The organism is Streptomyces sp. NRRL S-118 (assembly GCF_000716335.1).
Classification (GTDB): Bacteria; Actinomycetota; Actinomycetes; order Streptomycetales; family Streptomycetaceae; genus Streptomyces.
Genome location: NZ_KL591013.1, coordinates 229,190 through 286,860, shown reverse-complemented (window position 1 = coordinate 286,860; position 57,671 = coordinate 229,190). Strand labels below are relative to the sequence as shown.

The 57,671-nt window shown below is 73.1% G+C and carries 48 protein-coding genes, 1 other RNA gene and 2 pseudogenes (2 of these 51 running past the window's edge); 41 read left to right on the top strand and 10 right to left on the bottom strand.

The window, feature by feature from the left end; all coding sequences use genetic code 11:
- A protein-coding gene (locus IH00_RS0122645; RefSeq protein ID WP_031076431.1) for an FHA domain-containing protein crosses the window boundary here: on the bottom strand, positions 1-784 show its start. 2,444 nt of this gene lie to the left of the window's left edge; only the first 784 of its 3,228 coding nucleotides appear in the window; it begins with the start codon at positions 782-784; its stop codon lies off the left edge, out of view.
- A 375-nt stretch (positions 785-1,159) separates the two neighbouring features.
- Between IH00_RS0122645 and IH00_RS0122640 the strand changes: the two genes are divergently transcribed.
- The 4 genes from IH00_RS0122640 to IH00_RS0122625 all read left to right on the top strand — a co-directional run bounded on the left by IH00_RS0122640 (position 1,160) and on the right by IH00_RS0122625 (position 6,283).
- Entirely contained in the window at positions 1,160-2,830 is a 1,671-nt protein-coding gene (locus IH00_RS0122640; RefSeq protein WP_031076429.1) for a serine/threonine-protein kinase, read from the top strand.
- A 107-nt stretch (positions 2,831-2,937) separates the two neighbouring features.
- On the top strand, positions 2,938-4,173 hold the full coding sequence (locus IH00_RS0122635) for a serine/threonine-protein kinase (RefSeq protein ID WP_031076428.1): 1,236 nt from the start codon (positions 2,938-2,940) through the stop codon (positions 4,171-4,173).
- Between the two features lie 49 nt (positions 4,174-4,222).
- A complete protein-coding gene (prfB, locus tag IH00_RS0122630; RefSeq protein WP_031076427.1) occupies positions 4,223-5,335 on the top strand; it encodes a peptide chain release factor 2 in 1,113 nt (370 codons plus the stop codon).
- A gap of 378 nt (positions 5,336-5,713) precedes the next feature.
- Positions 5,714-6,283: a hypothetical protein gene (locus IH00_RS0122625; protein ID WP_031076426.1), complete on the top strand. Its 570-nt coding sequence runs from the start codon at positions 5,714-5,716 to the stop codon at positions 6,281-6,283.
- Between the two features lie 164 nt (positions 6,284-6,447).
- Here IH00_RS0122625 and IH00_RS0122620 read toward each other — a convergent pair whose 3' ends face one another.
- Entirely contained in the window at positions 6,448-6,648 is a 201-nt protein-coding gene (locus tag IH00_RS0122620) for a hypothetical protein (protein WP_031076420.1), read from the bottom strand.
- Between the two features lie 273 nt (positions 6,649-6,921).
- On the opposite strand from IH00_RS0122620, the gene ftsE reads away from it, so the two are divergent.
- The 5 genes from ftsE (at position 6,922) to ssrA (ending at position 10,950) form a co-directional block, all read left to right on the top strand.
- Positions 6,922-7,611, top strand: a complete 690-nt coding sequence (ftsE, locus tag IH00_RS0122615; protein WP_031076418.1) for a cell division ATP-binding protein FtsE — start codon at positions 6,922-6,924, stop codon at positions 7,609-7,611.
- A 71-nt stretch (positions 7,612-7,682) separates the two neighbouring features.
- Complete coding sequence (gene ftsX, locus IH00_RS0122610; protein ID WP_031076416.1) at positions 7,683-8,600, top strand: permease-like cell division protein FtsX; 918 nt, start codon at positions 7,683-7,685, stop codon at positions 8,598-8,600.
- A gap of 67 nt (positions 8,601-8,667) precedes the next feature.
- Positions 8,668-9,870 carry a S41 family peptidase gene (locus tag IH00_RS0122605; RefSeq protein ID WP_031076414.1) on the top strand — a complete coding sequence of 401 codons (1,203 nt, stop codon included), beginning with the start codon at positions 8,668-8,670 and terminating at the stop codon, positions 9,868-9,870.
- An 18-nt stretch (positions 9,871-9,888) separates the two neighbouring features.
- The gene (smpB, locus tag IH00_RS0122600; protein ID WP_031076413.1) at positions 9,889-10,368 is read left to right on the top strand and encodes an SsrA-binding protein SmpB; all 480 of its coding nucleotides are present in this window, start codon (positions 9,889-9,891) and stop codon (positions 10,366-10,368) included.
- A 212-nt stretch (positions 10,369-10,580) separates the two neighbouring features.
- Positions 10,581-10,950, top strand: a transfer-messenger RNA (tmRNA) gene (gene ssrA, locus IH00_RS39565).
- A 63-nt stretch (positions 10,951-11,013) separates the two neighbouring features.
- On the opposite strand, the gene IH00_RS0122595 is transcribed toward ssrA, so the two are convergent.
- On the bottom strand, positions 11,014-12,354 hold the full coding sequence (locus IH00_RS0122595) for an MFS transporter (RefSeq protein ID WP_107064503.1): 1,341 nt from the start codon (positions 12,352-12,354) through the stop codon (positions 11,014-11,016).
- Between the two features lie 83 nt (positions 12,355-12,437).
- Between IH00_RS0122595 and IH00_RS0122590 the strand changes: the two genes are divergently transcribed.
- From IH00_RS0122590 to IH00_RS0122525, 14 genes and pseudogenes are all read left to right on the top strand, one after another.
- Positions 12,438-13,403: a LysR family transcriptional regulator gene (locus IH00_RS0122590; RefSeq protein WP_031076410.1), complete on the top strand. Its 966-nt coding sequence runs from the start codon at positions 12,438-12,440 to the stop codon at positions 13,401-13,403.
- A 192-nt stretch (positions 13,404-13,595) separates the two neighbouring features.
- Entirely contained in the window at positions 13,596-14,624 is a 1,029-nt protein-coding gene (locus tag IH00_RS39010; protein ID WP_052411562.1) for a hypothetical protein, read from the top strand.
- Between the two features lie 60 nt (positions 14,625-14,684).
- Complete coding sequence (locus IH00_RS0122580; RefSeq protein ID WP_039947328.1) at positions 14,685-16,811, top strand: bifunctional polysaccharide deacetylase/glycosyltransferase family 2 protein; 2,127 nt, start codon at positions 14,685-14,687, stop codon at positions 16,809-16,811.
- A 461-nt stretch (positions 16,812-17,272) separates the two neighbouring features.
- Positions 17,273-18,463: pseudogene (locus IH00_RS0122575) on the top strand (acyltransferase family protein); the annotation flags it as partial.
- Positions 18,460-19,353 carry a chitosanase gene (locus IH00_RS0122570; protein ID WP_420710905.1) on the top strand — a complete coding sequence of 298 codons (894 nt, stop codon included), beginning with the start codon at positions 18,460-18,462 and terminating at the stop codon, positions 19,351-19,353. The pseudogene IH00_RS0122575 and the gene IH00_RS0122570, both read left to right, overlap by 4 nt.
- A 174-nt stretch (positions 19,354-19,527) precedes the next feature.
- Positions 19,528-20,859: a nitrate/nitrite transporter gene (locus IH00_RS0122565; protein ID WP_031076399.1), complete on the top strand. Its 1,332-nt coding sequence runs from the start codon at positions 19,528-19,530 to the stop codon at positions 20,857-20,859.
- 75 nt (positions 20,860-20,934) lie between these two features.
- Positions 20,935-22,074, top strand: coding sequence for a uroporphyrinogen-III synthase (locus tag IH00_RS0122560; protein ID WP_031076397.1), 1,140 nt, complete (start codon positions 20,935-20,937; stop codon positions 22,072-22,074).
- 19 nt (positions 22,075-22,093) lie between these two features.
- Complete coding sequence (locus IH00_RS0122555) at positions 22,094-22,615, top strand: GNAT family N-acetyltransferase (protein ID WP_031076395.1); 522 nt, start codon at positions 22,094-22,096, stop codon at positions 22,613-22,615.
- Between the two features lie 146 nt (positions 22,616-22,761).
- Positions 22,762-23,340 carry a CGNR zinc finger domain-containing protein gene (locus IH00_RS0122550; protein ID WP_420710904.1) on the top strand — a complete coding sequence of 193 codons (579 nt, stop codon included), beginning with the start codon at positions 22,762-22,764 and terminating at the stop codon, positions 23,338-23,340.
- A 72-nt stretch (positions 23,341-23,412) separates the two neighbouring features.
- A complete protein-coding gene (locus tag IH00_RS0122545; RefSeq protein WP_031076392.1) occupies positions 23,413-24,006 on the top strand; it encodes a sigma-70 family RNA polymerase sigma factor in 594 nt (197 codons plus the stop codon).
- Entirely contained in the window at positions 24,003-24,788 is a 786-nt protein-coding gene (locus tag IH00_RS0122540; protein ID WP_031076390.1) for an anti-sigma factor family protein, read from the top strand. Before IH00_RS0122545 ends, IH00_RS0122540 begins: the two co-directional genes overlap by 4 nt.
- A gap of 86 nt (positions 24,789-24,874) precedes the next feature.
- The gene (locus tag IH00_RS0122535; RefSeq protein ID WP_031076388.1) at positions 24,875-27,211 is read left to right on the top strand and encodes a HelD family protein; all 2,337 of its coding nucleotides are present in this window, start codon (positions 24,875-24,877) and stop codon (positions 27,209-27,211) included.
- Positions 27,212-27,659: 448 nt separating this feature from the next.
- Entirely contained in the window at positions 27,660-29,093 is a 1,434-nt protein-coding gene (locus IH00_RS0122530) for an NAD-dependent malic enzyme (protein ID WP_031076386.1), read from the top strand.
- A gap of 313 nt (positions 29,094-29,406) precedes the next feature.
- Complete coding sequence (locus IH00_RS0122525; RefSeq protein ID WP_023588435.1) at positions 29,407-29,688, top strand: HU family DNA-binding protein; 282 nt, start codon at positions 29,407-29,409, stop codon at positions 29,686-29,688.
- 180 nt (positions 29,689-29,868) lie between these two features.
- Here the strand turns inward: IH00_RS0122525 and murA are convergent, their stop codons facing one another.
- Positions 29,869-31,209 (bottom strand): UDP-N-acetylglucosamine 1-carboxyvinyltransferase, encoded by a 1,341-nt coding sequence (gene murA, locus IH00_RS0122520; protein ID WP_031076384.1) that lies wholly within the window; start codon positions 31,207-31,209, stop codon positions 29,869-29,871.
- Positions 31,210-31,498: 289 nt separating this feature from the next.
- On the opposite strand from murA, the gene IH00_RS0122515 reads away from it, so the two are divergent.
- The 14 genes and pseudogenes from IH00_RS0122515 (at position 31,499) to IH00_RS0122450 (ending at position 48,088) form a co-directional block, all read left to right on the top strand.
- Positions 31,499-32,059 (top strand): YqgE/AlgH family protein, encoded by a 561-nt coding sequence (locus tag IH00_RS0122515; protein ID WP_031076382.1) that lies wholly within the window; start codon positions 31,499-31,501, stop codon positions 32,057-32,059.
- Between the two features lie 40 nt (positions 32,060-32,099).
- The gene (locus IH00_RS0122510; protein ID WP_063835429.1) at positions 32,100-32,387 is read left to right on the top strand and encodes a DUF3039 domain-containing protein; all 288 of its coding nucleotides are present in this window, start codon (positions 32,100-32,102) and stop codon (positions 32,385-32,387) included.
- Positions 32,388-32,659: 272 nt separating this feature from the next.
- Positions 32,660-33,961, top strand: coding sequence for an extracellular solute-binding protein (locus tag IH00_RS0122505; RefSeq protein WP_031076378.1), 1,302 nt, complete (start codon positions 32,660-32,662; stop codon positions 33,959-33,961).
- Positions 33,962-34,002: 41 nt separating this feature from the next.
- Complete coding sequence (locus IH00_RS0122500) at positions 34,003-34,989, top strand: carbohydrate ABC transporter permease (RefSeq protein ID WP_031076376.1); 987 nt, start codon at positions 34,003-34,005, stop codon at positions 34,987-34,989.
- Entirely contained in the window at positions 34,986-35,825 is an 840-nt protein-coding gene (locus IH00_RS0122495; protein WP_031076374.1) for a carbohydrate ABC transporter permease, read from the top strand. The genes IH00_RS0122500 and IH00_RS0122495 overlap by 4 nt, the downstream gene beginning before the upstream one ends.
- 4 nt (positions 35,826-35,829) lie before the next feature.
- Positions 35,830-37,485, top strand: coding sequence for a beta-N-acetylhexosaminidase (locus IH00_RS0122490; RefSeq protein WP_031076372.1), 1,656 nt, complete (start codon positions 35,830-35,832; stop codon positions 37,483-37,485).
- Positions 37,486-37,792: 307 nt separating this feature from the next.
- On the top strand, positions 37,793-38,668 hold the full coding sequence (locus IH00_RS0122485) for an FAD binding domain-containing protein (protein ID WP_031076371.1): 876 nt from the start codon (positions 37,793-37,795) through the stop codon (positions 38,666-38,668).
- On the top strand, positions 38,665-39,951 hold the full coding sequence (locus IH00_RS0122480) for a (2Fe-2S)-binding protein (protein WP_031076369.1): 1,287 nt from the start codon (positions 38,665-38,667) through the stop codon (positions 39,949-39,951). The genes IH00_RS0122485 and IH00_RS0122480 overlap by 4 nt, the downstream gene beginning before the upstream one ends.
- The gene (locus IH00_RS0122475; protein WP_031076366.1) at positions 39,948-42,257 is read left to right on the top strand and encodes a xanthine dehydrogenase family protein molybdopterin-binding subunit; all 2,310 of its coding nucleotides are present in this window, start codon (positions 39,948-39,950) and stop codon (positions 42,255-42,257) included. Before IH00_RS0122480 ends, IH00_RS0122475 begins: the two co-directional genes overlap by 4 nt.
- Positions 42,254-42,508, top strand: a pseudogene (locus IH00_RS0122470) (phosphotransferase); the annotation flags it as partial. The gene IH00_RS0122475 and the pseudogene IH00_RS0122470, both read left to right, overlap by 4 nt.
- Before the next feature lie 327 nt (positions 42,509-42,835).
- Positions 42,836-44,296: an MFS transporter gene (locus IH00_RS0122465; RefSeq protein ID WP_031076363.1), complete on the top strand. Its 1,461-nt coding sequence runs from the start codon at positions 42,836-42,838 to the stop codon at positions 44,294-44,296.
- 142 nt (positions 44,297-44,438) lie between these two features.
- Complete coding sequence (locus tag IH00_RS0122460) at positions 44,439-46,226, top strand: DEAD/DEAH box helicase (RefSeq protein WP_031076361.1); 1,788 nt, start codon at positions 44,439-44,441, stop codon at positions 46,224-46,226.
- A 329-nt stretch (positions 46,227-46,555) separates the two neighbouring features.
- On the top strand, positions 46,556-47,197 hold the full coding sequence (locus tag IH00_RS0122455) for an IclR family transcriptional regulator (RefSeq protein WP_031076359.1): 642 nt from the start codon (positions 46,556-46,558) through the stop codon (positions 47,195-47,197).
- Between the two features lie 96 nt (positions 47,198-47,293).
- Positions 47,294-48,088 (top strand): S16 family serine protease, encoded by a 795-nt coding sequence (locus tag IH00_RS0122450; RefSeq protein ID WP_031076356.1) that lies wholly within the window; start codon positions 47,294-47,296, stop codon positions 48,086-48,088.
- Here IH00_RS0122450 and IH00_RS0122445 read toward each other — a convergent pair.
- The 4 genes from IH00_RS0122445 to IH00_RS0122430 form a co-directional block, all read right to left on the bottom strand.
- The gene (locus IH00_RS0122445) at positions 48,027-49,328 is read right to left on the bottom strand and encodes an MFS transporter (protein WP_031076354.1); all 1,302 of its coding nucleotides are present in this window, start codon (positions 49,326-49,328) and stop codon (positions 48,027-48,029) included. The genes IH00_RS0122450 and IH00_RS0122445 overlap by 62 nt on opposite strands.
- The gene (locus IH00_RS0122440) at positions 49,325-49,516 is read right to left on the bottom strand and encodes a hypothetical protein (RefSeq protein WP_031076351.1); all 192 of its coding nucleotides are present in this window, start codon (positions 49,514-49,516) and stop codon (positions 49,325-49,327) included. Before IH00_RS0122440 ends, IH00_RS0122445 begins: the two co-directional genes overlap by 4 nt.
- Positions 49,517-49,653: 137 nt before the next feature.
- Positions 49,654-50,250: an ArsR/SmtB family transcription factor gene (locus IH00_RS0122435; RefSeq protein ID WP_031076349.1), complete on the bottom strand. Its 597-nt coding sequence runs from the start codon at positions 50,248-50,250 to the stop codon at positions 49,654-49,656.
- A 96-nt stretch (positions 50,251-50,346) separates the two neighbouring features.
- Positions 50,347-50,814: an Lrp/AsnC family transcriptional regulator gene (locus IH00_RS0122430; RefSeq protein ID WP_031076348.1), complete on the bottom strand. Its 468-nt coding sequence runs from the start codon at positions 50,812-50,814 to the stop codon at positions 50,347-50,349.
- A 122-nt stretch (positions 50,815-50,936) separates the two neighbouring features.
- Here IH00_RS0122430 and hppD point away from each other — a divergent pair, with 122 nt between their 5' ends.
- Positions 50,937-52,082, top strand: coding sequence for a 4-hydroxyphenylpyruvate dioxygenase (hppD, locus tag IH00_RS0122425; RefSeq protein ID WP_031076346.1), 1,146 nt, complete (start codon positions 50,937-50,939; stop codon positions 52,080-52,082).
- Between the two features lie 240 nt (positions 52,083-52,322).
- On the opposite strand, the gene IH00_RS0122420 is transcribed toward hppD, so the two are convergent.
- On the bottom strand, positions 52,323-53,933 hold the full coding sequence (locus IH00_RS0122420; protein WP_078887899.1) for a tetratricopeptide repeat protein: 1,611 nt from the start codon (positions 53,931-53,933) through the stop codon (positions 52,323-52,325).
- 97 nt (positions 53,934-54,030) lie between these two features.
- On the opposite strand from IH00_RS0122420, the gene IH00_RS0122415 reads away from it, so the two are divergent.
- Both IH00_RS0122415 and IH00_RS0122410 read left to right on the top strand, forming a co-directional pair.
- The gene (locus tag IH00_RS0122415; RefSeq protein WP_031076342.1) at positions 54,031-55,398 is read left to right on the top strand and encodes an FAD-binding oxidoreductase; all 1,368 of its coding nucleotides are present in this window, start codon (positions 54,031-54,033) and stop codon (positions 55,396-55,398) included.
- A gap of 116 nt (positions 55,399-55,514) precedes the next feature.
- Positions 55,515-55,898: a VOC family protein gene (locus tag IH00_RS0122410; protein ID WP_031076340.1), complete on the top strand. Its 384-nt coding sequence runs from the start codon at positions 55,515-55,517 to the stop codon at positions 55,896-55,898.
- Between the two features lie 10 nt (positions 55,899-55,908).
- On the opposite strand, the gene IH00_RS0122405 is transcribed toward IH00_RS0122410, so the two are convergent.
- Entirely contained in the window at positions 55,909-56,340 is a 432-nt protein-coding gene (locus tag IH00_RS0122405) for an SsgA family sporulation/cell division regulator (protein ID WP_031076339.1), read from the bottom strand.
- 232 nt (positions 56,341-56,572) lie between these two features.
- Here IH00_RS0122405 and IH00_RS0122400 point away from each other — a divergent pair, with 232 nt between their 5' ends.
- On the top strand, positions 56,573-57,671 hold the 5' portion of the coding sequence (locus tag IH00_RS0122400; RefSeq protein ID WP_031076336.1) for an RDD family protein. It continues 272 nt past the right edge of the window; only the first 1,099 of its 1,371 coding nucleotides appear in the window; its start codon is at positions 56,573-56,575; the stop codon falls past the right edge of the window.

The window sequence follows — 57,671 nt, the reverse complement described above, 5'->3', positions numbered from 1 at the left end:
CCCGGTGGGCGTCGGCGCTGCGGGTGGGGCCGGCGATCGCGGCGGGAGGACCGCTCGGCGCGGGTGCGGCGGGTGCGGCGTACGGAAGGCCGTCCGGCGTGGCGGCGGGACCGGGGGAGGCGCCGGCGGCCGGGGCGGTGCGCGAGGGGACGCGGAGGTGCCCCTCGCCGTCGGGCGCGGCCGGCAGGGGCGTGGTGTCCGGGGCGCCCTGGCTCAGCCGCAGGGTGGACTCGCCGAGCCGCAGCAGCGCGCCGGGCCGCAGCGGGACCGGACGGGAGCCGACGGCCGTGCCGTCGAGGGAGGTGCCGTTCGTGGAGCCGAGGTCCGCGACCGTGACACGGCCGTCCTCGGCGACCGTCACCGCGCAGTGGAGGCGCGAGACGTCCGGGTCGTCCAGCGGGACGTCCGCGTCGGCGGAGCGGCCGATGCGGATCTGGCCGCCGTGCAGCAGGTGGACGCCGCCCGCGTCCGGTCCGGCGACCACGTGGAGCCGCACCGCGGCGCCGTCCGCGGGGGCGTGGTCCTCGGCGGGGGCCTGGAGCGAGAGCACCGCGCCGTCCACCAGGGGCGGCTCGCCCAGCACCCGGCGCTGCGCGTCCAGCCGCTCCCCGCCCGCGTACAGCACGACCGATCCGGAGACGTCGGGGCCGGCGACCGCGGCGGCCAGCCCGGAGGCCACGGCGGCCAGTGCGGTCCCCGCCGGGGCGGTGACCAGCACGTCGCAGGCGCGTCCCGCGGTCTGGCCGCCGAGCGGCGCCGCGAGGACGGTCAGCCGGATCTGCATCGCCGTCAGCGGTCCCTTCTGCGCGGCGCGCCCGGCAAGGAATGGGGAACGGCCCGGCGATCCCCCTCCACTGCGGACGCGTCGTCCGGTTCAGTGCTGGGTGCATCCTCGCACCTGCGACGGACAACACGCCCGGGAACCGGCATCAAATGATCTTGAATGCTCACCGTCGATCGGGAAAATGCCAGCTTGCGCCCACCTTGGGATCATGTATGGCAACCATGGACGCGAAGTGTGCGTCTTCGGCACCGTACGAGACCGGAAGATGACCGACCGGTGTGCCGCCCCGCGGCACTACAGTGGGTCGGACACCCGGGCGGGCCCGAGAGGGAGGCACGGGCCAGGCAAGGACCACGATCGCAGGGAGCGCATGACGTGCGGCCGGTAGGCAGCAAGTACCTGCTCGAGGAGCCGCTCGGGCGCGGCGCCACGGGCACCGTCTGGCGAGCCCGCCAGCGGGAGACGGCGGGCGCCGAGGCCGCCGTGCCGGGCCAGCCCGGCGAGACCGTCGCGATCAAGGTCCTCAAGGAGGAGCTCGCGAACGACGCGGACGTGGTGATGCGCTTCCTGCGGGAGCGCTCCGTCCTCCTCCGCCTCACCCACCCCAACATCGTCCGCACCCGCGACCTCGTCGTCGAGGGCGATCTGCTCGCCCTCGTGATGGACCTGGTCGAGGGCCCGGACCTGCACCGCTACATCCGCGAGAACGGCCCGCTCACCCCGGTCGCCGCGGCGCTGCTCACGGCGCAGATCGCCGACGCGCTCGCCGCCAGCCATGCCGACGGCATCGTGCACCGCGACCTCAAGCCGGCCAACGTGCTGGTCGCCGAGCAGGACGGCCGGATGCACCCGATGCTCACGGACTTCGGCATCGCGCGCCTCGCCGACAGCCCTGGCCTGACCCGTACGCACGAATTCGTCGGCACGCCCGCGTACGTCGCGCCCGAGTCCGCCGAGGGCCGCCCGCAGACCTCCGCCGTGGACATCTACGGCGCCGGCATCCTGCTGTACGAGCTCGTCACCGGCCGCCCGCCGTTCGCCGGCGGCACCGCCCTGGAGGTCCTGCACCGCCACCTCAGCGAGGAGCCGCGCCGGCCCTCCACGGTCCCCGGACCGCTGTGGACGGTCATAGAGCGCTGCCTGAGCAAGGACCCGGACCGGCGCCCGAGCGCCGAGAACCTCGCCCGCGGTCTGCGCGTCGTCGCCGCCGGTATCGGCGTGCACGCCACGCCCGCGCAGATCGAGGCCGCGGAGGGCGTCGGCGCGCTGCTCGCGCCCGACCCGGCGCCGGCCCCCGTCCCGGAGACCCCGGGCGCCGCCGACCCCACCCAGGTGCTGCCGAGCAACGCCGGCCAGTACGACCCCAACGCCGCCACCAGCGTGATGCCCACCAGCGGCGCGGGCGGCGCCGACCCCACCACCGTCATGCCGCCGGTCCCGCCGGGCCCCGACGGCCCGCCGCGGCCGGAGGAGCCGCACCCCTGGCAGACCCAGCTGCGCGCGGCCCGGGACCGCAACGAGCAGACGCAGGTCCAGTACCTCGACCCGAGCCAGGACCCGCTGCGCCGCCGCCCCCAGCGACGCCCGCAGCCTCCGCAGCCCCCGCAGCAGCAGTACGCGCCTCAGCCGCAGCACCAGCCCCAGCAGCGGCCGCCGCAGCGCCCTGCGCAGTACGCGCCGCCGCCCCCGCCGCAGCAGTACGCACCCCAGCCCCCGCAGCACCACCAGCCGCGTCACCCGCAGCCCCAGCAGCCCCCGCAGCAGGCCCCGCGCCCGCCGCGGGAGCCGCGCCAGCCCCGCCAGCGCAGCGCCAACCCGATGCGCATCCCCGGTCTGGGCTGCCTCAAGGGGTGCCTGTTCACGCTCGTGCTGCTCTTCGTGGCGGGCTGGCTGATCTGGGAGCTGACCCCGCTGCAGGACTGGATCGCCCAGGGCAAGAGCTACTGGCAGGCCATCGGGGACGCCGTGTCCACGGTCACCGACTGGATCTCCCAGCTCGGCGGAGACAGCGGCACGCCCACGCCGCCTTCCGGCACCGGGCAGTAACTCTGCCGATTTGTCGACTTCCGAGGGGTGATTTCCCCTCGGAAGTGAGTACCGGCGCCCGCGTCCGCGTAACTTGGTCGGGAACGCCAGCCGCTGAGGGAGCAGTCTTGGCACGGAAAATCGGCAGCCGGTACACGGCCCACCAGATCCTGGGGCGGGGCAGCGCCGGCACGGTGTGGCTCGGTGAGGGCCCGGAGGGCCCCGTAGCGATCAAGCTGCTGCGCGAGGACCTGGCCTCCGACCAGGAACTCGTCGGCCGCTTCGTCCAGGAGCGCACCGCCCTGCTCGGGCTGGACCACGCGCGCGTGGTCGGCGTCCACGACCTGGTCGTCGACGGCAACGACCTCGCGCTCGTCATGGACCTGGTGCGCGGCACCGACCTGCGCACCCGTCTGGACCGCGAGCGCCGCCTCGCCCCGGAGGCGGCCGTCTCGATCGCCGCCGATGTCGCCGAGGGCCTGGCCGCCGCGCACGCCGCCGGGATCGTGCACCGCGACGTCAAGCCCGAGAACATCCTGCTCGACATGGAGGGCCCGCTGGGCCCCGGCGGCGCCCACCCCGCCCTGCTGACCGACTTCGGCGTCGCCAAGCTGATCGACACCCCCAAACGCACCAGGACGACGCGCGTCATCGGCACGCCGGACTACGTGGCCCCCGAGATCGTCGAGGGACTGCCGCCCCGCGCGGCCGTCGACATCTACGCCCTCGCGACCGTCCTCTACGAGCTGCTCGCCGGGTTCACGCCGTTCGGCGGCGGCCACCCCGGGGCCGTCCTGCGCCGCCACGTCACCGAGACGGTGGTCCCGCTCCCCGGCATCCCGGACGAGCTGTGGCAGCTGATCGTCCAGTGCCTGGCCAAGGCCCCCGCCTCCCGCCTGCGCGCCTCCGAGCTCGCCGCCCGCCTGCACGACCTGCTGCCGCTCGTCGCCGGCATGCCCCCGCTGGACGTCGACGAGCCGGATGCCGAGCCCTCCGCGGAGCCGTACGAGGACGACCCCTACCCGACCCTCACCGATGCGCCGCGCCGGGCCGCCGTGCCCCTGGTGCCGGGCTCGTCCCCCGACTCCAACCGCGACACCCACACCTCGATGCGGGTCCCGGCACCGGACGAGCTCTCGGGAGGCCCCCTGGGCACCGCCCGCGCCCCCCGCCCGGCCGGCGGCCGGCGCCCGGGCTCCGCGCGCCACCGCTCCGAGGCCGTGCGCAAGCGCCGCATCACGCTCGGTATCGCCGCCGCCGCGCTGGTGGCCGCCGCCGGGGTGGGCGGGTACGTGATGACCAGCGGCGACGACGAAACGGCGCCTCCCCGCGACTCCCGCCAGTCGGCCCCTTCCCGGCCTTAGCGGCCGCCGGGAGGGCCGGGCTGTCGCACGCAGCCGTTACGCTGGTGTCGTGGCAGTCGTCGATGTATCCGAAGAGCTGAAGTCCCTCTCCTCGACCATGGGGTCGATCGAGGCCGTCCTGGACCTCGACAGGATGAGGGCAGACATCGCCGTGCTCGAGGAGCAGGCCGCGGCCCCGTCCCTGTGGGACGACCCGGAGGCGGCGCAGAAGATCACGAGCAAGCTTTCGCACCTCCAGGCCGAGGTGCGCAAGGCCGAGGCACTGCGTGGTCGCATCGACGACCTCGAGGTCCTCTTCGAGCTCGCGGAGGCCGAGGGCGACGCCGACGCGCGCGCCGAGGCCGAGACGGAGCTGGAGTCCGTCCGCAAGGCGCTGGACGAGATGGAGGTGCGCACCCTCCTGTCCGGCGAGTACGACGAGCGCGAGGCGCTGGTCAACATCCGCGCCGAGGCGGGGGGCGTCGACGCCGCCGACTTCGCCGAGCAGCTGCAGCGCATGTACCTGCGCTGGGCCGAGCGCCACGGGTACGGCACGGAGGTCTACGAGACGTCGTACGCGGAGGAGGCCGGCATCAAGTCGACCACCTTCGTCGTCAAGGCGCCGTACGCCTACGGCACGCTCTCCGTGGAGCAGGGCACGCACCGCCTGGTCCGCATTTCCCCGTTCGACAACCAGGGCCGGCGTCAGACGTCCTTCGCGGGTGTCGAGGTGCTCCCGGTCGTCGAGCAGTCCGACCACGTCGACATCGACGAGTCCGAGCTCCGCGTGGATGTCTACCGCGCCTCCGGCCCCGGCGGCCAGGGCGTCAACACCACCGACTCGGCCGTGCGCATCACGCACATCCCGACCGGCATCGTGGTCTCCTGCCAGAACGAGCGCTCGCAGATCCAGAACAAGGCCAGCGCCATGAACGTCCTCCAGGCGAAGCTGCTGGAGCGCCGCCGCCAGGAGGAGCAGGCCAGGATGGACGCCCTCAAGGGCGACGGCGGCAACTCGTGGGGCAACCAGATGCGGTCCTACGTGCTGCACCCGTACCAGATGGTCAAGGACCTGCGCACGGAGTTCGAGGTCGGCAACCCGCAGGCCGTGCTGGACGGCGAGATCGACGGCTTCCTGGAGGCCGGTATCCGCTGGCGCAAGCAGCAGGAGCAGACGAAGTAACGTCCCGCAGTACGACGGGCCGTTCGGCGCCGGAATCCCGCAGGGGTTCCGGCGCCGCTTGCATAGGGTCCGTCAATTCGCGGCCGCAAGCGGCGAGTAGGCCGCTTCAGCGCTTTGTCGACAAGTGAACGGCCTGTTGGCGCGCGGTTGTTCGGGGTCTACGTCACAGTTGCATCGTTGCACGCGCGGCAACTGTGATCATTTCGGGCATAGCACGCGCAACGACCTTGACGCTTGTCCGAAAACTGGGAAAGCTGACGCGCGGCATGCGCATGACTGGGGCGCGTGCGATCGGGGGCAACCAGAAGCGCGACCCCCAGTGTCCGTTGCCCCGAGCGCTGCTCCACTGACGAATCAGCTACTGGGGGTAGCAGGCAGATGACCAAGAAGACGCGGGTCCGCGTGGCGCGGATCGCAGCCGGTGCGGTGATCGCAGCCGGTGCGTCCCTGACCGCCGCGGGCGCCGCTTCCGCCGTGGGCGTGGACGTGAACGTGGCGGGCCTCGGCGTGAGCGCCGACGTCAACGACGCCGGTGTCGAGGTGAACGCGGTCGAGGGCGCCACCGAGGGCAACACGGTCGTCGGCACCACCGAGGGCACGGGCGACCAGGGCGGTACCGGTGACCAGGGCGGTACGGGCGACCAGGGCGGTTCCGGCGACAACGGTGGCTCCGGCGACCAGGGCGGCGCGGCCGCGACCGGTGGCTCCACCACCGGTGACGCCGGCGCCTGCACCGTCGACCTCGACGGCGCCGACTGCGTCGACAACACCGACACCGACTCCGCCGGCTCCAAGCCGGTCGAGCAGGGCCAGGCCAAGGAGGAGCTGGCCGCGACCGGCGCCGCCGAGACCACGTTCCTGCTGGTCGGCGCCGCGACGATGATCGCCGGCGGTATCGGCTTCCGTATGCTGCCGCGCCTCGTCGCCGGTGGCCGTACGGCCGCCTGACCCGTACCACCGGGTACCTTCACGCATCACCTCTGCGGGCCCCGCGCCGATGGCGCGGGGCCCGCAGTCGTCACGGCGCACGCGGAAGGGCTCCGGAGGCCGCTCAGCGGCCTCCGGAGCCCTTACCGGAGTGGGCTAAAGGTGGTGAGGCGTACGGCGCAGCCTCATACGGTCTGCTGGGCCGTGGCGGCCAGCAGCGCCACCATCGCCACCAGGACGACCAGCAGCATCAGCAGGGCCGCCGGGCTCAGCCCGCCGAACGGCCCCTCCTGCTGCATCCGCTCCCGGCTGGCCCGGCAGACGGGGCACCGGCCCTCGCTGACGGGCGCCGCGCAGTTGGCGCACACCAATCGGTCATAGGTCATGCGCTCTCCTCCTCCCGCGCGGCGGAGCCGCAAGCGCGGACTGTGCACAAGTTCTCTCCGCACAACGCTCAGGGAAACGCATCCGTTCCCCCTACCACTCTGCCAGGTCCGGCGCATTTAGGCGCGCCCCACCGGATGGACGCCCGGCCGGTTCCGCGGCCGATCGCCGGGCGGCGCCGGGACAAAAGGTGCAAGGGCGTACGGTGACTGCACGGGGCATCCCCAGTCGCGTATGGTCACGCACACCTACTCCCGGCCGACCGTGGTGCACCCGTGATCCGATTCGACAACGTCTCCAAGTCCTATCCGAAGCAGAACCGCCCCGCGCTGAGGGATGTCTCCCTCGAGATCGAGAAGGGCGAGTTCGTCTTCCTGGTGGGGTCCTCCGGCTCCGGAAAGTCCACCTTCCTGCGGCTGCTGCTGCGCGAGGAGCGCGCCAGCCACGGCACGGTGCACGTCCTCGGCAAGGACCTCGCCCGGCTGTCCAACTGGAAGGTGCCGCACATGCGCCGCCAGCTCGGCACCGTCTTCCAGGACTTCCGCCTCCTGCCCAACAAGACCGTCGCGCAGAACGTGGCGTTCGCCCAGGAGGTCATCGGCAAGCCGCGCGGGGAGATCCGCAAGGCCGTGCCCCAGGTCCTCGACCTCGTCGGCCTGGGCGGCAAGGAGGACCGGATGCCCGGCGAGCTGTCGGGTGGTGAGCAGCAGCGCGTGGCCATCGCCCGTGCGTTCGTCAACCGCCCGATGCTGCTGATCGCCGACGAGCCGACCGGCAACCTGGACCCGCAGACCTCCGTCGGCATCATGAAGCTGCTGGACCGGATCAACCGCACCGGTACGACGGTGGTCATGGCGACGCACGACCAGAACATCGTCGACCAGATGCGCAAGCGCGTCATCGAGCTCGAACAGGGCCGTCTCGTACGCGACCAGGCGCGCGGCGTCTACGGCTACCAGCACTGAGCGGGACCCCGGGCGTCCCCGGCTCCCGCTCCAGCAGCACCAGCATCAGCAAGAAAGGCTGAACGCACGCGATGCGCGCCCAGTTCGTACTCTCGGAGATCGGTGTCGGCCTCCGTCGCAATCTCACGATGACGTTCGCCGTCATCGTCTCCGTGGCCCTGTCGCTCGCGCTCTTCGGCGGTGCGCTGCTCATGCGCGAGCAGGTCAGCGTGATGAAGGACTTCTGGTACGACAAGGCCAACGTCTCCATCTTCCTCTGCAACAAGAACGACGCGGAGAACGGGGAGACCTGCGCCAAGGGCGCGGTCACCGCCCAGCAGAAGCAGGAGATCAAGACCGACCTCGAGAAGATGGACATCGTCGACAAGGTCCATCACGAGACGGCCGACCAGGCGTACAAGCACTACAAGGACCAGTACGGCGACACCGCGATCGCCAGCATCATCACGCCGGACCAGATGCAGGAGTCGTACCGGGTCAAGCTCAAGGACCCGGAGAAGTACCAGGTCATCGCCACCGCCTTCGCGGGGCGGGCGGGTGTGTACTCCGTCGAGGACCAGCGCGACACGCTGGAGAGCCTCTTCCAGATGATGCGCGGCATGAACGTCGCCGCTCTCTGCGTCATGGGTCTGATGCTCGTCATCGCGCTGATGCTGATCGTCAACACCGTGCGGGTGTCGGCGTTCAGCCGGCGCCGCGAGACCGGCATCATGCGGCTCGTCGGCGCGTCCAGCTTCTACATCCAGATGCCGTTCATCATGGAGGCCGCCGTCGCCGGCCTTCTGGGCGGCCTGGTCGCCTGCGTACTGCTCGTGATCGGGCGGTACTTCATGATCGACGCCGGCCTGAACCTCGCCCAGTCCATGCCCCTGGTCAACTTCATCGGCTGGGACGCGGTGATCGAGGTCCTGCCGTTCGTCGTGGTCATCGGTCTGCTGATGCCTTCGCTGGCCGCCGCCGTGGCGCTGCGCAAGTACCTGAAGGTGTGACGATTGCCCCTGGCGCCGTGCGGTCAACGACCGTACGGCGCCATTCGCTTGTCCTAGAGTGGGCGCCATGCTGGGCCCCGATTTCTGTACCCGGCCCCGCGGCGCACGCAGCCGCGGGGCGGCCCTGACATTCGTCTTCGCCACCGTCCTCGTCACGGCAGCGGCCACCAACTGCCTTCCCTGGGACGAGGAGCGGACGCGCGAGCCGCGCCCCGTGACCCGCACCGCGGCGTCGTCCTCCACCGTCGACCGGGAGGAGCTCGCCCGCGCGGCCACCGAGGCCATGGCGGACGGGAAGTCCGCCGCCAAGGCGGCCCAGGAGGTCGTCAGCCGCAGCGGCGACCGATGGGGCGCGGTCTACGACCGGCGCGCGTACGAGGAGTTCGCGCAGGCACTGGACGGCGCGTACACCGGCGTCGGGCTGTCCGCCCGGCGCGACGAGGCGGGCGGCGTCGAGGTGGCCCGCGTCCAGCGGGGCGGCCCGGCCGGCGCGGCGGGGCTGAGGCCCGGCGACCGGATCCGCACGATCGACGGCCGCGCGGTGCGGGGCCTTTCCGTCTCCGAGGTCGTCGCCCTGCTGCGCGGCGACGCGGGGACGGGCCGGCCGGCCCGGGCCGGCTCGCCCGTCGTCCTCGGGCTGGAGCGCGGCTCGCGCGCGTGGACCCGGACGCTGCACCGGGCGCGGCTGGCCACCGAGGACGTCACCGTCCACCGGCTCGACGACGGGCCCGTGCGCCTCGTGCGGATCGAGGTGTCCGCGTTCACCAAGGGCACCGGGGCGCGGGTGCGCCAGGCGGTGCACGACGCACCCGAGGGGGCGGGCCTCCTGCTGGACCTGCGCGGCAACAGCGGCGGCCTCGTCTCCGAGGCGGTGGCCGCGGCCTCCGCGTTCCTGGACGGCGGGCTGGTCGCCACCTACGACGTCCACGGCGAGGAGCGGGCGCTGTACGCCGAGCCGGGCGGGGCCACCGACCGGCCCCTGGTGGCGCTGGTGGACGGCGGCACGATGAGCGCGGCCGAGCTCCTCGCGGGCGCCCTGCAGGACCGCGGCCGGGCGGTCACGGTCGGTACCCGCACCTTCGGCAAGGGCTCCGTCCAGATGCCCAGCCGGCTCCCGGACGGCTCGGTCGCCGAGCTGACCGTCGGCCACTACCGCACCCCCGCCGGGCGCGGCGTCGACGGCCGGGGCATCACGCCCGACGTGACGGCGCGCGACCGCGCCGAGGAGCGGGCGCGCACGGTATTGAGTGGCCTCGGCCCCGCCTCGTAGTGCGAAAATGGCGGCACTATGGCAAAGGAAAAAGGGCGCAAGCTGATCGCGCAGAACAAGAAGGCGCGGCACGACTACCACATTCTGGACACCTACGAGTGCGGTCTCGTGCTGACCGGTACCGAGGTGAAGTCGCTGCGTCAGGGGCGGGCCTCGCTGGTGGACGGCTTCGTGCAGATCGACGGGCACGAGGCGTGGCTGCACAACGTGCACGTACCGGAGTACAGCCAGGGCACCTGGACGAACCACAGCGCACGGCGCAAGCGGAAGCTGCTGCTGCACCGGGCCGAGATCGACAAGCTGGAGTCCAAGTCCCAGGAGACGGGCCACACGATGGTCCCGCTGGCGCTGTACTTCAAGGACGGCCGGGCGAAGGTCGAGATCGCGCTGGCGAGGGGCAAGAAGGAGTACGACAAGCGCCAGACGCTCCGCGAGAAGCAGGACCGGCGCGAGGCCGAGCGGGCGATGTCCGCGGTGCGCCGCCGCCAGCGGGCGTGAGCGGGGGCCGGCCGCCCGGCCCGCGGCGGCCGCGGGAACAACCCGCCGCGCCGGTGCGTTGAGGGTTCCGTACGCCGTCGCCGGCGGTGGACCGGGCCGGTTCTCCGGAGGACACCATCACGGGCGCGGTAATGCGCTGGCACCGGCGCGCGTCGGTCACGTACGATGGCGCATGTCCCTCACGGCAGGGACGCCGATTGATAAATCAACATGGGGATGATCGGTTTCGACAGCGGATGTCGAAGCAGGGGAAGCGTGTCGAGGAAGCGGCAATGATCTCGTAAACCATATGTCGCAACCAATAATCGCCAACACCAAGCGCGATTCCTTCGCCCTCGCTGCCTAAGTAGCGACTCGCGAAGTGTCAGCCCGGGGCTGTTCCCGACCCGGATCCTGGCATCAGCTAGGGAACTAAACCTCTGAGCCCGGTCACGGGGCACAGAGGGAAATCGAACAGTGACTGAGCCCGTCGGAGACTTGTCCGCGTGATCTCCGGGGCCGAGAAAAGCGCAGCGGACTGCACACGGAGAAGCCCTGGTTCTGCACCGTTGGACGCGGGTTCGATTCCCGCCATCTCCACGAGCGGTACCTCCGGGGGCGTGCCCCCGGATCCCGTCATCCCATGTGGGCGAAGGCCCGGCCGTCTCAGGACGGCCGGGCCTTCGTCGTACCCGCCGCCAGGACCAGCGCCAGCGCCGCCGCGGCCACCGGTACCGCGTACGCGGTCGTGGCGCCCGCGTGCTCGACCGTCCAGCCGCCGGCCGCCGAGCCCGCCGCGATGCCGCCCAGCAGGGCGGTGACCGCGAGGGTCATGCCCTCGTTCAGCCGGTCCGCGGGCGTCAGGTGCTGCACCAGGCCCATGCCCGTCACCATGGTCGGCGCGGTCGCCATGCCGGCCAGCAGCAGGGCGCCCGCGAGCACGAGCACCGAGCCCGTGCCGGCCGCCGCCAGCAGCGGCAGCGACATCAGCGCGGTCATCCCGGCGAGGCAGCCGGGCAGGCGGCGGCCCGGGCCCCCGGCGGGTGCGGGGAGCGCCCCGTACAGCAGTCCCGCCGCGCACGACCCGGCCGCCTGGAGCGCCAGCACCGCACCGGCCGCGGGGCCGTCCACGAACGCGAGCGTGACGACCTCCATCGATCCGAAGACCGCCCCGGTCGCCAGGAACACCGCCATGAGAGCGGGTATGCCGGCCGTACGGAGGGGGCTGGGCACCCGGACCGCGGTGCGCGGCGCGACGGGCGGCTCGGTGGCGCGCTGCGCCGCGAAGAGCAGCGTGCCCGTCAGCAGCAGGACCGCGCCGGTCAGGGTCCCCGCCTCCGGGAACAGCGCGGCGCACAGGAACGCCGCGAGGACCGGGCCCAGCATGAAGCAGAGCTCGTCCACGGCCTGCTCGAAGGCGTTGGCGGTGTGCACGCGGGCCGGGTCGCCGCGGTACAGGTGGGCCCAGCGCGCGCGGGACATGCCGCCGGTGTTGGGGGTCGTCGCGGTCGCGGCGTACGCGGCGAACAGCGTCCAGGCGGGTGCGTGGAGGCGCACGCACAGCAGCAGCGCGAGCGAGCCGCACACGGCGATCGCGGTGGCGGGCACGGCGACCCGCGCCTGCCCGTACCGGTCGACCAGCCGCGCCGTGAACGGTGCGACCACCGCCGTGGCGGCCAGCCCGGTGGCGGTGACGGCGCCGGCGAGGGCGTACGAGCCGTAGGCGCCGGCGATCATGATGACGGCGCTCACGCTGAACATCCCCATGGGCAGCCGCGCGACGAGGTTGCCGAGGGTGAACGCCCGGGTGCCGGGCAGCGTGAAGAGCCGTGCGTAGCGGCCGAAGGGCCGCGCCCGCGGCCGGGGGCGTGGTGGGGCGCCGGACCGGGAGCGTGCTCCGGCTCCGGGCGGGGCGTCCGGTGTCCGGGGCAGGCCGTCGTAGCGGGGGACCGGCACGAGGGACTCGGAGGTGAGGGCGAACTGCGGGGTGCGCGTCGTTTTCGGCATGCTCCGAGCCTCGCCGCGGGGGCCCGCGGCGGTCCAACACCTGAGCGCAGCCCATTGACGCAGATGTGTTGTAAGTTCGCGGCGTGAATCACCACGTCGACCCCCGGCTCCTGCGCGCCTTCGTGGCCGTCGCCGAGGAGCTGCACTTCACGCGTGCCGCCGCGCGGCTGTACGTCGCGCAGCAGGCGCTCAGCCGGGACATCCGGCGCCTGGAGCGGGAGTTGGGGGCCGAGCTGTTCGTACGGACCACACGGCAGGTGGCGCTCACCGGTGACGGCGAGCGGCTGTTGCCCCACGCGCACGCCGTGCTCGCGGCCCACGACGAACTGGCCGCCGCGTTCACCGGCGAGACGCGGCCGCTGCTGGTCGACCTCAACACCGACGGCATGATCACCCGGCGGGTGCTCGCGCGGGCCCGGGAACGGGCACCCGAGTGCGAGCTGATGGCCCGCTACGAGAGCGGGTTGACCGGCGCGGCCGCCGAGATCCTCGCCGGGCGGCTCGACGTGTCCTTCGGGCGGTTCGCCGGCCTGGCCCCGTCCGTACGGGCCCGGCTGGAGGCCCAGCCCGTGCGGTACGAGCCGATGGCCGTGCTGCTGCCGGAGGAGCACCCGCTCGCTGATTGCCCCGAGGTGCCGCTGGACGCGCTCGCCGGGGAGTCCCTGTACGCCGGGGCCGGCAACCCGCGCACGCGCGAGTGGACCGACCTCGCAGAGCGGCTGTTCGACGGGCGCGGGATAAAGATCGCGCCACCCGCTCCGGTGGCGATCGGGCACGAGGAATTTCGCAGGGTCATGACGAAAACCCGCACGCCGGTGCTGGTCGGCGTCGACTTCCCGGTGATGCCCGGCTGCGTGCTGCGCCCCCTCGTCCGGCCCGTCCCGCTGTCGCCGGTCTCCCTGGTGTGGCGCAGGGGGCTGAAGCACCCGGGCGTCGACGCGCTGCGTGCCGCGGCCGCACAACTCGCCGACCAGGAAGGATGGCTGAGGGTGCCGCCCGGCTCCTGGCTGCCCGACGCTGATTTGTTGCAGATGTGCACCAAGAAATGAACCGTGAGCCCGGCTGTCAGCCGCGTGCGCTACATTCATGACCCGGGTGCGACGAGGGCGGGGGCGCCCGGACAGGGTGGGGGCCCGGTCCGGGAGTGACACCGGACAGCTGCGGACGCACCTTGATCAGGCTCCGTGGGGGATGTGCGTACTGCAGTGGAAAAGTGGCGAGAAAATGCCTATGGCGGGCAGATGAACGACGCGTACGACGACGCCGTCGCCCGTCCCGGTGACGCCGCGTACCGGGACCCGTTCGACGAGCCGTTCGATCAGCCCTACATATCCCCGTACAGCGAGACGTACCCGGAGACCCACGGCGAGCCCCGCGAGGACGCGTCGGGCGGCCCGGACGCCGGCTCGCCCGCCGTTCCCTCCGCCGTTTCGTCCGCCGAGGCGTACACCCAGCCGCTCCAGGCGCTCGACCTGACCGTCCAGCTCGACCGGCCGGTCCCGGCCGGCGCCGCGGCGGTCGCGGGCACCCAGGCGCTCGACCTGACCGTCCAGCTCGACCGCCCCCTCCGGCCCGGCGCCGCGCCGGGCCCCGACGCCGACGCCACGGCCCTCATACCGGCGTCCGTGCCGGGCCCCGCCGCGCACACCGCCCCCGGGCCCGCCGGCCCCGCCCCGCAGGAGCCCTCCGACGGCCCCGTCTTCGTCGACGAGAGCGGCCGCCGGAGCAAGAAGCTCCGCAGGCTCGGCTGGGTGCTGGCCGCCGCCTGCGCCGTGTACGCCGTGACGCTCGTCGTCGCCGTCATCGGTGGCAACTCCAGCGCACCCTGGCTCCTGATACCCGGCCCGGCCGGCGAGGAGAAGGCCGACACCACGCAGGTCGTCCCCGCCACCTCCGCCAGCCCCGGCGCCGACGACACCACCGGCGACACCCCCGGCGCCCCGGCGCCCACCGACTCCACGGGCGCGGTCATCCCGCGGCCCTCCGGCCCCGCCTCCTCGGACGGCATCCCGGCCGGCCCGGCGGACCCCCGCAGCTCCGCCTCGCCCGCCACCGGGCCCAGCGCGGACACCGGCCGTCCGGCCGAACCCGGCACGGGCGAGCAGCCGACGCCGGTCAGGCCGACCAGTGGCGGCCCCTCCCAGCCGCCGGTCCCGACGCCGGAACCGGGCGATCCCACGGACCCCCCGACGACCCCGACGGACGAACCGACCGAGCCGCCGGTCGGAGAGAGCGACGGCCAGCAGATGGCCGCGGAAGGCGCACAGTAAATGACGACCTCAGGCAGACGGCGCGCGACGAAGGTGCGCGCCGTCCGGCGCAGGCTGCCCATGCGCTATCTGCTGCCCTCCCTCTTCCTGGTCGCTCTCTTCGCGATGCTCATGCTGCGCGGCTACGTGCACAACGAGATCCGGCCCGACCACCGGATCCGGCTCCTGGAGGAGCGGGACCAGGTGCCTTCGGCCGTGCACAAGGGCGGCCCGGTCATCGACGCGCGGGACCCCGAGAAGCCCGCCAGCCTCAACGTCCCCGATGACAAGATCGTCCTGACCTTCGACGACGGCCCCGACCCGGTCTGGACCCCCAAGGTCCTCGACGAGCTGAAGAAGCACGACGCCCGTGCGGTCTTCTTCGTCACCGGCGCCATGACCGCCCGCCACCCCGACCTCGTCGAGCGGATGGTCAAGGAGGGCCACGAGGTCGGCCTGCACACCTTCAACCACCCGGATCTCTCGCTCCAGTCCGAGGAGCGCATCGACTGGGAGCTGTCCCAGAACCAGATGGCGCTCGCCGGGGCGACCGGTGTGCGCTCCTCCCTCTTCCGCGCCCCGTACTCCAACTTCGTCTGGCACCTGGACAACAAGAACTGGGGCCTGATCAAGTACGTCGGCAGCCGCGGCTACATCTCCGCCTTCAACGACACCGACAGCCACGACTGGCGGCGCCAGGGCGTCGACACGATCATCAAGAACGCCACGCCGAAGTCCGGCAAGGGCGCGATCGTGCTGATGCACGACTCCGGCGGCAACCGCGAGCAGACCGTCGCCGCGCTCGCCCGCTTCCTGCCGCAGCAGAAGGCCAAGGGCTACGAGTTCACCACGCTCACCCAGGCCCTCGGGGCGCCCAGCGCCCACACCGAGGTGAGCGGCGCGGAGCTGTGGAAGGGCAAGGCGTTCGTCTACGCCGTCGGCATCTCCGAGAACATCACCGGCGTGCTGGTGGGCGGCCTCGCCATCGTCGGCGTCCTCGTCATCGGGCGCTTCGGGCTGATGCTCGTCCTGGCGTTCGCGCACGCCCGCAAGGTGCGCCGGCGCGGCTTCCGCTGGGGCGACCCCGTCACGGAACCGGTCACGGTGCTGGTCCCGGCGTACAACGAGAAGGAGTGCATCGAGAACACGGTCCGCTCCCTCATGGCGAGCGACCACCCGGTCGAGGTCATCGTCATCGACGACGGCTCCTCGGACGGCACCGCGGACATCGTCGAGCGGATGTGGCTGCCGAACGTCCGGGTCGTCCGCCAGGAGAACTCCGGCAAGCCCGCCGCCCTCAACAACGGCATCGCGCACGCCAGCCACGACATCATCGTGATGATGGACGGCGACACGGTCTTCGAGCCGTCCACCGTCCGCGAGCTGGTGCAGCCGTTCGGCGACCCGCGCGTCGGCGCGGTCGCGGGCAACGCCAAGGTCGGCAACCGCGACACCCTGATCGGCGCCTGGCAGCACATCGAGTACGTGATGGGCTTCAACCTCGACCGGCGCATGTACGACGTGCTGCGCTGCATGCCCACCATCCCCGGTGCGGTCGGCGCCTTCCGCCGCACCGCGCTGGAGCGGGTCGGCGGCATGAGCGAGGACACCCTCGCCGAGGACACCGACATCACCATGGCGATCCACCGCGACGGCTGGCACGTCGTGTACGCGGAGAACGCCCGCGCCTGGACCGAGGCCCCCGAGTCCGTCCAGCAGCTGTGGTCGCAGCGCTACCGCTGGAGCTACGGCACCATGCAGGCCATCTGGAAGCACCGCGGGTCCGTGTTCGACCGCGGCCCGTCCGGCCGGTTCGGCCGCGTCGGTCTGCCGCTGGTGTCGCTCTTCATGGTCATCACTCCGCTGCTCGCGCCGCTCATCGACGTCTTCCTGCTCTACGGCCTGGTCTTCGGGCCCACCCAGAAGACGATCGTGGCGTGGCTGGGAGTCCTCCTGGTGCAGGCGGTGTGTGCGGCATACGCGTTCCGGCTCGACAAGGAGAAGATGACGCACCTCATCTCCCTCCCGCTCCAGCAGATCCTCTACCGGCAGCTGATGTACGTGGTGCTGCTCCAATCCTGGATCACCGCTCTCACCGGCGGCCGGCTGCGCTGGCAGAAGCTGCGCCGCACCGGAGCCGTGGAGGCACCGGGCTCCATCCCCACGCAGCGCGGCGCCCGCAGCGACGATCGGAGACCGGTCGCATGACGAACGGCTACACCGGCGGCTTCTTCGACGACCGCCGCGGGAGCGGCAGCGGTGACGGCACCGGCGGCTTCTTCGACGACCGCCGCGCCGGCCGCCGCACCGAGCAGCGGAACGACGATCCGTACGGCGGCGGCGGTCATGACGACCGGCCGTACGACCGGCACGCCGCGCAGCCCGAGGGCACGCGGCCGTACCCGGCGGCGGCCCCGGGTCCCGATCCCTTCGCACCGTCGGGGACGCAGTCCGCCTCCTCCTCGCCGTACGCGCCGTTCGGCCGGGAACCGGACCCCTTCGCGCCCAGCGGGGCGGAGCAGGGCGGACGGCCGTACGCGCCGTTCGGCACGGAACCGGACCCGGGCCCGGCGGCCGGGGCGCGGACCGCCCCGTCGCCGTACGCGCGGTACGGGACCGAACCGGACACCTTCGCGCCGGCCGGGCCGTCCACCGCGACCCTCGCCGCACCGGAGACCGCGGACCCCGGGCCCGCCGCCACGGACACCGCCGCCCCCGCCGCGCCCAAGGCGCCGGGCCGGGACCGGTACTTCGACCTGCTGCGGGCGCTCGCGCTCTTCCGGGTCGTGCTGTACCACCTGACCGGCTGGATGTGGCTCCCGCTGGTCTTCCCGTCCATGGGCGTCATGTTCGCCCTTGCGGGCAACCTGATGGCGCGGTCCCTCAAGCGCCCGCCCGTCCAGGTCATCAAGAGCCGGGTCCGGCGCCTGCTGCCCCCGCTGTGGGCGGCCGGTGCCATCGGCGTGACCGGCATGCTCGTCCAGGGCTGGGGCCCGGCCGAGGGCGAGGACACCCTCACCTGGTGGCTGGAGCTGCTGTTCTGGGTCCTGCCGCTGAGCGACCCGCCGAACGCCGCCGAACTGGCCGGCGTCCCCGGGATCCTGCCCGGCACGTGGGCGGAGCCGTTCGCCGGACCGCTGTGGTACATCCGCGCCTACCTGTGGTTCGTGCTGCTGTCCCCGCTGTTCCTCGTGGCGCTGCGCAAGCAGCCCTGGCTGACGATCGCGGCGCCGCTCGTCCTGATGGCCGCGCTCAACTTCGGCTACCTCGAGGCCGGTGAGTCGGTCGCGCCGATCCTGTACGGGATCGGCGAGTTCGGCGCCTGCTGGATCCTCGGCATGGCGCACCAGCTGGGCGTGCTGCAGCGGCTGCCCGCCTACGTGATCCCGTCCGTCGCGCCGTTCATCATGGGCTTCGGCATGTGGTGGGCGGTCGACCACGGGCTGAGCGCCGAGAACCAGCTGGGGAACATGCCGTTCGCCTCCGCCTTCTGGGGCCTGGGCTTCGTCCTCCTGCTGCTGCACTTCAGCCCGTCGTGGTCCGAGTGGCCCCGGCTGCTGCGGCGCTTCGACGGTGCCATCACGCTCCTCAACTCGCGTGCGGTGACCGTCTACCTCTGGCACAACGTGTGCATCGCCATCGCCGTGACGATGTGGAACCGGCTGTGGTCGCTGGAGGTGATGTGGCGCGACCTGCCGTGGCTGATGAACAGCCCGTGGCCGACCCTGCTCTTCAGCTGGTCGCTGATCGCGTACTGCATCCTGATGTTCGGCTGGCTGGAGGACGTGGCCGCCAAGCGGCGGCCCAGGCTGTGGCCGTCGGGCACGGCGTCGCGGAGCAGGAAGGGCCTCGAGAAATGATGCTGCGTGCCAGGTGGCTGCTGTTCGCCGTCGCCCCGCTCCTCGTCCTGGCGATCTTCACCCTCACCCCCACCCCGAAGCCCGAGGCGTCGGAGGCGGCCGGTGCGTCGGAGAGCCAGGGCGCGGCCAAGCGCGCCGAGGAGGAGCTGGAGTCGGCCGAGGAGCTGCTCGCCAAGATGCCGCCGGGGCTCGCGGCCCCGGACAAGAAGGAGCTGGCCCACCAGATCCTCGGCTCCGCCATGAACTCCACCAAGGACTGGCGGACGCTGTACGGCCACATCGCCGACAGCGCCGACGGCGACGGCTACTGCGGAGGCGTGATCGGCTTCTGCTCCGGCACCAGGGACATGCGGATCCTCGTCGAGTCGTACACCAAGGAGCACCCGGACAACGCGCTGGCCCCGTACGTGCCCGCACTGCGGGCGGTCGACGGCACGGACTCGCACGAGGGCCTGGGCACCGGGTTCGTCGAGGCATGGCAGGCGGAGAGCGAGAAGCCCGCCTTCCGCAAGGCGCAGGACGCGGTCCGCGACAGCATGTACTTCAAGCCCGCCGTCGACCTCGCCAAGCTGGACGGCCTGGGGACGCTCGGCCAGTTCATCTACTACGACGCCATGGTCTTCCACGGCCCCGGCATCGACAAGAACGGCTTCTACGAGATCCGCGAGCGGGTCCGGGGCATGATCAAGACCAAGGCGGAGGGCGGCAAGGAGAAGGAGTACCTGGACGCCTTCCTCGACGCCTGCCGCCAGGCGATGACGGAGTCGAAGGCCGACCAGGACACCAGCCGCATCGACACGGCCCAGCGCGCCTTCCTGCGCGACGGCAACCTCACCCTGAGGACGCCGCTGGTCTGGAAGATGTACGGGGAGACCTTCCGCGCGTCCTAGGGGGTGTCCCGGGGCAGGCCCCGAGGGGCGGAGGCGGCCACTCCTCACCGCCGCTCCCGCCCGCCCGTGAGAGCAAGGTTTCAGCCCGGTCACGTCGTATGACCGGGCTGAAACGCATCCTCCCTAGCGTCGGTCCTGACGGGATTCAGGATCTGACAGCAGTGGAGGTACGCGATGAGCGGCCGGTGGATCGAGCAGTGGGACCCTGAGGACGAGACCTTCTGGCGGGAGAAGGGTGAGCGCATCGCCAAGCGCAACCTCCTCTTCTCCGTCCTCTCCGAGCACATCGGGTTCTCCATCTGGACGCTGTGGTCCGTGATGGTCCTGTTCATGGGACCGGAGTACGGCATCGACCCGGCCGGCAAGTTCTCCCTCATCGCGGTGGCGACGCTCGTGGGGGCCCTGATCCGGGTGCCCTACACCTTCGCCGTCGCCCGCTTCGGCGGACGCAACTGGACCATCTTCAGCGCGCTGCTGCTCCTGCTGCCCACGGGCGCCGCGTACGCCGTGATGGAGCCGGGGACGTCGTACACCACCTTCCTGCTGGTCGCCGCGCTCACCGGCGTCGGCGGCGGCAACTTCGCCTCGTCGATGACGAACATCAACGCCTTCTTCCCCCTCCACAAGAAGGGCTGGGCCCTCGGGCTGAACGCGGGCGGCGGCAACATCGGCGTCCCCGTCGTCCAGCTCGTCGGCCTGCTCGTCATCGGTACGGCGGGCGCGGCCCAGCCGCGGGTCGTGCTCGGGATCTACATCCCGCTGATCGTGATCGCCGCCGTGTGCGCCGCGCTCTACATGGACAACCTGGCGCCCGTGAAGAACGACACCGGCGCCGTCAAGGAGGCGGTCAAGGACGCCCACACCTGGATCATGGCGTTCCTCTACATCGGCACCTTCGGCTCGTTCATCGGCTACAGCTTCGCCTTCGGCCTCGTCCTCCAGACCCAGTTCGGGCGTACGCCGCTCCAGGCCGCGTCCCTCACCTTCATCGGCCCGCTGCTCGGCTCCCTGATCCGCCCGCTCGGCGGCTCCCTCGCCGACAAGCACGGCGGCGCCCGCATCACGCTGTGGACCTTCGTGGCCATGGCCGCCGCGACCGGTGTGGTCGTCTACGCCTCCGTCATCGAGTCGCTCGCCGTCTTCCTCGTCGGCTTCATCTCCCTGTTCATCCTCAGCGGGCTCGGCAACGGCTCCACGTTCAAGATGATCCCCGCCATCTTCCAGGCCAAGGCGCACGCCTCGGGCCTGGCGGGAGAGGAGGCCGACGCGTACGGCCGGCGGCTCTCCGGCGCCGCGATCGGACTGATCGGCGCGATCGGCGCGATCGGCGGGCTCGCCATCAACCTCGCCTTCCGGCAGTCCTTCCAGACCGCCGGCACCGGCACCGCCGCCTTCGTCGCCTTCCTCGTCTTCTACGCGGCCTGCCTGACCGTCACCTGGGCGGTATACCTTCGCCGCCCCGTGGAGATCCCCGCCAAGCGGCAGCTCAGCTACTCCGAGGTGTGATCCGGCATGGGACGTAACGGGGGAGAAATCTCGGTGAACCAGGACCGTCACGCACCCTTGCCACCCTCTGATGTCATGCACGAGCAAGCACACGGCCCGCTCGCCGGGTTCACCGTCGGAGTCACCGCGGCACGCCGGGCGGACGAACTGGGCGCGCTGCTGGAACGTCGCGGAGCCGCGGTCCTGCACGCCCCGGCACTGCGGATCGTGCCGCTCGCCGACGACGCGGAGCTCCTGGAGGCCACCGAGAGCCTCATCCGCCACGCCCCGGACATCGTGGTCGCGACCACCGCGATCGGGTTCCGGGGCTGGCTGGAGGCCGCAGACGGGTGGGGCCACGGGGAGGAGCTGCTCGCCCGTCTGCGGGGCGCGCAGGTCCTGGCCCGCGGCCCGAAGGTCAAGGGCGCGGTGCGGGCCGCCGGGCTCACCGAGGACTGGTCGCCCGGCTCGGACTCCATGGCCGAGGTCCTGGACCGGCTCCTCGGCCAGGACGTCTCCGGGCGGCGCATCGCCCTCCAGCTGCACGGCGAGCCGCTGCCCGGGTTCGTCGAGGCGCTGCGGGACGCCGGGGCGGACGTCGTGGTCGTCCCGGTCTACCGGTGGATGCCGCCGGAGGACCTCGCGCCGCTGGACCGGCTCATCGACGCGACCGTGGCCCGCTCGCTGGACGCGGTGACGTTCACCAGCGCCCCGGCCGGAGCGTCACTGCTGAACCGTGCCGAGAACCGCGGTCTGCTGCCCGAGCTGCTCGACGCCCTCCACCACGGCGTGCTGGCGGCCTGCGTCGGACCGGTCACCGCCCTGCCGCTCCAGGCCCACGGCATCGACACGATCCAGCCCGCCCGCTTCCGGCTCGGCCCGCTGGTCCAGCTGCTGTGCCAGGAGCTGCCCGCCCGGGCCCGGACGCTGCCCGTGGCCGGGCGCCGCATCGAGATCCGGGGCCACGCGGTCCTGGTCGACGGCGACCTGCGTCCCGTACCGCCCGCGGGCATGTCCCTGCTGCACTCGCTGGCCCGCCGCCCCGGCTGGGTCGTCTCCCGTGCCGACCTGCTGCGCGCCCTGCCGGGCGCCGGCCGCGACGAGCACGCCGTCGAGACGGCGATGGCCCGACTCCGCTCCGCCCTCGGTGCCCCCAAGCTGATCCAGACGGTCGTCAAACGCGGCTACCGGCTGGCCCTGGACCCGGGCGCGGACGCCAAGTACGCCGACGCCTGAGCGTCGCTACGGTGGCCGGATGACGATCACCGTGCGCCCCGCCGAACCCGCCGACGCGCCCGCCCTCGCCGCCGCCCTGGCCCGCAACCGGGCGTACATGCGGCCCTGGGAGCCGCGGCGGCCCGCGGACTACTACACCGCCGGGACGCAGCTCGCGCGGATCACGGCCCCGGGCAGCCGGTTGTGGCTCGCCGTCGACGAGCCCGCGGCACGGGTCGTCGCGGGGGCCACGCTGTCCGGGATCGCGCTGGGCCCCTTCCGCAGCGCGTCCCTCGGGTACTGGGTGGACGCGGAGTACACCGGGCAGGGCCTGGCCACCCGGCTCGTGGGCGCGGTGTGCCGGGCCGCTCGCGAGGAACTGGGCCTGCACCGCGTCGAAGCGGGCACCGTCCTTTCCAACACCGCATCGCAGCGCGTCCTCGCCAAGAGCGGCTTCCAGCGGATCGGCACCGCGCCGCGGTACCTCCACATCGACGGCGAGTGGCGCGATCACCACCTCTTCCAGCGCATCCTGCACGACGACCCGCCCCCGGAGGGCTAGGGCCTCTCNTCCGGATCCTGCCGGGCTCGTGGTGTCCGGACACCGCACGGTACGCCGCACCCGCAACCCGGCCCGGGACAGGCGGGGTTCCGGTCGACCGCCCGAGCGGGCACCCTGAGGGGCGGTACGGCTCCGACGGTGACACGGTGACCCGAGGCGGTGACGAGCGCGTGCGGTGGTTCGACCCCGGGCGGCTGTGCCTGGACCTGATGGCCGCGCGGCCGGCCGACGCCGCGCGGCTCGCGCAGTGGCTCCTCGCCGTCGGGCTCGTCCCTCCCGGGACACCCCTCGGCGGGGACGGGGTGCCCGAGGAGTGGGTGGCGCGGTTCGGTGAACTCGGGCGGTCCGTGGACCGGTTGGTGCGCCAGGTGCTGGACGGCGGCCGCCCCGCGGGCGGGGACGACCTCGACCGCCTCAACGCCGTCGCCGCCGCCCCGCCGCCCGCGCCCCGCGCGGTGCCCGGCGAAGGCGGCGGGCTCGTCCGCGCGTGGGGCGCACCGCCCGACTGCGCCGCCCTCCTCGCGGCCGTCGCACGCGACGCCGTCGAGCTGCTCACCGACCCGTCCGCCCGCTCCCTGCTCCGTCAGTGCGAGGGCGCCGGCTGCCGCCGCGTGTACCTCGACACCTCCCGCGGACGCCGCCGCCGTTGGTGCTCCAGCGCGGTCTGCGGCAACCGCCAGCGCGTCGCCCGCCACCGGGTGAAAAAGAATCTGAACGCGCGTTGAGACGAATCGCTCCCGCCTCCGTAGTCATGAACGACAACGACTCAGAAACAGGGTCTCGACCGGGAGGTACAGGTGCGCAAGGATGCCGCCGTGGCCGATGACCGTCGGGGAGCGCATCGGGCCCGGCACCGCGCTGTGCCCCCGCGCAGCAACACCACCGTCCCGGACGAGGAGTTGATGCGGGCGCTCTACCGTGAGCACGCCGGTCCCCTGCTCGCCTATGTACTACGTCTCGTCGCTGGCGACCGCCAGCGAGCCGAGGACGTCGTACAGGAGACACTCATCCGTGCCTGGAAGAACGCCGGTCAGCTCAACCGGGCAACCGGCTCCGTCCGACCCTGGCTGGTGACGGTCGCCCGACGCATCGTCATCGACGGCCACCGCAGCCGGCAGGCCCGGCCGCAGGAGGTCGATCCGTCGCCGCTCGAGGTCATGCCCGCGGAGGACGAGATCGACAAGGCGTTGTGGCTGATGACGCTCTCTGATGCACTCGACGATTTGAGCCCGGCCCACCGGGAAGTATTGGTCGAGACCTACTTCAAGGGGCGTACGGTCAACGAGGCTGCCGAAACGCTCGGCATACCCAGCGGGACCGTCCGGTCCCGGGTGTTCTACGCACTGCGTTCCATGAAGCTCGCTCTGGAGGAGAGGGGGATCTCGGCATGACGACGTACGAGAACGAGTCGGTGCACGACGCCGTCGGCGCGTACGCGCTCGGAATTCTCGACGACGCCGAGGCCACCGCCTTCGAAGGGCATCTCGCGGGGTGCCCGGTGTGCGCCGCCCACCTGGAGGAGTTCTCCGGGATGGAGCCCATGCTGGCCATGCTCGCGGAAGGCCCGGGGCCGTCGGCCCGGCCCGTGGTCCTGCCACCGCCCGAACCCCTGCGGGGCGGGGAGCCGCGGCTGCTGAACCGGCTGGTCGACGAGGTCGCCGTCAAGCGGGCCCAGCGCCGCCGGCGTACGCGCTACCTGGTCGCCGCCGCCGCGGCGCTGATCATCGCCGGACCGGCCGCGGCGGTCGTCGCCACGTCCTCCGGCGGCGACGGGCGGAGCAACCAGGCGCTCGACCCGCACCCGACCAGCCCCGCCGAGGACGCCTTCTTCCACCACATGGAGGTGAAGAGGTCCGCGACCGACGCCACCACCAAGGTCGCCGCCACCGTCGGCCTGGAGAGCAAGGCGTGGGGCACCCACACCGTGCTGGAGCTCAAGAACGTCAAGGGCCCCCTCAAGTGCAACCTGGTCGCCGTCTCCAAGACGGGGGAGAAGGAGGTCGTGACCTCCTGGGCCGTTCCGAAGTGGGGGTACGGCATTCCGGACAGTACGGAGGAAATGGCCAAGAAGCCGCTGTACGTGCACGGCGGCGCGGCCATGGACAGCAAGGACATCGATCACTTCGAGGTGACGACGTTCGACGGACAGAGGCTGGTGGAGGTGCCCGCCTGAGACTCCGGGCACGAGCGTGCCTGACATTTCCGGCCCCCGTGGCGTACGGTTGACGGCTGCCCACAGCACGTCAGAAGGGGGCCTCGGTGGCCGCGCAGGAAGCCGTCGGTGGTGTCGACACGATCCGTGACCGCGAGATCGCAGTCGAACAGGACCACCTGGACCAGGTGTACCGCCGCCTCGAGGAGAAGATCCACGAGGCGGAGTTCCTCATGAACGACGCCGCCCAGCGCGGCCAGGTCGGCACGCCCGGCGCGCTCGCCGAGCGGGACGCGCAGGTGTTCCGCGCCGGGATCCACCTCAACCGGCTCAACAACGAGTACGAGGACTTCCTCTTCGGCCGGATCGACCTGCTGCGCGGCAAGGACGGCAAGAAGGGCCCGGACGGTGCCTACACCTCCGTCGAGCCCGCCGACGACGCCGTGCGCCCGGACAACACCGCCGAGATCGGCGAGACCCTGCACATCGGCCGCATCGGCGTCCTGGACGCCGACTACAGCCCGCTGGTGATCGACTGGCGCGCCCCGGCCGCCGCGCCCTTCTACCGCTCGACCCCGGTCGAGCCGGGCCGCGTGGTGCGCCGCCGGGTGATCCGTTCCAAGGGCCGCCGCGTCCTCGGCGTCGAGGACGACCTGATGCGCCCCGAGCTGACCGCCACGCTGGACGGCACGGAGCTGGCGGTGCTCGGCGACGGAGCGCTGATGGCCGCGCTCGGCCAGGCCCGCAGCCACACCATGCGCGACATCGTGTCGTCCATCCAGGCGGAGCAGGACCTCGTCATCCGCGCGCCCGCCGCGTCCGTGACGTACGTCGAGGGCGGTCCCGGCACCGGGAAGACGGCGGTGGCGCTGCACCGCGCCGCGTACCTGCTCTACCAGGACCGGCGCCGGTACGCGGGCGGCATCCTGATCGTCTCGCCCACCCCGCTGCTGGTCGCCTACACCGAGGGCGTGCTGCCGTCGCTGGGCGAGGAGGGCCAGGTGGCGATCCGCGCGGTCGGCAGCCTGGTCGACGGGGCCGAGGCGACGGTGTACGACGAGCCGGCCGTCGCCCGCGTCAAGGGCTCCTCGCGGATGCTCAAGGTCCTGCGCAAGGCGGCGCGCGGCGCGCTGGAGCTGGGGGACGCGCCCGAGCGGCTGCGCGTGGTCGCCTTCGGGCGGCGCCTGGAGCTGGAGGCCGACGCGCTGAACCGGATCCGGCAGGCCGCCCTCGGCGGCACCGCGCCGGTGAACCTGCTGCGCCCGCGGGCGCGCAAGCTGCTGCTGGACGCGCTGTACGCCGCGTCCGGCGCGGCCTCGCGGCACCCGGGGGACCCGGAGCTCGCGGCCGAGCTGCGGGCGTCGTTCGACGAGGACGTGAGCACCGAGGACAGCTTCCTCGCGTTCCTGGATGCGTGGTGGCCGGAGCTCACCCCGCGGGGCGTCCTCGCGGCGATGGCCGACGAGCGGCGGCTGGGCCGCTGGGCCCGCCGGGTGCTCAACCCGGGCGAGGTGCGGCGCCTGGCCCGCTCGCTGCGGCGCGACGGGCTGTCGGTGCACGACGTGGCCCTGCTGGACGAGCTCCAGGCGATCCTCGGCGCCCCCGCCCGCCCGCGCCGGAAGCGGGAGCTGGACCCGCTGGACCAGCTCACCGGGCTGGAGGAGCTGATGCCGGTGCGGGAGGAGACGCAGCGCGAGCGTGCGGAGCGGCTGGCCCAGGAGCGCACCGAGTACGCCCACGTCATCGTGGACGAGGCGCAGGACCTCACGCCCATGCAGTGGCGGATGGTCGGGCGGCGCGGCCGGCACGCCACCTGGACGGTGGTCGGCGACCCGGCCCAGTCGTCGTGGTCGGTGCCGGACGAGGCCGCCGAGGCGCGGGACGAGGCGCTGGGCACCCGTCCGCGCCGCCGCTTCGAGCTGACCGTGAACTACCGCAACCCGGCGGAGATCGCCGAGCTCGCCGCCAAGGTGCTGGCCCTGGCCATGCCGGGCATGGAGGCACCGCGCGCGGTCCGCTCCACGGGCGTGGAGCCGCGTTTCGTCGCGACGAACGACGGACGCGGCGTCGCGACGAACGACGGACGCGGTTCCGCCGCGGAGGACAGAGCCCTCGCGGAGCTCGTACGGGAGGAGGCCGAGCGGCTGCTGGACCGGGTGGACGGCACGGTGGGTGTCGTGGTCGCCATGAACCGGCGCGAGCAGGCGGCGGGCTGGCTGGCGGACCTGGGCGACCGGGTGGTGGCGCTGGGCAGCCTGGAGGCGAAGGGCCTGGAGTACGACGCGACGGTCGTGGTCTCGCCCGCCGAGATCGCCGACGAGTCCCCGGCCGGCCTGCGGGTGCTGTACGTGGCGCTGACGCGGGCCACGCAGCAGCTCACCGTGGTGTCGGGGCGGCGTGACGAACCGGACGCGCGGGGCGTGCCCGACCTGCTCAGGGACTGATACCGGGCCGGCCGGCGGACCGGCCGATGGACCGGCCGGGTGGACGGCCGGAGGTCGGTCCGCACAGGGGGAATCACTTTCCGGGGCGGTTTGTTAGCCTGGTTACGGCACCGGCTCGATCCAAGCCCCCGGGCCCAACCTTCGTCGCTGCGAGCGACCACTTGCCGCGAGGCGAGCATGGCGGGTCGGTGCCACCTTACGTCGCAGGAGCAGCAGGTCCGCGTCATCGGTCGATGGCGCGGACCTGCTGTCGTTTGCGCCCTCGGGGATCGCGGGGGCGCAGGACTTCCGCCAAGATCCTGGTTCTCGTATGGTGGAAGTTGTTTTCCGAAAACTAAATGACCGCTATTACCTGTTACTCACAGGTAGGTGCGACCATCGGAGGGCTCCGCCCGGCCCACCCGCCGGGGCGGCGCAGCAACGAAGCTAGGGAAAGAGGAACTCGGCCATGGCAACGGCGCCCAGCGTCTCGTACTCGATGACGGTCCGGCTGGAGGTGCCCGCGAGCGGAACCGCGGTCTCCCAGCTCACCACGGCCGTGGAGTCCTCCGGCGGCTCCGTCACCGGCCTCGACGTGACCGCATCCGGCCACGAGAAGCTGCGGATCGACGTGACCATCGCCGCCACGTCCACCGCGCACGCCGACGAGATCGTCGGCAAGCTGCGCGGCATCGAGGGCGTCGTGCTCGGCAAGGTCTCCGACCGTACGTTCCTGATGCACCTCGGCGGCAAGATCGAGATGGCGAGCAAGCATCCCATCCGCAACCGTGACGACCTCTCCATGGTCTACACCCCGGGTGTGGCCCGCGTGTGCATGGCCATCGCCGAGAACCCCGAGGACGCCCGCCGCCTCACCATCAAGCGCAACTCCGTCGCGGTCGTGACGGACGGTTCCGCGGTCCTCGGACTGGGCAACATCGGCCCCAAGGCCGCGCTCCCCGTCATGGAGGGCAAGGCGGCCCTCTTCAAGCGGTTCGCCGGCATCGACGCCTGGCCGATCTGCCTGGACACCCAGGACTCCGACGCGATCGTCGAGATCGTCAAGGCCATCGCCCCCGGCTTCGCCGGCATCAACCTCGAGGACATCTCGGCGCCCCGCTGCTTCGAGATCGAGGCGCGGCTGCGCGAGGCCCTGGACATCCCGGTCTTCCACGACGACCAGCACGGCACCGCCATCGTCGTACTGGCCGCCCTCACCAACGCACTTCGGGTCGTCGGCAAGGGGATCGGCGACGTGCGCGTCGTCATGTCGGGCGCCGGCGCCGCCGGTACGGCCATCCTCAAACTGCTCATCGCGGCGGGCGTCAAGCACGCCGTCGTCGCCGACATCCACGGCGTCGTGCACGCCGGCCGCGAGGACCTCGTCTCCGCGGACAAGGACTCGGCGCTGCGCTGGATCGCCGACAACACCAACCCCGAGGGTGTCACCGGCACCCTGAAGCAGGCGGTGGCCGGTGCCGACGTCTTCATCGGCGTCTCCGCCCCGAACGTGCTGAACGGGGACGACGTCGCGGCCATGGCGGACGACGCCATCGTGTTCGCGCTCGCGAACCCCGACCCGGAGGTCGACCCGGCAATCGCCCGCCAGACGGCGGCAGTTGTGGCCACCGGCCGCTCCGACTTCCCCAACCAGATCAACAACGTGCTGGTCTTCCCGGGTGTGTTCCGCGGCCTGCTCGACGCCCAGTCCCGCACGGTCGACACCGGGATGATGCTCGCGGCGGCGACCGCGCTCGCGGACGTCGTCACGGAGGACGAGCTGAACGCCAACTACATCGTCCCGTCGGTCTTCAACGACAAGGTCGCCGGTGCGGTGGCGGGCGCCGTGCGCGACGCCGCGCGGGCCGCGGGCGCGACTGTGACGGCAGCCACGTCCGCCTGACCTCCGGCGCGTCGCACGGCCCCGGGCCGGAAAGCCGCCCTTAGGGTGGCGATTCGGCTCCGGGGAGTCCCCACAGGGTCGACCGAACGTCACCACGACGGGCCCGTGGCGCTTTTCGTGTGACTCCGGAGGGTGCCGGATTGGCTTTCGCGCCGCTGGTGGGGGCAGGATGCGTATTCGGGCGCGAGGGTCTGACAGCAGACCCGGGTCCGGGGACTGTCCAAGGGCCCTGGCAGCATCGGCTTCGCTGGACCGACATGCGGCTCCGCCGCGTGGCACGCCTCACAGGCAAGAAGAACACGGGAGTAAGAACATGAACCGCAGTGAGCTGGTGGCCGCCCTGGCCGACCGCGCCGAGGTGACCCGCAAGGACGCCGACGCCGTGCTGGCCGCGCTCGCCGAGACCATCGGTGAGGTCGTCGCCAAGGGCGACGAGAAGGTCACCATCCCCGGCTTCCTGACCTTCGAGCGCACCCACCGTGCCGCTCGCACCGCTCGTAACCCGCAGACCGGTGAGCCGATCAACATCCCGGCCGGCTACAGCGTGAAGGTCTCCGCGGGCTCCAAGCTCAAGGAAGCCGCCAAGGGCAAGTAAGCCCCCCTGGGCGCCCTCGGGGCGCTCCTGGGCGCGAGGCGCGACAGAAGGGCGGCCCCCTGTCTCAGGGTGGCCGCCCTTCCGTTCGCCCGCGTACGGCCCGTACAGCGCCCGCAAACGCCTGACGGCCCCCGCACACCGTGCGGGGGCCGTCAGGCGTTTGCGGATCCTTACGAACCGTCAGACGACGGTTGCGCCGGGGAGTTCGACCTTCGCGCCCAGCTCGACCAGCTTCTGCATGAAGTTCTCGTAGCCGCGGTTGATCAGGTCGATGCCGTGGACACGGGACGTGCCCTGGGCCGCCAGGGCCGCGATCAGGTACGAGAAGCCGCCGCGCAGGTCCGGGATGACCAGGTCCGCGCCCTGGAGCTTCGTCGGGCCCGACACGACCGCCGAGTGCAGGAAGTTGCGCTGGCCGAAGCGGCAGTCCGAGCCGCCGAGGCACTCGCGGTAGAGCTGGATGTGCGCGCCCATCTGGTTCAGCGCGGAGGTGAAGCCGAGCCGCGACTCGTACACCGTCTCGTGGACGATCGACAGGCCCGCCGCCTGCGTCAGGGCCACCACCAGCGGCTGCTGCCAGTCGGTCTGGAAACCGGGGTGCACGTCCGTCTCCAGGGCGATCGCGTTGAGCGAGCCGCCCGGGTGCCAGAAGCGGATGCCCTCGTCGTCGATCTCGAAGGCGCCGCCCACCTTCCGGTACGTGTTGAGGAAGGTCATCATCGAGCGCTGCTGCGCGCCGCGCACGTAGATGTTGCCCTCCGTGGCCAGCGCCGCCGACGCCCAGGAGGCCGCCTCCAGGCGGTCCGGCAGGGCCCGGTGGGTGTAGCCGCCGAGCCGCTCGACACCGGTGATCCGGATCGTGCGGTCGGTGTCCATGGAGATGATCGCGCCCATCTTCTGCAGCACGCAGATGAGGTCCTCGATCTCCGGCTCCACGGCCGCGTTGGAGAGCTCCGTCACGCCCTCCGCGAGCACGGCCGTCAGGAGCACCTGCTCGGTCGAGCCGACCGAGGGGTACGGCAGGCGGATCTTGCACCCGCGCAGGCGCTGCGGCGCCTCCAGGTACTGGCCGTCCGCGCGCTTCTCGATGCGCGCGCCGAACTGGCGCAGCACGTCGAAGTGGAAGTCGATCGGCCGGCCGCCGATGTCGCAGCCCCCCAGCCCCGGGATGAAGGCGTGGCCGAGGCGGTGCAGCAGCGGACCGCAGAAGAGGATCGGGATGCGCGACGAACCCGCGTGGGCATCGATGTCGGCGACGTTCGCGGACTCGACGTGCGTCGGGTCCAGGACGAGTTCGCCCGGCTCGTCGCCCGGGCGGACGGTCACGCCGTGCAGCTGCAGCAGCCCGCGCACGACCCGGACGTCACGGATGTCGGGCACGTTGCGCAGCCGGCTCGGCTCGCTGCCGAGCAGGGCGGCGACCATCGCCTTGGGCACGAGGTTCTTCGCGCCGCGGACGCGGATCTCGCCCTCCAGCGGGGTTCCGCCGTGGACAAGCAGTACATCGTCTGTGCCGGTCATGAATCTCGCGTTCCGGTGGGGCTCCCCCCGATGGAGCCAGGGGAGAGGTCGGGCAGGGGCCAGGGAAAAGGGTAAGGGGCTTCAGGCCGTGTACCGGTAGGCCGAGGGGCTCAGTCAGATGTAATGAATTCGGCACAACACCCTCTGTTTTCGCCCCCTTGCGGAGGGTCACCGTCCGCTTTCGGTCAGGGTTCCCGACGGGTCCGGGATGAGCTGCGTCTTCGCCCGGCGCGTTCCGGACACCCGCTCGACCCCCCGCGACGGCCCGGGATGCGGGATCATGTCAGGCATGACCGAGGTGTCCTCGCTCACAGGACGGCTGCTCGTGGCCACCCCCGCGCTGGCGGACCCGAACTTCGACCGCGCGGTGGTGCTGCTGCTCGACCACGACGACGAGGGGTCGCTCGGCGTGGTCCTGAACCGCCCCACGCCCGTCGGCGTCGGCGACATCCTGGAGGGCTGGGCCCCGCTCGCCGGGGACCCGGGCGTCGTCTTCCAGGGCGGCCCCGTCGCGCTGGACGCGGCGCTCGGGCTCGCGGTGATCCCCGGGGACGAGGGCCCGCTGGGGTGGCGCAGGGTGTACGGCGCGATCGGGCTGGTGGACCTGGAAACCCCGCCGGAGCTGCTGGCCGCGGCGCTCGGCTCGCTGCGGATCTTCGCCGGGTACGCGGGCTGGGGCCCCGGTCAGCTGGAGGACGAGCTGGCGGGCGGGGCGTGGTTCGTGGTCGACTCGGAACCGGGCGACGTGTCCGCGCCGCGCCCCGAGAACCTGTGGCGCGACGTGCTGCGCCGGCAGCGCAGCGAGCTGGCGATGATCGCGACATACCCGGACGACCCGTCGCTCAACTGACGCCTTCGGTCGCTGTGCGCGCGGGGTACCCTTGGAGCTCATGAGCACTCTTGAGCCCGAGCGCGGGGCAGGTACGGGGACCCTCGTAGAGCCGACGCCACAGGTGTCGCACGGCGACGGCGACCACGAGCGCTTCGCCCATTACGTCCAGAAGGACAAGATCATGGCGAGCGCCCTCGACGGCACTCCCGTGGTGGCACTGTGCGGGAAGGTCTGGGTGCCGGGCCGCGACCCGAAGAAGTACCCGGTCTGCCCCATGTGCAAGGAGATCTACGAGTCCATGGGCGCGGGCGGCGACAAGGACAAGGGCGGCAAGGACAAGAAGTAACGGCTTCCGGGCCGGGCGGCCCGAGAGGCCGCCTGCCCGCCGGCCGGGACCGGGGCCCCCGGGGTGCGTGCACGTGACGTGCGCGTACTCCCGGGGGCCTTCGTCGTTCCCGCCCGCGGATCCGCCGGTTCCCGGGCCCGCTGATCGCTGAGTGGTCGAGACCTCTTGTGGGGGCCGTCGGGGCGCGCTTACCCTCCTGCGTGTTGTGCAGCGCGAAACGCGCGTTGCATATGGTGCAACGCGCGGGCTGTTCGTCTCGGAGGGGACCCGCCATGAAGCTTCGTGCCCGAACGTCGTCCTTACTGGTCGCCGCCGCGGCCCTGCTGCTATCGGCCGCCTGCGCCCCGCAGACCTCCGACACCTCCGCCGGCCGGGACGACACGAGCGGCACCCTGCGCGTCTGGCTCTTCCAGGAGGTCGGCAACACGCCGAAGGAGCGGGTCGTCGACGCCGCCGTGACCGCCTTCGAGCGGCGGCACCCGGGGACGGACGTCGAGGTCGAGTACATCCCCGTGGAGAGCCGCGCCCAGCGGATCAAGGCCGCCTTCAACGACCCGGCGAGCGCCCCGGACCTCATCGAGTACGGCAACACGGACACCGCCGGATACGTGAAGGACGGCGGACTCGCCGACGTCACCGCCGAGTTCACCGCCTGGGCCGACACCCGCGACACCGACCCCACCGCGCGGGCCTCCGTCACGGTGGACGGCAAGGTGTACGGGGCGCCGCTCTTCGTCGGCGTACGCGCCCTGTACTACCGCACCGACGTGTTCGGGGAACTCGGGCTCGCCGTCCCCAGGAGCCAGGACGAGCTGATCGCCACCGCGAAGAAGATCCGGAAGGCGAAGCCGCAGCTGTACGGGATCGCCGTCGGCGGTGCGTACACGTACGGGGCGATGCCCTTCGTGTGGGCGCACGGCGGTGAACTGGCGGTGGAGAAGGGCGGTGCGTACACCTCGGCCATCGACTCGGCGGCGGCGCGCAAGGGCATCGCGGCCTACACCTCGCTGTTCGGCGACGACAACTGCCCCGCCGCGAAGTGCGCCTCGATGGGCGGCAACGCGACGGTCACCGCGTTCGCCTCCGGCAAGGCGGCGATGGCGATCGGCGGCGACTTCAGCCACGCGGCGGTCGAGGCGGGGAAGGTGAAGGGCGCCTACGCGGTCGTCCCACTGCCGGGCGTACGGCCCGGCTCGGTGGCGCCGGCCTTCGCGGGCGGGAACAACCTGGGCGTGCTCAGGAGCAGTTCGCACCGCACCCTGGCGGTGGACCTGATGAAGTCCCTGGCGGGCAAGGAGACGCAGAGCAAGCTCTTCGACGCCATGGGCTCCCTGCCCACGTACACCGACGTACGGGCGCGGGCCGCGCAGCAGCAGCCGTTCGTCAGGCCCTTCATCGACACCCTCGCGGCCGGCACGAAGTTCGTCCCGGCCTCGCCCGCGTGGGGCCGCATCGACGCCTCGCTCGTCCTGCCGACGATGTTCCAGGAGATCGTGAGCGGCCGGAAGGACGTGACGGCCGCCTCCGGTGACGCGGCGGAGAAGATGAACGCGGCCTTCACGTCGGCGGGTTGATCCCCGTGACCGACCGGACGACGGACCGCGCGGTCACCGCGGTGGAGCCCGGGAAGGCGACCCGTACGGCGACGGATCCGGCCCGGCCCGCAACGGCACCGGCCCGGCCCGCCGCGCCCCGGCCGCCCCGGACCCGGCGGGCGACCGGGCGGGGGAGCGGCGGCTGGACCCCCTGGCTCTACCTCGCGCCCGCACTCGCCGTGCTCGGCGGGCTCCTCGTGTACCCCATCCACCAGCTCGGGCTCATCTCGTTCCTGGAGTACACCCAGGCCCAGGTCAGCGGCGGGGAGCCGACCTCCTTCAAGGGGTTCGGCAACTACACGGCCCTCCTGCGCGACGAGCAGTTCCGGCAGGTCCTCCTCGCCACCGTGGTGTTCGCCGCCGCCTGTGTCGCCGCCACCCTCGCCGTCGGCTGCGCCCTCGCCGTCCTGCTCACCCGGATCCGCGCCCTGCCGCGCCTCGCGCTCCTGCTCGCCGCCCTCGGCGCCTGGGCCACGCCCGCCGTCACCGGGTCCACCGTCTGGGTCTTCCTCTTCGACCCGGACTTCGGCCCCGTCAACAGGGTCCTCGGACTCGGCGACTTCTCGTGGACGTACGGCCGCTGCAGCGCCTTCGCGCTCGTCCTGTTCGAAGTCGTGTGGTGCTCGTTCCCCTTCGTGATGGTGACCGTCTACGCGGGCATCAAGGCCGTCCCCTCCGAGGTCCTGGAGGCCGCCGCCCTCGACGGCGCCTCCCAGTGGCGGATCTGGCGCTCGGTCACCGCACCCCTGCTGCGGCCCGTCCTGGCCGTGGTCACCATCCAGTCGGTGATCTGGGACTTCAAGGTCTTCACCCAGATCTACGTGATGACGGGCGGCGGCGGCATCGCCGGCCAGAACCTCGTCCTCAACGTCTACGCCTACCAGAAGGCCTTCGCGTCCTCCCAGTACAGCCTGGGCTCGGCGATCGGCGTCGTCATGCTGCTGATCCTGCTCGCGGTCGCACTGGTCCACCTCCGCCTCCTGCGACGCCAGGGAGAACACCTGTGAGCCTGTCGCGGATACGCAAGCCCGGCCGCCTCGCCGCCGAGGCCGCCGCCCTCCTGATCGCGGCCGCCGTCGCCTTCCCCCTGTACTGGATGGTCCTGTCCGCCCTGAAACCGGCGGGCGAGATCCAGTCGACGGACCCCCGCCCCTGGACGCTGTCCCCGTCCCTCGACTCCTTCCGCCGGGTCTTCGAACAGCAGGACTTCGGCCGCTACTTCCTCAACAGCCTGACCGTCGCGAGCGCCGTCGTCGTCGCGTCCGCCCTCATCGCCTTCCTCGCCGCCACGGCCGTGACCCGCTTCCGGTTCCGCTTCCGTACGACCCTGCTGGTGATGTTCCTCATCGCGCAGATGGTGCCCATCGAGGCGCTGACCATCCCGCTGTTCTTCCTGATGCGGGACCTCGGCCAGCTCAACACCCTCGGCGCGCTGATCCTGCCGCACATCGCGTTCTCCCTCCCGTTCGCCATCTGGATGCTGCGCGGCTTCGTCAAGGCCGTGCCCGAGGCGCTGGAGGAGGCCGCGTACATCGACGGCGCGAGCAGGACCCGCTTCCTGTGGCAGATCCTCTTCCCGCTCGTCCTGCCCGGCCTCGTCGCGACGAGCGTCTTCTCCTTCATCTCCACCTGGAACGACTTCCTGTTCGCGAAGTCGTTCATCATCAGCGACACCTCGCGGTCGACCCTCCCCATGGCGCTGCTCGTCTTCTTCAAGCCGGACGAGAACGACTGGGGCGGCATCATGGCCGCGTCGACCGTCATGACCATCCCGGTCCTGGTCTTCTTCGTACTCGTACAGCGCCGCCTGGTGTCCGGGCTCGGCGGCGCGGTGAAGGACTGACGGAATGGACGCGAGCGATCTCATCCCGGCGCCCCGCCGCACCAGGTGCCGGGCGGACTCCCCGGGCCGGCTCTCCCTCGGCGAGGACACCGCCCTGGACGCCCGCCCCGGGACCGAGGGCGTCGCCCGCCTGCTGCGCGCCTCGCTCGGCGCCGCCACCGGCCTCCCGCTGGCGCCCGGCGGCGGCCCGCGCGCGATCCGGCTGCGGATCAGCGCGGACGTCGAGCGGGAGTACGGCCCGGAGGGCTACCGGCTGTCCACCGACGGCTCGGTCGAGGACGTCGCCGTGGTCATCGAGGGCGGTGGCGCCGCGGGGGTCTTCTGGGGTGCCCAGACGCTCCGTCAGCTGCTCGGGCCCGACGCGTACCGCAAGGCACCCGTCGGGCCGCCCGGCCGTGACTGGGACCTGCCGTGCGTGACCGTCGAGGACGGTCCCCGGTTCCCCTGGCGCGGTCTCCTGCTCGACGTCGCGCGCCACTTCCTCCCCAAGGACGACGTCCTGCGCTACGTCGACCTCCTCGCCGCCCACAAGCTGAACGTCCTGCACCTGCACCTCACCGACGACCAGGGCTGGCGCATCGAGATCGAACGCCACCCCCGGCTCACCGGGGTCGGCGCCTGGCGGGCCCGCACCAAGCACGGGCACCGTGCCTCCCCGCTGTGGAACGACACCCCGCACGGCGGCTCCTACACGCACACCGACATCCGCGAGATCGTCGCGTACGCCGCCGAACGCCACGTCCGCGTCGTACCGGAGATCGACATCCCCGGCCACGCGCAGGCCGCCATCGCCGCGTACCCCCACCTCGGCAACACCGACGTCATCGACACGGCCGCCCTCGGCGTCTGGGACACCTGGGGCGTCAACCCGAACGTGCTCGCCCCCACCGACACCACCCTGCGCTTCTTCGAGGGCGTGCTGGAGGAGGTCCTCGACCTCTTCCCGTCGCCCTTCGTCCACCTCGGCGGCGACGAGTGCCCCAAGGACCAGTGGAAGGCGTCCCCGGCCGCGCAGGCGCGCATCGCGGAACTGGGCCTGGCGGACGAGGACGAGCTCCAGTCGTGGTTCGTCCGGCACTTCGACCGCTGGCTGGCGGAGCGCGGCCGGCGGCTGATCGGCTGGGACGAGATCCTGGAGGGCGGCCTGGCCCCGGGAGCCGCGGTGTCGTCCTGGCGCGGCTACGCCGGCGGGATCGCCGCCGCCGAGGCCGGGCACGACGTCGTCATGTGCCCCGAGCAGCACGTCTACCTCGACCACCGCCAGGCCCCGGGTGACGACGAGCCGGTGCCCATCGGGTTCGTCCGCACCCTGGAGGACGTCTACCGCTTCGAGCCCGTGCCGCCGCAGCTCTCCCCGGAGGCCGCCGCCCACGTCATCGGCACGCAGGCCAACGCCTGGACCGAGGTCATGGACAGCCGCTCCCGCGTCGACTACCAGGTCTTCCCGCGCCTCGCCGCCTTCGCCGAGGTCGCCTGGTCCCGCGGGCTGCCCTCCCCTGCCGAGCGGGACTTCGCGGACTTCGAGCGCCGGATGGCCGCCCACTACGCGCGTCTCGACGCGCTCGGCGTCGACTACCGCCCGCCCGGCGGCCCCCTGCCGTGGCAGCGGCGCCCCGGCGTCATCGGGCGCCCGGTCGAAGGGCCGCCCCCGAACGTGTGAGACCGCCCCCGGGGCGCACTCCCCACGCCCCGCCACCCGTCCGGGCCCGCACCGCGGAGGATCCGCCGGATAAGTCGTACAAGGTCGCCGGGAAGTGGCAATCAGCACCAGCCACCGCCGGTGCGGCAAACCGGTGCATCTCGCAGGTCACGGGATGTCCGGGACGGATGCGCCCTTCGTGGACCCTCGCGTCGAGCGGCCCGGAAGATGTGCCAGAGTTGCCAAGTCGGGGCTGTGAGCACGTACGGTACGGCCACACAGGCGGGACAGCCGGGACGACCGGGGACACCGGGAAGGGGCAGCTGGGTTGACCACGCACGCACCGCAGGCGGCGCAGTCCGTGACGCTGCCGGCCACGCTCGACGCGGCCGTGGCGGCGCTCACGGCCATGCCCGCCGCCGTGCCCGTCGCCGGCGGCACCGATCTGATGTCCGCCGTCAACCGGGGGCAGCTGCGTCCGGCCGGCCTCGTCGGACTCGGCCGCGTCAACGAGATCCGCGGCTGGCAGTACCAGGACGGCCACGCCCTCCTCGGCGCCGGACTGACCCACGCGCGCATGGGGCGCCCCGACTTCGCGGCGCTCATCCCGGCGCTCGCCGCGGCCGCCCGCGCCGCCGGACCGCCGCAGATCCGCAACGCCGGCACGCTCGGCGGCAACATCGTCAGCGCCGCGCCCACCGGTGACTCCCTGCCCGTGCTCGCCGCCCTGGAGGCCGAGCTGGTGGTCGCGGGACCGGGCGGCACGCGCGAGATCCCGGTCTCGTACTTGCTGGCCGGCCGTGAACTGCTCGCGCCGGGCGAGCTGGTCGGCTTCGTCCGCGTACCGCTGCTGCACGCCCCGCAGGTGTTCCTCAAGGCCACCGGCCGCACCGGGCCGGGCCGCGCCACGGCGTCCGTCGCCCTGGTCCTGGATCCCGCGCGGCGCGGTGTGCGCTGCGCGGTGGGCGCCATCGCCCCGATGCCGCTGCGGCCGCTGGAGGCCGAGCGCTGGATCGCGTCGCTGATCGACTGGGACGGCGACCGCGGGCTGGCGCCGGAGGCGCTCACCGCGTTCGGGGAGTACGTCGCGGCGGCCTGCATCCCGGACCCGCAGGGCGAGGAGCAGCTGCCGCCCGCCGTACTGCACCTGCGGCGCACGGTCGCCGCGCTGGCCCGACGAGCACTGGGGAGGGCGCTGTCGTGACCACGGACGAGAACGCGAACGGCCGCGAGCAGGAGTACGAGCAGTACGGGCAGGAGTACGGGCACGGGCAGGGCGGCTGGCAGCCGACCCCGCAGGGCGAGTACGACGGCGACGCCACCGCCTTCGTGCAGCTGCCCGCGGACTTGTCGCCGGACGGAGCCCCGCTCGCCGCACCCGGGCACGGTTACGTGCCCGCCGAGGCGTGGGCGGCGCACGACCCGAACGCGACCGCACCGTGGACCTACCCGGAGGCGGCGGCCCCGCAGCCGGAGCAGGCTCCCTCCGAGCTGACCGGCCAGTGGACCATCCCGGTGGCCCGGGGTGATCTTCCGGACGAGTCGGGCGAGTTTACGACCTCGGGGCTCGCCTCCCGGTGGACCGGTGGCAACCCGCCGGCGACGCTCCCGGGCGGCGCTCCCGCCCCCTGGGCGACGCCCGCCCCGGAGCCCGAGCCCGCCCCGCAGCCGGAGCCGGAGCCGGAGACGCAGGAACCCGCCGCCTCCCCGGAGCACCCGGCCCCCGAGCACCACGCGGCTCCCGCGCACCCGGCCCCCGAGCAGCCCGGCGAAGGCCCGGCGGACCACGCCGCGGCGGCTCCGCAGGAGGCCCGGGCGGAAGAGCCCGGCGCCGCCCACGACCCGTCGCCGGAACCGGAGCCCGCCCCGGCACACGAAGCACCCGCGCCGGACGCCGCGGCCCCCGCGCACGCCACCGGCAGCGACGAGCACCCCCACATCTCGTACGTCCTGCGCGTCAACGGCGTCGACCGCCCCGTCACCGAGGCGTGGATCGGCGAATCCCTGCTCTACGTGCTGCGGGAGCGCCTCGGCCTCGCCGGCGCCAAGGACGGCTGCTCCCAGGGCGAGTGCGGCGCCTGCAACGTGCAGGTCGACGGCCGCCTCGTGGCCTCCTGCCTCGTGCCCGCGGCCACCGCGGCCGGCAGCGAGGTCCGTACGGTCGAAGGACTCGCCGTGGACGGCGAACCCTCCGATGTCCAGCGGGCCCTGGCCGCCTGCGGAGCCGTCCAGTGCGGCTTCTGCATCCCCGGCATGGCCATGACCGTCCACGACCTCCTCGAGGGCAACCACGCCCCCACCGAGCTGGAGACCCGCCAGGCGCTCTGCGGAAACCTCTGCCGCTGCACCGGCTACCGGGGCGTCGTCGACGCCGTACGCGAAGTGGCCGCCGAGCGCGCCGCGAGCGCCGCCGCGGCGGCCGAGGCGGCCGAAGAGGCCCGCATCCCGCACCAGGTTCACCACCCGCACGACGGAGGCACGGCGTGAGCAACGACGCGGCCACCGCCATCCCGGCGGTCGACGGCCCCCAGCAGGAGCTCCCGGCCCACGGGATCGGCGCGTCGCTCCCGTCCGCCGACGCCCGCGCCAAGGCCGAGGGCACCTTCCCGTACGCGTCGGACCTGTGGGCCGAGGGCCTGCTGTGGGCGGCCGTGCTGCGCTCCCCGCACGCCCACGCGCGCGTGGTCTCGATCGACACGAGCGCCGCGGTGGAGATGCCGGGCGTGCGTGCCGTGGTGACCCACGCCGACGTGCCCGGCAACGCCACGTACGGCCGCGGCGTCGCCGACCGTCCCGTCTTCGCCGCCGACCTCGTCCGCCACCACGGGGAGGCCATCGCCGCGGTCGCCGCCGACCACCCCGACACGGCCCGGCTGGCGGCCGCGGCCATCGCCGTCGAGTACGAGGTCCTCGACCCCGTCACCGACCCGGAGAAGGCCTTCGCGGCCCCGCCCCTCCACCCCGACGGCAATCTGATCCGGCACATCCCGCTGCGCTACGGCGACCCCGAGGCGACGGGCGAGGTGATCGTCGAGGGCCTCTACCGCATCGGCCGCCAGGACCCCGCGCCGATCGGTGCCGAGGCCGGACTCGCGGTGCCGCGTCCGGACGGCGGCGTGGAGATCTACACCGCCTCCACCGACCCGCACACCGACCGGGACCTCGCCGCCGCCTGCTTCGGCCTGAGCCCCGATCAGGTGAAGGTCGTCGTCACCGGCGTGCCCGGCGCCATGGGCGACCGCGAGGACCCCGGCTTCCAGATCCCGCTGGGCCTGCTCGCCCTGCGCACCGGCTGCCCGGTCAAGCTGGCCGCCACCCGCGAGGAGTCCTTCCTCGGCCACGCCCACCGCCACCCCACCCTGTTGCGCTACCGCCACCACGCCGACGCCGAGGGGCGCCTGGTCAAGGTCGAGGCGCAGATCCTCCTCGACGCGGGCGCGTACGCCGAGGCGTCGCCGGAGTCGCTCGCCGCGGCGGTCGCCTTCGCCTGCGGCCCGTACGTCGTGCCGCACGCCTTCGTCGAGGGCTGGGCCGTCCGCACCAACAACCCGCCCTCCGGCCATGTGCGCGGCGAGGGCGCGATGCAGGTCTGCGCCGCGTACGAGGCCCAGATGGACAAGCTGGCCGCGCGCCTGGGCATGGACCCGGCGGAGCTGCGGCTGCGCAACGTGCTGGCGACCGGGGACATCCTGCCCACCGGCCAGACGGTCACCTGCCCGGCTCCGGTCGCCGAACTGCTCCGCGCGGTCCGCGAGGCCCCCCTCCCGCCGCTGCCGAAGGACTCCCCGGAGGACGACTGGCTGCTGCCCGGCGGTCCGGAGGGCGCGGGCGAGCCCGGCGCGGTGCGGCGGGGCGTCGGCTACGCGGTCGGCATGGTCCACATGCTCGGCGCCGAGGGCACGGACGAGGTCTCCACGGCCACGGTCAAGGTCCAGGACGGCGTCGCCACCGTCATCTGCGCGGCCGTCGAGACCGGCCAGGGGTTCTCCACCCTCGCCCGGCAGATCGTCCAGGAGACCCTGGGCATCGACGAGGTGCACGTCGCCTCGGTCGACACCGACCAGCCGCCCGCCGGGCCCGCCACCCACGGCCGCCACACCTGGGTCTCGGGCGGTGCGGTCGAACGCGCCGCCAAGATGGTCCGCACCCAGCTGCTCCAGCCGCTGGCCCACAAGTTCGGCATGTCCACCGAGCTGCTGCAGATCGCCGACGGCAAGATCACCTCGTACGACGGCGTGCTGTCCACCACCGTCATGGAGGCGCTGGACGGCAAGGAGCTGTGGGCCACCGCCCAGTGCCGGCCGCACCCCACCGAGCCCCTCGACGAGGCCGGCCAGGGCGACGCCTTCGTCGGCCTCGCGTTCTGCGCGATCCGCGCGGTCGTGGACGTCGACATCGAGCTCGGCTCGATCCGCGTGGTCGACATGGCGGTCGCCCAGGACGTCGGCCGGATCCTGAACCCGGCCCAGCTCACCACCCGCATCGAAGCGGGCGTCACCCAGGGCATCGGCGCGGCCCTCACCGAGAACCTCCGCACGGCCCGCGGTCTGGTCCGCCATCCCGACCTCACCGGCTATGCCCTCCCGACGTCCCTCGACGCCCCGGACATCCGCATCGTGAAGCTCGTCGAGGAGCGCGACGTCGTGGCACCCTTCGGCGCCAAGGCCGCGAGCGCGGTCCCGGTGGTCACCTCCCCGGCGGCGGTCGCCTCGGCGGTCCGCGCCGCCACCGGCCGCCCCGTCAACCGCCTCCCGATCCGCCCCCAGGCGGCGGTGGCCGTACCGACGGTCTGAGCGACGGACGCCTCGGTCCGGCCGTCGTCCTCCTCACCGGTGTGTTGGCGGCCGGCAAGTCCGCCGTCGCCCAGGCACCGGCCGAGCGGCTGCCGCGCGCCGACCCCGTACGCGGTGACGCCTTCCGCCGCATGATCGTGCCGGGGCGCGCGGAGATGCTGCCCGAGCCCGGTGACGAGGCCCTCGCCCAACTGCTTCTGCGTCATCGGCCGGCGGCGGCCGCCGACACCCATGCCGCCGACGGCTTCACCGACCTGGCCAGGATCTGAGGGGCCCTCAGTCGCCCCCGACGCAGACGGTGGCGTGAATGGAACCCGCGTCACCGCCCGCGGGCGGAGCCCGCTGTGGACACGGCGCAATCCGGGCCCCGGCCACTCGGGCACACGGTCCGGTGCGGCGCCGCGTGAACGACGGCAGGCCGCGCGGTCCGGGCCGGAAGGCCGCCGGGAAGGCCGCCGGGAAGGTCGCGACACGACTGCCATGCCGCGTCCACCGTGCGGGTCGTAGGACCAAGGGACCAGGGCCCACCCGCCCCAGGACAGGGGTCAAAGCACCGGTTGGCCCTTACTGTGAGGGGCATGACCGCCTTGGAGAGCAGTGCCCGGACACCCACCGCCGACCCCGCGAAGGCCGGCGGTGTCCTCGACCGGGACCACCGCGCGCTCAGTACCGGCATCGTCTCCGTCGTCCTGCTGATCGCCTTCGAGGCGACCGCCGTCGGGACGGCGATGCCGGTGGCCGCGCGCGAGCTGGACGGGATCCCGCTGTACGCGTTCGGGTTCTCCGCGTACTTCACCACCAGCCTCTTCGCCATGGTCCTGTCCGGCCAGTGGTCCGATCGCGCCGGCCCGCTCGCCCCGCTCGCCGCCGGCATCTCCGCCTTCGCGGCCGGGCTGCTGCTCTCCGGAACGGCCGGGGCCATGTGGCTGTTCATCGCCGGCCGCGCGGTCCAGGGCCTCGGCGGCGGCCTCGTCATCGTGGCGCTGTACGTCGTCGTCAGCCGCGCCTACGCGGAACACCTGCGACCGGCGATCATGGCCGCGTTCGCCGCGGGCTGGATCGTGCCGTCCGTGGTGGGACCGCTGGTGGCGGGCACGGTCACCGAACGGCTGGGCTGGCGCTGGGTCTTCGTCGGCATCCCCGTGCTCGTCGTGCTGCCGCTGGCGCTCGCGCTGCCCGCGATACGGCGCCGGGCGTCCGGCCCGGCGGACCCCGCGGCGCCCGCGGTGCCGTTCGACGGGCGCCGCATCCGGCTGGCGCTGGCGATATCGCTCGGGGCGGGGCTGCTGCAGTACGCGGGGCAGGCCGTGTCCGTCCAGGACGCCTGGTGGCTGTCGGTGCTCCCGGCGGTGGCGGGGGCGGCGCTCGTGGCGCCCGCCGTGCGCGGGCTGCTGCCGCGCGGCACCTACCGGGCGGCGCGGGGCCTGCCGTCGGTGGTGCTGCTGCGCGGCGTGGCGGCCGGGTCGTTCATCACGGCGGAGTCGTTCGTGCCGCTGATGCTGGTCAGCGAGCGGGGCCTGAGCCCCACCATGGCCGGTCTCTCCCTGGCGGTGGGCGGCGCGGCCTGGGCGCTGGGCTCGTTCGTCCAGGCGCGGCCGCGCGTGGAGCCCTACCGCGAGCGGCTGGTCGTCCTCGGCATGCTGCTGGTCGCGGCGGCCATCGCGACCGTGCCGAGCGTGCTGATCCCCTCCGTGCCGGTGTGGATCGTGGGCGTGGCGTGGGGCGTCGGCTGCTTCGGCATGGGCATGGTCCTCGCCTCGACGAGCGTGCTGCTGCTGAAGCTGTCGGCGCCGGAGGAGGCGGGCGCCAACTCGGCGGCCCTGCAGATCTCCGACGGCCTGGCCAACGTGCTGCTCCTCGCCGCGGGCGGGGCCGCCTTCGCAGCGCTGGGCGGCGGCTCCGTCGCCGGGCACACCGCGGCGTCCGGAGCCGCGGGCTCGCACCCCGCGGCCTTCGCCGCGGTGTTCCTGCCGGTGGCCGTGGTGGCGCTGGCGGGGGCCTGGGTGGCGACGCGGCTGGGGGCGGCGCGGGACCGCTGACCGGGGTGCCGGCCCGGGCGGTGTGAGCCGCATCGCAGTCCGCGCGGTCACGGCCGCGTACGGCCGGGAGGGGACCGGGGCCCCCGGTAGGGTGGCCCGGTTGTCGTACGTAACGCCGTAACCGAGGCCCGAAGCGGAGACCGTGACTACTACCGCCTCCCATCACCTCTCACCCGCCTTCCCCGGCCGCGCCCCCTGGGGCACCGCCAACAAGCTGCGCGCCTGGCAGCAGGCAGCGATGGAGAAGTACATCCAGGAGCAGCCGCGCGACTTCCTCGCGGTCGCGACGCCCGGCGCGGGCAAGACCACCTTCGCGCTCACGCTCGCGTCCTGGCTGCTGCACCACCACGTCGTGCAGCAGGTCACCGTGGTCGCGCCGACCGAGCACCTGAAGAAGCAGTGGGCGGCCGCGGCGGCGCGCATAGGCATCAAGCTGGACCCCGACTACAGCGCCGGGCCGCTCAGCAAGGAGTACCACGGGGTCGCGGTCACCTACGCCGGCGTCGGCGTGCGCCCGATGCTCCACCGCAACCGCAGCGAGCAGCGCAAGACGCTGGTGATCCTGGACGAGATCCACCACGCCGGCGACTCCAAGTCGTGGGGCGAGGCGTGCCTGGAGGCCTTCGAGCCGGCCACGCGGCGCCTCGCGCTCACCGGCACGCCGTTCCGGTCCGACACCAACCCCATTCCGTTCGTCACGTACGAGGAAGGCAACGACGGCATCCGCAGGTCGTCCGCCGACTACACGTACGGCTACGGCAACGCCCTCGGTGACGGCGTCGTCCGGCCCGTGATCTTCCTCAGCTACAGCGGCAACATGCGCTGGCGCACCAAGGCGGGCGACGAGGTCGCGGCGAAGCTCGGCGAGCCCATGACCAAGGACGCGATCTCACAGGCCTGGCGCACGGCGCTCGACCCGCGCGGCGACTGGATGCCGAACGTGCTGCGCGCCGCCGACCAGCGGCTCACCGAGGTGCGCAAGGGCATCCCCGACGCGGGCGGGCTGGTCATCGCCTCCGACCAGGACTCGGCGCGCGCCTACGCCAAGCTCATCCGGGAGATCACCGGGACGAAGGCGACCGTCGTCCTGTCCGACGACGCGGGCGCGTCGAAGCGGATCGACGAGTTCAGCGAGGGTGACGACCGGTGGATGGTCGCCGTCCGGATGGTGTCGGAAGGCGTCGACGTGCCGCGTCTCGCCGTCGGCGTGTACGCGACGACGATCTCGACCCCGCTGTTCTTCGCGCAGGCCGTGGGCCGTTTCGTACGTTCCCGCAGGCGCGGCGAGACCGCGTCGGTGTTCCTCCCGACGATCCCGACCCTGCTGACGTTCGCCAACGAGATGGAGGTCGAGCGCGACCACGCCCTCGACAAGCCGAAGAAGGACGGGGCCGACGAGGACCCCTACGCCGAGTCCGAGAAGGAGATGGACGAGGCCAACAAGCAGCAGGACGAGGACACCGGCGAGCAGGACATGCTGCCCTTCGAGGCGCTGGAGTCCGACGCGGTCTTCGACCGGGTGCTGTACGACGGCGCCGAGTTCGGCATGCAGGCCCACCCGGGCAGCGAGGAGGAGCAGGACTACCTCGGCATCCCCGGACTGCTTGAGCCCGACCAGGTGCAGCTGCTGCTGCGCAAGCGGCAGGCGCGGCAGATCGCGCACAGCAGGCAGAAGCCGGCCGAGGAGGCCGACCTGCTGGAGCTCCCGGCCGAGCGGCGTCCGGTCGTTTCGCACAAGGAGCTGCTGGAGCTGCGCAAGCAGCTGAACACGATGGTGAGCGCGTACGTCCACCAGAGCGGCAAGCCGCACGGCGTGATCCACACCGAGCTGCGGCGGGTGTGCGGCGGTCCGCCGAGCGCGGAGGCCACGGCGGGTCAGATCCGCGAAAGGATCAAAAAGGTGCAGGAGTGGGCCACCCGCATGCGCTGACCCCGGTCAGCGGTGCGGCATGGTCGCGCCGGCGGACACCGGCGCGAAGCCCGGGCCGGCGCGGCCGCGGGCGCCCCGGGCCATACCGGGAGGAAACCCCCGGGCGGCAACCGCTTGCGCCCGGATTCTGGACGAGGTCTTCCGCTGAGCGGAGTCGCTCGCTACTGTCCCCGGCAATCGCAATGAAACGCCCCGTGGCAGCGCCGCCGCGGAGCGCAGCCGGTGCGCCATGGCCTGCCGGCGGCCTCTGTCGTGCGTCGCCGAAGGGACCGGTGCCGCAACCGACGACGAGAGTGTCCGCCGCCACTCACTCCGAAGGAGAGGGCGTCGTGACCGCGGAGACCTCCCAGACGCTCGACCGGGGACTGCGCGTCCTCAAACTGCTCGCCGACACCGACCACGGGCTGACCGTCACCGAGTTGTCCAACAAACTCGGCGTCAACCGCACCGTCGTCTACCGTCTGCTCGCCACCCTCGAACAGCATGCGCTCGTACGCCGGGACCTCGGCGGCCGGGCCCGCGTCGGCCTCGGCGTGCTGCGGCTGGGCCGCCAGGTCCACCCGCTGGTGCGCGAGGCCGCGCTGCCCGCCCTGCGGTCGCTGGCCGAGGACATCGGCGCCACCGCCCACCTGACGCTGGTCGACGGGGCCGAGGCGCTCGCCGTCGCGGTCGTCGAACCGACCTGGACCGACTACCACGTGGCCTACCGGGCGGGGTTCCGCCACCCCCTGGACCGGGGCGCCGCCGGCCGCGCGATCCTCGCCGCCCGGCAGGGCGCCCTGGGCGACCCCGGGTACACGCTGACGCACGGCGAGCTGGAGGCGGGCGCGAGCGGTGCGGCGGCTCCGCTGGTGGGCGTCACCGGGATCGAGGGCAGCGTCGGGGTGGTGATGCTCGCGGACGCCGTCCCCGAGCGCGTCGGCCCGCGCGTGGTCGACGCTGCGCGCGAGGTCGCGGACGCCCTGCGCTGAGGCACCCCGAAGCGAGGGCCCGGCCGCGAGGGGCCGGACGCGAGGGGCCGGGCGACGCGCGGCGGGCGGGGGCGCGGCCGCTAGATTGGCACCGTGCTGCTCTCCAGTCTCCTGCGTAACCGGACCCACGCGCTGCTGCTCTCCGGGCTGCCCGTGCTCGCGCTGCTCGGGGTGGCCGCGCTCGCGCCGCTGCCGTTCACGCTGGCGCAGCCCGGCTCGACCTCCGACGTGCTGGGCAAGCACCAGGGGCAGGAGGTGATCACCATCTCCGGCGCCCCCGTCCGCAGGACGGAGGGCCAGCTGCGCATGACGACCATCGTCGCGACCGGGCCCCGCACGGACGTCGACCTCGCGGACGTCGTCGACGGCTGGTTCCGTACGGACCGGGCGGTCCTGCCGCACGACGCCGTCTACCCGCCCGGCCAGTCCGACAGGGAGATCGAGAAGCGCAACATCGCGCAGATGGAGGAGTCGCAGCAGGACGCCACCCGCGCCGCCCTCGGCTACCTCGGCAGGAGCCCGAAGGACGTCAAGGTGACCCTGCGCCTCGCCGACATCGGCGGGCCCAGCGCCGGGCTGCTCTTCGCCCTGGGCATCGTGAACAAGCTCGACGGCGACGGCGCGGGCGGCGACCTCACCGGCGGGCGGAACATCGCCGGTACGGGCACGATCAGCCCGGACGGCACGGTCGGCGCCGTCGGCGGGGTGTCCCTCAAGACGCAGGCCGCCGGGCGCGACGGCGCCACCGTCTTCCTCGTACCGAAGGACGAGTGCGCGCAGGCGGTCTCCGAACTGCCCGACGGCATGCGGCTCATCCCCGTCACCACGCTCAAGGACGCGGTGTCGTCCCTGAGGGCGCTGGAGCAGGGGACGAAGGTCCCGAGCTGCTGAGCGGCGGTGGCCGGTCCATCTGCCGCCAGGACGGGAAGAGCGCCGGGCTGAGTGTCACCAGGAAGTACAGGGCGCCGATCCCGAGGAGGGCGGCCACCAGTCCGGCGCCTTCCACGAGGTAGCCGGTGACCACCCCGCACAGCGGGGCCGCCAGCAGCACCCCGGCCGTGGTCACGCCGGAGACACGGCTGCGCAGTGCGTCGGGGACGCGCTCGTACAGCACCGTGGTGAGGATCGGGTTGAGCGTCCCGACGGCCAGCCCGCCGACCCCCGCCGCCACCGCCAGCGGCCACACGCCGTCCGCCAGCGCCGCGACGACGTACCGCGGCGCCCCACCGAGCAGGAACGCGACCGTGAACACCGGGAGCCGGCGGAAGCGGTGCCCGACCGCCGCGTACAGCAGGGCGCCGAGCAGGGCGCAGCCGCCGAAGACGGCGGTGATCAGTCCGATGGCGCCCGCGCCGCCGAGGTGCCGCTGCGCGTGCACCGGCAGCAGCACCGCGCTCCAGCCCTGGTTCAGCCCGTTGGTGAGCATCACCAGCAGCACCACCGCCAGCAGCAGCCGGGTGCGCAGCACGAAGGCGTACCCCTCGCGCAACTGGGCCCGGTAGCCGGCGAAGGACACGGCGGCGGCCGGCTTCTGCGGCTCCGCGGCCGCGACGCCGCGTACGCCCGCCAGGATCAGCAACGCCGACACCCCGAAGGTCGCGGCGTCCAGCAGCAGGACCGTCTCCGCCCCCATGACCGCGATGAGGACGCCCGCGAGCGCGGCCCCCGTCATACGGGCGCCCCGCGACACCGCGTCGAAGAGGCTCGCGGCCCGGGTCAGCGTCGTACCGGCGCGTTCGGCGAGGTCCGGCACGAGGACGTGCCGCGCCGTCTCGCCGGGCGCGTGGAACAGCCCGGTGACGGCCATCAGCAGGCACAGCACCCAGAAGTCCAGCCGCCCGGCCCGGTGCAGCAACGGGATCGCGGCCAGGGCCAGGGCGCACACCAGGTCCGACGCGATGCTGACCCGGCGGCGGCCGGCCCGGTCGATGACCGGCCCGCCGGCGAGCGCCGAGACGACGACGGGCAGCGTCGCGCAGAACGCCACCAGCCCGGCCTTGCCGGCGCTGCCCGTCGTCTGGAGCGCGAACCACGGGACGCCGATGAGGGTCAGCGCGTTGCCGCTGATCGATATCGCGTTGGCCGCCAGCACGGCGGCCAGCGGCACACGTCCGCCGCGCCGCGCGGTCATGCGGTGCGCGCGGCCGGACCCCGCGTCCGGACCAGGCGCAGTCCCAGCTCCACGAGGACCCAGCCCACGCGGACGCGTACGGCGGGGCGGCGCCGCCGGGGTGGGACGGGGCGGCGGCGCGGGCGGGCGGCGCGGTGTAACTCGGCCGCGCGCAGGGCGTGGAGCTGCCGATGGATGTCGGGGTGCATACCGGAAGGTCCTTTCGTGGTTCTGTCCGTGGTTCGTGGTTCGTGGTTCTGTGTGTCGTTGGTCCGTCGTCCGTCGTCCGTCGTCCGTCGTCCGTCGTCCGTCGTCCGACGGGCCGACGGGTCGGTCGGTGGGTCCGTCAGTCGCTCCGCTGCGGGAACGCGTGCAGGTGGAGGCGCACCTTCGTGGCGTCCTCGTCCGGTTCGACGTCGCGGTAGCCGTTGATGACGGCGTGCACCTTCTCGTCGAGCTCGCGCAGCTGCCGGGCGCTCAGGCGCAGGGTGAAGTCGCTCAGGTCGGCGCTGCTGGCCCACTCGCCGGGCCAGTCGCGCATGGTGCCGATCCAGGTGTTCAGCTCCTGGGCGTGCAGGGTCGCGATCTCGTGCAGGAACACATTGACCGCGCCGCGCGTGCCGGGGTCCTCGTCCTCGAAGAGCGAGGGGTCCCAGGACGTTCCCTGGTGGACCGCCCGCCACCAGCGCTCGCGCCCCTTGCCGCGCTCCGGGGCGTCCTCGACGAAGCCGTGGGAGGCGAGCTGGCGCAGGTGGTAGCTGGTGGCGCCGCTCGACTCGCCGAGGCGGTCGGCCAGTTGGGAGGCGGTGGCGGGGCCGTGGTGGCGCAGTGCGGCGAGCAGCCGGATCCGCAGGGGGTGGGCCAGACCGCGCAGGGAGCGGGGGTCGAGCTGCCGGATCGGGATGCGGGGCCCGCCGGGCTCGGTCTTCTCGGGCTCTGACATGGCATCAGCGTAGAGTTGCAAAGAACCAGTTGCAAGTAGTTCTTTGCAATCACTCCTTGGCATCTTCCTGCCGGAGGGTGTCCGCCCCCGGCCGGATCACTCCCCGGCGGCCTGCTCCACCAGCGGGATGATCCGCAGCGGCACGGGGTTCTCCATGACGATCGCCGTGGACGCCCGGACGATGCCCTCGAACCCGACGACCCGGTCGATCACCCGCTGCAGATCCGCGTTCGAGCGCGCCACCAGCCGGCACAGCATGTCCCCGTGCCCCGTCGTCGTGTGCAGCTCCAGCACCTCGGGCACCCCCGCGAGGTGCTCCCGCACGTCCGCGCCCTGCCCCTGCTTGATCTCCAGCGTCGCGAAGGCGGTCACCGGATATCCCAGGGCCGCCGGATCCACCTCCGGCCCGAAGCCCCGGATGACCCCGTTCGACTGGAGCCGGTCCAGCCTCGCCTGCACCGTGCCGCGCGCCACGCCCAGCCGGCGTGACGCCTCAAGAACCCCTATACGCGGCTCCCGTGCCAGCAGTGCGATGAGACGGCCGTCCAGATGATCGATCGCCACGTGAGCCTCCGGGGTGGTCATCCTGTACAGAACGCCCGGCCATAGTGCCCATCCACTGCACACATTGCCCAGCCCTGGTGCGAACTATTGCGCACCTTGCGGAACGGAGAGAGCCTGCCGCCATGACTGAGACCATCTCCCACACCCCCGACACCGCCCGGCAGGCCGACCCCTTCCCGGTGAAGGGAATGGACGCGGTCGTCTTCGCCGTCGGCAACGCCAAGCAGGCCGCGCACTACTACTCCACGGCCTTCGGCATGAAGCTCGTCGCCTACTCCGGACCGGAGAACGGCAGCCGCGAGACCGCCAGCTACGTCCTGACGAACGGCGCCGCCCGCTTCGTGCTGACGTCCGTCATCAAGCCGTCCACCGACCGGGGCCGCTTCCTCGCCGAGCACGTCGCCGAGCACGGCGACGGCGTCATCGACCTCGCCATCGAGGTGCCCGACGCGCGCAAGGCGTACGCGTACGCCGTCGAGCACGGCGCGACCGGCATCGAGGAGCCCTACGAGGTCAAGGACGAGCACGGCACGGTCGTCCTCGCCGCGATCGCCACGTACGGCAAGACGCGCCACACCCTCGTCGAGCGCTCCGGTTACGACGGCCCTTACCTGCCCGGCTTCGTCGCCGCGAACCCGATCGTCGAGCCGCCCGCCAAGCGCACCTTCCAGGCGATCGACCACTGCGTCGGCAACGTCGAGCTCGGCCGGATGAACGAGTGGGTGGCCTTCTACAACAAGGTCATGGGCTTCACCAACATGAAGGAGTTCGTGGGCGACGACATCGCCACCGAGTACTCCGCGCTCATGTCCAAGGTCGTCGCGGACGGCACGCTCAAGGTCAAGTTCCCGATCAACGAGCCGGCGATCGCGAAGAAGAAGTCGCAGATCGACGAGTACCTGGAGTTCTACGGCGGCGCGGGCGTCCAGCACATCGCGCTCGCCACGAACGACATCGTCGCCACCGTCCGCACCATGCGCGCGGCCGGTGTCCAGTTCCTCGACACGCCGGACTCGTACTACGACACGCTCGGCGAGTGGGTCGGGGACACGCGCGTCCCGATCGAGACCCTCCGCGAGCTGAAGATCCTCGCGGACCGCGACGAGGACGGCTACCTGCTGCAGATCTTCACCAAGCCGGTCCAGGACCGCCCGACGGTGTTCTTCGAACTCATCGAGCGGCACGGGTCGATGGGCTTCGGCAAGGGCAACTTCAAGGCGCTCTTCGAGGCGATCGAGCGCGAGCAGGCCAAGCGAGGCAACCTCTGACCCCTCGGGCTCCCGCGCCCCGGGGCCGTCCGGCGGCGGGCCGGCGTTCCGCGCCCGTACCCGCCGCCCGGCCCCGGGGCGCGGCCGTGCGGGGCGACCCCGACCGATCACGAGCCCGCCGCCCGGCCGCGGCCCAGCGCCCCGCAGGCCCCCGCAGGACCCCCCCACGGGGAAGGTGGACGCCCGGGACGGGGGGCCGGGCGTCCCCCTCGGGGAGACCACCACCGGTGGAGAACCGCCTCAGCGGGACGCGCGCGCCCCGGACGCGGGTGCCGAAGCACCCGGGGCGGGCCGCGCCGGCGCCGGCCCGGAACCGTGCACATCCGGGCGGGACGTGCGCACCCCGGACGCGGGTGCCGAAGCACCCGGGGCGGGCCGCGCCGGCGCCGGCGCGGAACCGTGCACATCCGCCGGCCCGCCCGCCGGCGGCTCGCCCAGCACGGCCAGCGCCCGCCGCGCCTTCGGCGCCAGCAGCGGCGAGAACGCCGGGTTCGTCCGCAGCGCCTGCGTCAGGTACCGGCGCGCCGGCCCGTACCGCCCGAGCGCCCGCTCGATCTGGCCGCGGTGGTAGGCGAACAGCGCACTGCGCACCCCCTGGTCCGTCGCCAGCTCGGCGAACTTCAGAGCCTCCTCCTCCTTGCCCGCCCGGAACAGCGCCCAGCCCAGTGCGTCCGCCACGTCCACGGACCGGTGCCCCCGCCCCCACTCCGCGGTCAGCCACTTCACCGCCGTCGCCGGATCCCCGTGGTCCGCCTCGTACCGGGCCAGCACCAGCGTCGCGTTCACCCCGTGCGCCAGCGCCTCGGCCGCCCCCTCGCGGAGCTTGCGGTACTGCGCACGCGCGTCCCCGTCCAGCCCCCGCGACTCGTACAGCTCTCCCGCCTCCAGCGCGTACTGCGGCAGCGGCCGCTCCGCCAGGACCGCCGCGTAGTCCCGCAGCGCGTCGTCCACCCGTCCCAGCGCCGCCAGCGCCCGCGCCCGGCCGGCGAGCGACGGCGGGTGGCCCGGTACCAGGCGCAGCGCCGGCGCGTAGTGGGCGAGCGCCTCCGCCGGCTCGCCGCGCTCCCACGCCAGGTCGCCGAGGTGCTGGAGGCACGCCGCCCGCTCGGCGGGGGTGGCGGCGAGCGCCACCGCGTCGGAGGCCAGCGCCGCGGCGTCCTCGCGCCAGCCCTTGTCGCGGTAGGCGTGGGAGGCCCGCGACAGCGCCGGTACACCCTTGTTCAGCGCACGCAGCCGCTCCACGGCCTTGTCGGCGGCCTCGTAGTCGCCGAGCCCGCGATAGGCGTCGACGAGCAGCGCGTGCGCCTGCCAGCGCCGCGGCTCGCGCTGCCGTACCGCCTCACCCCACCGCTTCGCCCGGGCGAAGTCGCCCCTCGCGCCGGCCAGGGCGGCCATGCCGAGCTGCGCGTCGATGTTCCCCCGGGCGGCCGCGCGCACGGCGAGGGACCGCCTCAGGGCCTTCTCCGCCCGCACGTACGAGGCGGTGTCGCCGTCGCGCGCGGCCCGCTCCACGTACGCGGTGCCGAGCACCGCCCACGAGGCGTCGTCGCGCGGGTGGTCCCGCAGCCACCGCTCGCGGTCGCCGATGAGCGCGGTCAGCTCGGGCAGCGACGCCTGGGTGCCGGTCCGCACCGCCTCCTGCGCCCGCGCCGCGGGGCCGGGCGCGGGCGGCGCCGCGGCCCCGCCGCGCAGGGCGTCCGGGACGCCGGGGACGCCCGGGACGTACACCAGCACCGCACCGGCCACCACCGCGCCCGCGCCCGCGAGCAGCACCGTGTGCGTGACCCGCTCCGCTTTCGTGCGCCTTCTGCGGCCGGTGCGGTCCGCACGGCTCTTCGTACGCCACTTCATGCGGCTCACTGTGCGCCAGTACGACCGGGCGCCCGCGCACGCCAACCGCATCGGCGGACGGGTTCACACCGATGGCCCCGGATGCCAGGCTGGGATCATGGACGACCTCCTGACACGCCTCCGGGCCGGGCTCCCGGCGGAAGCGGTGCTCACCGATCCGGACGTCACCGTCTCCTACGCCCACGACATGGCGAGCTTCTGCCGGGCGGGCACGCCCGCCGTGGTGGTCCTGCCCAGCACCGTCGAGCAGGTCCAGCACGTCATGCGCACCGCCACCGCGCTGCGCGTGCCCGTCGTCCCGCAGGGCGCCCGCACCGGCCTGTCCGGCGGGGCCAACGCCGGCGACGGCTGCATCGTGCTGTCGCTCACGCGGATGGACCGGATCCTGGAGATCAACCCGGTCGACCGGATCGCCGTCGTGGAGCCCGGCGTCGTCAACGCCGCCCTCTCCCGCCGGGTCGAGGCGCTCGGCCTGTACTACCCGCCCGACCCCTCCAGCTGGGAGACGTGCACCATCGGCGGGAACATCGGCACCGCCTCCGGCGGCCTGTGCTGCGTCAAGTACGGCGTGACCGCGGAGTACGTGCTCGGCCTGGACGTCGTCCTCGCCGACGGCCGGCTGCTGACCACCGGCCGCCGCACCGCCAAGGGCGTCGCCGGCTACGACCTGACCCGGCTCTTCGTCGGCTCCGAGGGGAGCCTCGGCGTCGTCGTGCGCGCCGTCCTGGCGCTCCGGCCGCGTCCGCCGCGGCAGCTCGCGCTCGCCGCCGAGTTCCCGTCCGCGGCCGCCGCCTGCGAAGCCGTCTGCGCCGTCATGGAGAGCGGACACACGCCGTCGCTGCTGGAGCTGATGGACCGTACGACGATCCGGGCGGTCAACCGGCTCGCGAGGATGGGCCTGCCCGACTCCACCGAGGCGCTGCTGCTCGCGGCGTTCGACACCCCCGACCCGGCCGCCGACCTGGCGGCGGTCGGCGAGCTGTGCACGGCGGCGGGCGCGACGCAGGTGGTCCCGGCCGAGGACGCCGCCGAGTCCGACCTGCTGCTCCAGGCGCGGCGGCTGTCGCTCACCGCCCTGGAAACGGTCTCCACCGCGACGATGATCGACGACGTGTGCGTGCCGCGCAGCCGGCTGGCCGAGATGCTCGACGGCACGGCCGCCATCGCCGCCGCGTACGACCTGACCATCGGAATCTGCGCCCACGCCGGCGACGGCAACACCCACCCCGTCGTCTGCTTCGACCAGGCCGACCCCGACGCATCGCGGCGCGCCCGCGCCTCGTTCGACGCCATCATGGCGCTCGGCCTGGAACTCGGCGGCACGATCACGGGCGAACACGGCGTCGGCGTACTGAAGAAGGAGTGGCTGGCCCGGGAACTGGGCCCGGTGGGCCTGGAATTGCAGCGCGGCATCAAGCGCACCTTCGACCCTCTGGGCATCCTCAACCCCGGCAAACTCTTCTGAAATCCCGCCGGACGCCTGCGACCGCGGCCCTAGGGCCGATGTCCGATGGTCCGGCGAGGGCCGGGCGGCCTAGCGTGGAGGGGCAGAGGGACAGACGAGGACAAAGGAGAAGAGCAGTGCCCGCACGCCTCGACCACACCATCGTCCGCAGCCGCGACCGCTTCGCCGGCGCCCGCTTCCTCACCGAACTGCTCGACGCCCCCGAGCCGAAGCCCTTCGGGCCGTTCGCCAGCGTCCCCCTGGAGGGCGGCGTCACCCTCGACTACCTCGACGACGACGCCCCCCGGATCGTCCCGCAGCACCTCGCCTTCCTGGTCTCCGAGCCGGAGTTCGACGAGATCTTCGCCCGGATCACCGGGCGGGGGCTGCCGTACTGGGCCGACCCCTACCACCACGAGCCCCGGCGGATCAACCACCTCCACCAGGGCCGTGGCGTGTACATCGAGGACCCCGACGGCCACTCGATCGAATTCATCACGCACACGTACGTGACGGACTGACCCGGCCCTCTCACGCCAGCAGCTCGGCCAGCTCGTCGTCCAGGCCGAGCTGCTCCGACTCCGCGCCCGGCGGCACCACCCGCAGCGTCCGCTCCAGCCAGGCCGACACCGCCATGGCCGGGGCCTCCAGCAGGGCGTCCCCGTCGGGCGACGACAGCGCCATCAGGACGACGCCCCGCCCGTCGAGGGTCGTGGGCCAGATCCGCACGTCGCCGTGGCCGCAGGGCCTGAAGACGCCCTCGACGAGCAGCTCGCGGGCGAAGGTCCAGTTCACGGGGTGCTCGGAGCCGACGTGGAAGGTGATGTGCACGGCGTACGGGTCGTCCGTGCGGTACGTCAGCCGGGCCGGCACGGGAATGCTGCGCTCCGGCGACAGCACCAGGGTGAGTTCCAGTTCGCGCTCGACGGCGGTGTGCTCCACGGGCCTGCTCCTTCTCTCCATGTCCGGTTCTCCGGGGTGGTCCGGTACGGGGTCCTGGAGCGGCCCCGCACAGGTGGAGAGGCGCTTCCCCTCCCGTCATTACGCGACGTGCGGCAAGAAGTTCTCATCACTTTCCGTACCACGTCCGTGACCGGAAGGGGGCGGTTGCGGCCGGACCGGTCCGTGGGCCCGCGGCGGTCTGATAGATGTGGTGCCTTGAATTGAGGCCTCGAGGAGATACGGGACCACGGTGATGAGCGCCCCAACCCCGGCAACCGGCGACGGCAGCCCCACGCCCGGCTACTACCCCGACCCGTCCATCCCCGGGTACATCCGGTACTGGAACGGTGCCGCCTGGGTGCCCGGCACGAGCCGCCCCGCGCCCAAGGACGGCGAGGCGGCGCCGGTGCCGCCCGCCTCGGCCGCGCCCGTACCGGTGCCCGCCCAGGCCCCGGCTCCCGCGCCGTCCGTGGAGGAGACCGGCCCGGTCTTCTTCGACGAGGAGGAGGCCGCCGCGGAAGCGGCGGCCCAGCAGGAGCCCGCCTCCGTCTGGCAGGCCGACGCCTCGCGCCAGACCGGCTTCGGCGGCGACAGCGACCGCCGGGTGTCCTGGGGTGCGGAGAGCGCCCAGGGGGCTCCGCCGCCGCCGGGCGACCCGCGGGTGCCCGCGGGGGGACCGGACCCGACGGGCGGCGCCCTCCCGGGCGTACGGCAGGTGCAGCCCCGCTCCGACGGCACGGTCACGATCCGCGCGCAGAAGCCGGCGCCGCGGAACCCCGGGTCCGGGGGCCGGGAGGCCCCGCCGGCCGAGGGCACCATGACGATCCGCGCCCCGGGCGCGGACGCGCCGCGCGCCCCGCAGGTCCCGGCCCAGCAGCAGACGCACGCCCCGGCGGCCGCCGCCGCCGCGGCGCCCGCGCCCGCGCCCGCCGCGCCGTCCCCGGCACCCGCTCCCTCCCCGGCTCCGGCACCGGCTCCCGCTCCCGCGACGCCCGTCACCCACGGGCCCGGCGGCGGGGCCGCCTCCTGGGCGCAGCAGGTGCACCAGCTCGCCCGTCCGGAGCAGCCCGACCAGCCGGTCGTCCCGTGGAAGCCCCCGGTGAACGACCCGTTCCTGCAGGCGGCCCAGGCCCAGGCCGCCGCCCGCCCGGCCGCCCTCGGCAAGCGGCTGGCGGCCCGGCTGATCGACACGGTGGTCCTCGGCGCGGCTGTCGGCGCGGTCGCCGTGCCGTCCGTCAGCAAGGCCCTCGACCACATCGACGGCAAGATCCAGCAGGCCAAGCAGTCGGGCGAGACGGTCACCGTCTGGCTGGTGGACGGCACCACGTCGACGTACTTCGGCATCGCCCTCG

Coding starts and splice junctions, on each gene's coding strand:
- IH00_RS0122625 (WP_031076426.1), top strand. CDS start 5,714: ATGACCAAGAAGACGCGGGTCCGCGTGGCGCGGATCGCAGCCGGTGCG.
- IH00_RS0122620 (WP_031076420.1), bottom strand. CDS start 6,648: ATGACCTATGACCGATTGGTGTGCGCCAACTGCGCGGCGCCCGTCAGC.
- ftsX (WP_031076416.1), top strand. CDS start 7,683: ATGCGCGCCCAGTTCGTACTCTCGGAGATCGGTGTCGGCCTCCGTCGC.
- IH00_RS0122605 (WP_031076414.1), top strand. CDS start 8,668: ATGCTGGGCCCCGATTTCTGTACCCGGCCCCGCGGCGCACGCAGCCGC.
- smpB (WP_031076413.1), top strand. CDS start 9,889: ATGGCAAAGGAAAAAGGGCGCAAGCTGATCGCGCAGAACAAGAAGGCG.
- IH00_RS0122595 (WP_107064503.1), bottom strand. CDS start 12,354: ATGCCGAAAACGACGCGCACCCCGCAGTTCGCCCTCACCTCCGAGTCC.
- IH00_RS39010 (WP_052411562.1), top strand. CDS start 13,596: ATGAACGACGCGTACGACGACGCCGTCGCCCGTCCCGGTGACGCCGCG.
- IH00_RS0122580 (WP_039947328.1), top strand. CDS start 14,685: ATGCGCTATCTGCTGCCCTCCCTCTTCCTGGTCGCTCTCTTCGCGATG.
- IH00_RS0122570 (WP_420710905.1), top strand. CDS start 18,460: ATGATGCTGCGTGCCAGGTGGCTGCTGTTCGCCGTCGCCCCGCTCCTC.
- IH00_RS0122565 (WP_031076399.1), top strand. CDS start 19,528: ATGAGCGGCCGGTGGATCGAGCAGTGGGACCCTGAGGACGAGACCTTC.
- IH00_RS0122560 (WP_031076397.1), top strand. CDS start 20,935: ATGCACGAGCAAGCACACGGCCCGCTCGCCGGGTTCACCGTCGGAGTC.
- IH00_RS0122555 (WP_031076395.1), top strand. CDS start 22,094: ATGACGATCACCGTGCGCCCCGCCGAACCCGCCGACGCGCCCGCCCTC.
- IH00_RS0122540 (WP_031076390.1), top strand. CDS start 24,003: ATGACGACGTACGAGAACGAGTCGGTGCACGACGCCGTCGGCGCGTAC.
- IH00_RS0122530 (WP_031076386.1), top strand. CDS start 27,660: ATGGCAACGGCGCCCAGCGTCTCGTACTCGATGACGGTCCGGCTGGAG.
- IH00_RS0122525 (WP_023588435.1), top strand. CDS start 29,407: ATGAACCGCAGTGAGCTGGTGGCCGCCCTGGCCGACCGCGCCGAGGTG.
- murA (WP_031076384.1), bottom strand. CDS start 31,209: ATGACCGGCACAGACGATGTACTGCTTGTCCACGGCGGAACCCCGCTG.
- IH00_RS0122515 (WP_031076382.1), top strand. CDS start 31,499: ATGACCGAGGTGTCCTCGCTCACAGGACGGCTGCTCGTGGCCACCCCC.
- IH00_RS0122510 (WP_063835429.1), top strand. CDS start 32,100: ATGAGCACTCTTGAGCCCGAGCGCGGGGCAGGTACGGGGACCCTCGTA.
- IH00_RS0122505 (WP_031076378.1), top strand. CDS start 32,660: ATGAAGCTTCGTGCCCGAACGTCGTCCTTACTGGTCGCCGCCGCGGCC.
- IH00_RS0122490 (WP_031076372.1), top strand. CDS start 35,830: ATGGACGCGAGCGATCTCATCCCGGCGCCCCGCCGCACCAGGTGCCGG.
- IH00_RS0122465 (WP_031076363.1), top strand. CDS start 42,836: ATGACCGCCTTGGAGAGCAGTGCCCGGACACCCACCGCCGACCCCGCG.
- IH00_RS0122445 (WP_031076354.1), bottom strand. CDS start 49,328: ATGACCGCGCGGCGCGGCGGACGTGTGCCGCTGGCCGCCGTGCTGGCG.
- IH00_RS0122440 (WP_031076351.1), bottom strand. CDS start 49,516: ATGCACCCCGACATCCATCGGCAGCTCCACGCCCTGCGCGCGGCCGAG.
- IH00_RS0122435 (WP_031076349.1), bottom strand. CDS start 50,250: ATGTCAGAGCCCGAGAAGACCGAGCCCGGCGGGCCCCGCATCCCGATC.
- hppD (WP_031076346.1), top strand. CDS start 50,937: ATGACTGAGACCATCTCCCACACCCCCGACACCGCCCGGCAGGCCGAC.
- IH00_RS0122420 (WP_078887899.1), bottom strand. CDS start 53,933: ATGAAGTGGCGTACGAAGAGCCGTGCGGACCGCACCGGCCGCAGAAGG.
- IH00_RS0122415 (WP_031076342.1), top strand. CDS start 54,031: ATGGACGACCTCCTGACACGCCTCCGGGCCGGGCTCCCGGCGGAAGCG.
- IH00_RS0122405 (WP_031076339.1), bottom strand. CDS start 56,340: ATGGAGAGAAGGAGCAGGCCCGTGGAGCACACCGCCGTCGAGCGCGAA.